The organism is Pseudomonas sp. HR1 (genome assembly GCF_030175875.1).
Lineage (GTDB): Bacteria > Pseudomonadota > Gammaproteobacteria > Pseudomonadales > Pseudomonadaceae > Chryseomonas > Chryseomonas oryzihabitans.
In genome coordinates this window covers 113531-156074 of sequence record NZ_JASNRF010000008.1, presented here as the reverse complement: position 1 = coordinate 156074, position 42544 = coordinate 113531, and the positions used below count along the sequence as shown (strand labels likewise).

Genomic DNA, 42544 nt, shown 5'->3' with positions numbered 1-42544 from the left:
GCCCGACTCAGACCTAAGTGCTTGATTTTCAAGCCGCTTCAGCGTCTGCGCCGGAAGTGGGGCGCATTATAGGGGAGTTTCAGAGCAGGTCAACAGGTTATTTCAAGAATCTTTCAGCAGGGATGAAAAAGGCCACCAAAAGGCGAGCTGTCACCTGTGCGAGGTAAGATGCCGGCAGACTATGTTTCGAGGACTGCATGACTTCCATCCTGGCTCGCTATCGACAACAGCTGAGAAACACCCTGGGCGACTGGTTTCCCCGTACCACGCTCTTCCTTAAAGGAGAGCAGGCGCCAAGCGGCCAGAAAAAGGTGCAGCCGACCAAGGCCCGCAAACGGCAGGCCGAGCCCAGAGTCTCGGTCAAGGCGGCGAACAGCGAGCAATCCATTATACAGGCTACCCCGGCCATCCCCTCCCCCGCCGGCATCTATGGTCCCGCACTCACCATCAAGCGCTCCCAGGAGCAGCGGATGAAGGTACGTGTCGAGCAGGCCGTGGCTCAGGGCATCATCCAGCCACCCTCACCTGAGCAGTGGAAGATGATCCTCGCGCGGGCTCCGGCTACCCGTATCTTCGCGGGGGCCGGTTCGGGCAAGACCACGACGCTGGTGCTGCGAGTGGTGTTCATGCTGTGCCACCTCGACATCCCGCGCGAGCAGCTGACCGTCATCTCCTTCACCAAGGCGTCCTGCGAAGAGTTGCGCGCCCAGCTCAAGCGCGTCCTGGCCTTCTGGGAGGCCCCGCTGGATGACGAGGCGGCACGCGAACTGGTAAGAACCTTTCACTCGGCCCTGGCACAGTTGGCGCGCACCGAACTGAGGGCGACACAATGGTTCGAGCAGCTGTCCAGCCAATCGAAAGGTGACGACGAACCGGACAACGGCATGTTGGCTGGTGCCAGCCTGAACGAGGCTCAACGGCAGCTCCTGATACAGGCCTACGAGCAATGCTACCGCGAGGACGCCGGCTTTCGGCGTCGGGTCCATCTGTTGCTGGAACTGGCGCCGCCCAATGAGGAGGAGCCACCCGGCGCGCCACCCTTGCAGCCCTTCGTCCTCAATGGCGAACGTCAACCCCAACCGCTGCCCGACCTCTTCTATGGCCAGGCCTCATTCGCCGAGACCCTGGGGTTGCGGGTCGGCTCTATAAAGAGCAGTCAGCTGGAGTGCTCGACGCGGGACCGGATCTTCCTGGAGGCCATGCAGCAATTCTGGCGACACTTCGGCAAGCTGCTGAGGGAACAGCGGCTGATCACCTTCAATACCGCCTTTGCCGTGCTGACGGATCGCCTGGAAAAGAAACCCAGTCGCGCCCTGATTGCCCGTCTGCAGCCCTTCACCCATTTGCTGATCGATGAATTCCAGGACATCTCGCCGCAGATCGCCCTCTGGCTGCGGCAGGTACAGCGCAGGCTCGCCGAGGAGCAGGTTGCGCCTTCGCTGATGGCCATCGGTGACGACTGGCAATCCATCTACGGCTGGAGGGGCAGCTCGCCGGAGCTGTTCATTCACTTCGACCGCTGGTTTCCAGGCCAGACGCCCAGCCAGACGCTGATGCTGGGGACCAACTACCGTTCTTCACCGGACATCGTGGCGGACGGGGAACGCATCCTGACGCAGGTACGCCACAAGCAGCCCAAGAAGACCCAAGCCTCCCGCGCGGCGGATGACCAGGGTCATGGGGTCAAGGTCGTGCCGCAATTCGATATCGCCCGCCAGTTGGCTGCGTTGCTGAACGAGATCGAGGCGCAACGGACGTATGCCGCGGAACGAGAGCGGCCGGAGCGGTGTGCGGTCATGGTGATGAGTCGCCTGAACGCGCCCTTGAAAGCCATCAACGAGCAGTTGGGACGTCAGCCAGGCGTACGCACCTGCACCATTCACCGAGCCAAGGGCTTGCAGGCCGAGGTGGCGATCGTGCTGGACGATGGCCAGCCCCAGCAGCCCCACCCGTTGCGCAACGCCCTCTATGCGACCAGCGGACATTTCCAGCAAAGCTATGACGACGCCATGGCGGACGAGGCGTTGCGCCTGAGCTATGTGGCGGTGACCCGTGGGGTCAGCCGGGTGCTGTGGTACACCCGGCAGCCACGGGGTGCGGCCGCAATATTGGCGGGTTGAGTCAGGTTACGTAGCGGGCGCTGTGATCTCGCACTGCGGTTGAGCACCGGCGAAAATCGAGCGCCCGTCCGAAACAACATGTAGGCCTTCTCCACCTAGCCGCGCAGGCCTGCAGCAATAGTCTCGCTCAGCATCTGCAAACGCCGCGACTGCACGGAGCCCTCATCATGATGAGCCTGCAAAAGCAGAAAGCGTGCCGAGGGTAACGCTGGCAAAGCGTCTTCGGCGAGTAGGCGCAGCCCCTGGCCGGTAACGGCGGAAGCATTCAGGCATGCGATGCCAAGCCCTGCCGTCAGTGCAGCCTGCAAACCGGCCACACCGGACGCGATATGGCTGATCACGTAAGGAATACCTGCGGCCTGCAGACGGCTGCAGGTCAATCGATGCAGGGAGCAGCCTTCCGGCAACAAGGCCAGAGGCACCGGTCGTCCCGGCTGTAGCGGATTCGTATTCGAGGCGCCTACCCAAATTAGCGGTTCCTGGTGTAGCGGATTGATCGTCACCCCGGGTGCAGCTTTGCGGGCGACATCCAGCTTCATGACGATGGCCAGGTCCAGCTCGCCTACGCGCTGAGCAACCTCAAGCTCGTCGCTCCTGCCGATACGGGTACGCAGACGCAGTCCAGGCAGCTGTTGATGCAGGCGTGCCAGCAGGCTCGCCAGATCGACCGGACGAAAATAGTCGGTCACTCCCAGGCAGGCTTCACCTTCAAGAGGGATCCCGTGGAGATCACGCCAAGCCGCATCGGCCATGGCCAATAGCGGCCTGGCATGGGCCAGCAAACGCTCGCCTGCAGCGGTAGGTCTCACGCCGGCCTTGCTGCGAATCAATAGAGTCTGGCCGGCGCGCTCTTCCAGCTTACGTAGTTGTTCGCTGAGAGCTGATTGCGAGAGACAGCGCAGTGGTACCGCCGCCGAAAGGCTACCTGCATCGACAGCCGTAACGAGCGTACGCAATAGATCCAGATCGAAGCCTGACATGAGCATCCATTCCAAAAACCGATGGATGACATTTTATCTTCCGGCTTTTCCGCTGCAACCAGTCTCTTCAGACTGGGGCCACCAACCAACGAGGAAGCAGCCATGCCCCATATCGTGCTCCATCTATCAGGCGAGCGAGACGTAGCGCTCGGTCAACGTGCCGCAGCCGTCATCAATGACTTGGTCGCAGAGCATCTGGGCAAGCGCCCGGAGCTGATGGCGACTACTGTTCACTATATAGCTGCTGCGGACTGGTTCCTGGGCGGGGAATCGCTAGCGACGCTCGGCGGCAGTGCCTTTCATCTCGACATCAGCATCACCGACGAGACGAACACAAAAGGCGAAAAGGCGCGTTTCCTTCATGAAGTCCAGGCGGCCATGGCGAAACCCCGGCCCGATGTGCACGAGCTCTGCTATGTGCATCTGATCGACGCGCGGGCGGCTGCCTATGGTTTTGGCGGCCGGAGTCAGGAATGGCGACACCAGCAAGCCGGAGTCTGATTCCGCAGCTGGCCGCCACTCTTCCCAGAGGCGGCAATCGATACCGCTACTACTCGATCACATCGAAGTCCTTGAGGTGTTCTTCGGACAGCTCAAGGCCCAGACCGGGCTTGTCATCGTCGAGTTGCAGGTAGCCGCCGACCGGTTGGGGTTCGCCCTTGAAGACGTAGTAGAAGAGTTCGTTGCCTACCTCCACGTCGAATACCGGGAAGAACTCGGCCATGGGCGAGGCGGTGCTGGCCATGGTCAGGTGGTAGTTGTGCATCTGGCCGGCGTGGGGAATGACCGGCACCGACCAGGCTTCGGCCAGGGCGTTGATCTTGCGCGCGGCGGTGATGCCGCCGACGCGGTTGGTGTCGTACTGAATGACGTCCACGGCGCGGCGTTCGAGCAGGTCCTTGAAGCCGTAGGAGGTGAATTCGTGCTCACCGCCGGAGATGGGCATGATGCCCATCTTCTTGAGTTCGACGTAGCCTTCGATGTCATCGGCGATGACCGGCTCTTCCAGCCAGCGCGGTTCGAATTCGGCCAGCTTGGGCAGCATGCGGCGGGCGTATTCCAGGGTCCAGCCCATGTAGCACTCCAGCATGATGTCGACGTCGGGGCCGGCCAGCTCGCGCAAGGCGCGCACCTGCTCGATGTTACGGCGCATGCCGGCGGGGCCGTCCTTGGGCCCGTAACCAAATCTCATCTTGAGGGCGTCGAAGCCCTGGTTGAGATAGCCCTGGGCCTCTTCCAGAAACAGATCCAGATTGTCATTGGCGTAGAGCTTGGAGGCGTAGCAGGGGATCTTTTCCTTGGTCCGGCCACCCAGCAACTTGAACACCGGCTTATCTACCGCCTTGCCCATCAGGTCCCAGAGCGCCAGGTCCACGGCGGAGATGGCGGCCATGCCGATGCCCTTGCGGCCCCAGGCGTGGGTGCGCCGATACATCTTCTGCCAGAGGTATTCGTTGTCGAAGGGATCCTGGCCCAGGACGATGGGGGTCAGGTAGAGGTCGATGATTTCCTTGGCCACCCGCGGCGCCAGGGCGCAGTTGCCGAGGCCGACCAGGCCGCTGTCGGTTTCGATCTCCACCACCAGCCAGCCGTGGAAGCGGAAGGAGCCCATGGCGTCGCCGCGCTCATAGAGGATGTCGGTGGCGTTGGTGCAGAAGTGCGCCTGAGGCGGAACGACCTTGCCCTTCCATTCGAAGACGCGGGTGCGAACGCTGGTAATTTTCATGGTGAGGTTCCTTTTTCGAGCATGAGTAAGGCCGTCCGGCCCCAGGGACCGGTTCGGCGGATTCGGGAGGCGCCTGGACGCCGCGGCAGCTATCAGTGGCGGGAAGCGCCCAGGCGGCAGGCGATCTCGAAGGCCTGACGGGTCGCACCGACATTGGCGCGGCCCTGACCGGCGATGTCGAAGGCGGTGCCGTGGGCGGGCGTGGCGATGGGAATGGGCAAGCCGCCCTGCACCGTGACCCCACGGGAGAAGCCCATCAGCTTGATCGCGATCTGGCCCTGGTCGTGGTACATGGTCACCACGGCGTCGAAGGCGCGGGCGTCGCCCTGGACCTTGAGAAAGATGGTGTCCGCGGGATAGGGGCCGTCGGCGGCGATGCCCAGCGCCCTAGCGCGCTCGACGGCCGGACCGATGAGGTCGATCTCCTCGCGGCCGAAGCTGCCGTTGTCGCCATTGTGCGGATTAAGGCCGCAGACACCGATGCGCGGTCGCGCCAGGCCGCTGCGCTTGAGTTCGTTGTCGATCAGCTGGATGGCTTCGATCACCCGTTCCTGGCTGAGCAAGCCAGGGACATCCTTCAGGGCGACGTGGGAGGTCACCCGCGAGGTCCAGAGATCGTCCAGCACGTTGAATTCGCAAAATGGCCCCTGGTAGCCGAGGTGCTCGGCGAACCAGTGCAATTCGTCGTTGTGGCGCATGCCTGCCAGGTGCAGGGAGGTCTTGTTCAGCGGACCGAAGAGGATGGCGTCAGTGTGGCCCGCCCGGGTCAGGTCGAGGGCGACGGCCAGGGTGTCCAGGCTGTAGCGGCCGCCGACGACACTGGCTTCGCTGCGGGGAAAGGCGCCTTCCGCAGCGCCCCGGTAGGGATACAGCAGGGGTACGTCGTCCTGAAAATCGAGGGCATCCAGGCTATCGATGGGGCGGTAGGGATACTCGCAACCGGCGATGCGCATGCCGGCGCGGGCCTCCTCCTCGTCGGCGATCAGCACCAGGCGGGCGCGGCTGCGCACCTCGGGATCGGCCAGCAGGCGGGCGATCAGCTCGGGGCCGATGCCGGCCGGATCACCCAGCACCAGGGCCAGGCGGGGAAGCGTGGAATTGCTCATGCGGAAGTCCTCAGGTAGGTGTCCAGGCGAAAGACGTCGGCCACCGGGCGATACAGACGCTGGGCGGTGTCGTGGAAGAGTTGGCGCTGGGCCGTGATGGGCAGGTCGGCCACCAGATGCTTGAAGCCGCCGATGATGGTGTCGTAGCTGCCGCACAGACGATCGACGGGAAAGTTGCTGGCGAACATGGCGCGTTCCGCGCCGAAGACGGCGATGGCCTCGTGGACGATCCAGGCGTTGTCTTCGGCGCGCCACGGCTGGCCGGCGAGGCCCAGGCCGGAGATCTTCAGCGCCACGTTGGGCCATTCGGCGAGGCGGGCCAGGGCCGCGCGCCAGGCGGTCAGACCTTCGGCGCTGCGGTCGGACGGCAGCCCCGTGTGGTTGAGGATCAGCTGGGTGGCCGGGAAGTCCCGCGCCAGGCGACAGGCTTCGTCGAGATTCCACCAGGGCGTCTGCAGGTCGAAGTGCAGGCCGTGGCGCTGCAGCTCGGCGTAGCCCTGGCGCCAGCGCTCGTCGCTCATCAGGGTGCGCTGGCTGCCCACCTCTTCCGGGCGCGCCGGGCCACCGGGCTTGTGTCTGACGCTGCGCACCCGTTCGAAGGCGGCCTGGGCGGCGAGCAGCTCGGCGGCGTCTGCCGCATCCAGCCAGGCCTGGGCGACCACCGCATGGGGCGCACCATGGCGGCGTGCCAGGTCATGGACGTAGCGGGTCTCGCCCAGGGGATCACGCGGATCCCACTCGGTCTCGACATAGACGGTCTGGACCACCTCATGACCGGCCGCGTCGGCCAGGTAGTGCTCGGGCAGATAGTCACCCTTGATGGCGTTGTAGTCGCCATAGCGGAAGGGGATGGTTTCCGTGCCGGACAGCCAGGGGTGGAAGTTGCGCCGGGGCTCCCAGAAGTGATGATGGGCATCGACGATGGGGCCGTCATAGAGCTCAGCCATGCTGCACCTCCCGCTGGTCCAGGGCGATCAACAGGGTGCCGAGGATGAACAGGCCCGAGCAGAGAGCGAAGAAGCCCAGCACCGCGGGATAGCCACCCAGGTGCTGCAGCAGCAGGCCGACCAGGATGGGTACGGCGATGCCGCCGAGGCTGCCGGCCAGGTTCATCACCCCACCGATCAGGCCGACGCGTGCCGGCACCGCCAGCAGCGCCGGGAAGCTCCAGTAGAGGCTGCCCCACATGAGGAAGAAGGCGGTGAGCGACAGCAGCGCCACGGCGGCATAGGGATCGGTCAGCCGCGGCAGCAGCAGGAAGGCCGCCAGCGCCACCAGGCCGGAGCAGGACAGCAGTGCCTTGGCGGCGAGGCCACGACGCACGCCCTTGCGCACCAGCAGGTCGCAGAGGAAGCCACCGACCAGGGAGCCGGCCGCCCCGCAGAGGAAGATGACGAAGGTAGCGGCGCCGATGCCCTTGATGTCGAAGCCGCGGGCCTGGGCCAGGTAGCTGGGCCCCCAGGTCAGCAGGCCGAAGAAGACCATGGCCCAGCTGGCGCGACCGATGAGGATGCCGGCCAGGGAGCGACGGGCGATGCCCAGGCCCCGAGCGCCGGCCTTGGCCGCCTGGGCCACCGAGGTGGTGCGACCTTCGTTGATGCGCGCCAGCTCGGCGGCATTGACCCCGGGGTGGGCGGCTGGGTCGTCCCGAAGATAGCGCCAGGCGAGCCAGGCCATGGCCAGGGTGGCGATACCGGCGATGAAGAAGGCGGTGCGCCAGGAACCGAAGACGGCGATCAGGTAGGCGATGAGCAGTCCGCCCAGGGCCACGCCCAGCGGTCCGCCGCAATCCATCAGCACCGCGCCACGGCCGCGCTCGCAGGAAGCCAGCCAGAGGGAATTGAGCTTGCCACCGGCCGGAAACAGCGGCGCTTCGGCAGCGCCCAGGGCGACCCGGGCGAAGATCAGCGACAGCCCGCCGGTGGCGAAGGCGGCGAGGGTCTGGAAGACGCCCCAGAGCCCGGTGGACCAGCCGATGACGCGGCGCGGGCCGTAGCGGTCGATCAGCCAGCCGCCGGGAATCTGCAGGAGCGCATAGGCCCAGAAGAAGCTGCTGAGAATCAGCCCCTGGGTGGCCGGCGTCAGCTGGAATTCGCGGGCGATGGTAGGCATGGCGATGGACAGCGACACGCGATCCACCAGATTGATGACCGTAAGACCGAAGATGATGGCGAAGATGCGCCAGCGGACGCGGGAGGCCTGGAGCACCGTGGGTACGGCGGCTTCGCCGAGGCGTGAGGAACGGGACGTCGAGAGCATGGCATGGACCCCTGGGATTCTTGTTATGGGTGTTCAGCTGCCGGCTGGCGAGGTCGACTATCAGCCGAGGGGCGATAACCGTCTAATCAAATCTGCGCATAGGTGTATAGCCGCAGGATATAGGTCGGTTTTCGCTCGTCGCTACAGCCCTTTTGCCGTGCGGAGTCAGATGAAGAGCAGCGCCAGGCATAACCCCAGGCTATAGGTGCATGCCTTCTTTTGACTGGTCAGGATCGCCGGGTGCTGCGCACACTCGGCCCACCCAAAACAACGACAAGAAAGAGGTAGTCCCATGCGCAGCACTTCCCTGCTCGCCGCCCTCCCCCTGTGCCTGGCCGCTGTGGTGGCTCCCGTCGCCGAGGCTGCCTGGCAACCCGAGGGCAAGGTGGAGATCGTGGTCGCCGGTGGTCCCGGTGGCGGCACCGACCAGCTCGGTCGACTGATCCAGTCGATCATCACGCAGCACAGGCTGCTCGACGCCAGCACGGTGGTGATGAACAAGGGTGGCGGCAACGGCGCCGAGGCCTTCCTGGAGATGAAGATGGCCAAGGGCGAGGCGGACAAGCTGGTCATCGCCACCAACAACGTCTATCTGCTGCCGCTGACCGCCAAGCTCGGCTACCAGCTCGCCGACCTCACCCCGGTGGCGGCCATCGCCGAGGATGACTTCATCCTCTGGAGCTACGCCGACGCGCCCTGGAAGGACGCCCGGGGCTACCTCGACGCCATCAAGCAGGATCCGGCCGGCAAGCGCATGGGTGGCAGCCAGTCCAAGGACGTCGACCAGACCCTGACCCTGCTGCTCAATCGCACCGAGGGCACCAAGCTCACCTACATTCCTTTCAAGAGTGGCAGCGAGGCGGCGACCCAGCTGGCCGGCAAGCACATCACTTCCAACGTCAACAACCCCAGCGAGAGCCTGAGCCAGTGGCGCGGCGGCCAGGTGGTGCCGCTGTGCGTGTTCAGCCAGGCGCGCATGACCTATACCGCCAAGGTCACCGAGACCCAGGCCTGGTCCGACGTGCCCACCTGCAAGGAGCAGGGGCTGGGCATCGACCAGTACCGTTTCCCGCGCACCGTGCTCTTGCCGGGCGGGGTCAGCGAGGAACAACGGGCCTTCTATGTGGAACTGCTGCGCAAGGTCAGCCAGACGCCGGAGTTCAAGGCCTACATCGAGCGCAATGCCCTGGTGCCGACCTTCCTCGAAGGCCAGGCGCTGCAGGACTACATCGCCCAGGACACCGCACGGGTCACCCCGGTGTTCGAGGACGCGGGCTGGCTCAAGCGCTGATCGCGCACTGACACAGGAGAGACGGCCATGGCCGGAGATTCTCTGATCACCACCCGCTGGGTGGAACTGGGGCTGGCGGCCTTTACCGCTGGCCTTGGCGGCATCGTGATGGTGGGCAGTCTGGAACAGGGCATCGGCTGGGGCGATGCCGGCCCCGAGCCGGGCTACTTCCCCTTCTACATCGGCCTGCTGCTGACCCTGGCCAGCCTGGCCACGGCGCTGCAGACCCTGTGGCGCTGGCAGGCGCTGCGCACCAGCTTCGTCGAACGCGCCGCCTTCGGCCAGGTGCTGCGGGTATTCCTGCCGATGCTGGCCTTCGTCGTCGCCCTGCCCCTGCTGGGCCTCTATCTGACGGCCTTCCTGTTCATCACCTGGTTCATGGCGCGGGATCGCCAGCGGCAAAGACGCTACGGTGCCTGGCAGATCCTCGCCACCGCCGGCGGCGTGAGCCTGGCCAGCTATCTGATCTTCGCCCTCTGGTTCAAGGTGCCGCTGGATGCCGGGCCCCTGGCCGACCTCGCCCGGCTGCTGAGGAGCCTGTCATGAGCGAATTCGACTCCCTGATGCACGGGATGGGGCTGATCCTGTCCTTCCATCACCTGGCCCTGATGGTGATCGGCGTGCTGCTCGGCATCCTGGTCGGGGTGCTGCCCGGCCTGGGCGCGCCCAATGGCGTCGCGCTGCTGCTGCCGCTGACCTTCACCATGAGTCCGACCTCGGCCATCATCCTGCTCTCCTGCATGTACTGGGGCGCGCTGTTCGGCGGCTCCATCACCTCGATCCTGTTCAACATCCCCGGCGAACCCTCGTCGGTGGCCACCACCTTCGACGGCTATCCGCTGGCGCGCCAGGGTCGTGCCGGCGAGGCCCTGACCGCGGCCTTCACCTCGGCGCTGCTGGGCGCCCTGGTCGGGGTGCTGCTGCTGACCTTCCTCTCCAGCCGCATCGCCGCCTTCGCCATGGAATTCAGCTCCCCGGAGTTCTTCGCCGTCTACCTGCTGGCCTTCTGCACCTTCATCGGCATGAGCAAGAATCCACCGCTGAAAACGGTGGCTGCCATGATGATCGGCTTCGCCATGGCGGCGGTGGGCATGGATACGGTGTCCGGCAATCTGCGCCTGACCTTCGACCAGCCGGCACTGCTGTCGGGCATCAGCTTCGAGGTGGCGGTGATCGGCCTGTTCGGCATCGGCGAGATCCTCTGCACCGTGGAGGAAGGCCTGGTCTTTCGGGGCGAGCAGGCGCGCATCACCCTGCGCACCGTGCTCGGCACCTGGAAACAGTTGCCACGCTACTGGCTGACCTGGCTGCGCAGCGCCCTGGTCGGTTGCTGGATGGGCGTGACGCCCGGTGGCCCTACCGCCGCCTCCTTCATGAGCTACAGCCTGGCGCGGCGCTTTTCAAAGAACCGCGAGGGCTTCGGCAAGGGCGAACTGGAAGGGGTGATCGCGCCGGAGACCGCCGACCACAGCGCCGGCACCAGTGCCCTGCTGCCGATGCTGACCCTGGGCATTCCCGGCTCCGCCACCGCCGCGGTGATGCTCGGTGGCCTGATGATCTGGGGCCTGCATCCGGGGCCGACCCTGTTCGCCGAACAGCACGACTTCGTCTGGAGTCTGATCGCCAGCATGTACCTGGGCAACGTGGTCAGCCTGATCGTGGTGCTGGCGACGGTGCCGCTGTTCGCCGCCATCCTGCGCATCCCGTTCTGCATCATCGCGCCGATCATCTTTACCGTCTGCGTGATTGGCGCCTACTCGGTGCACAACAGCCTGTTCGACGTCTGGCTGATGCTCGGCTTCGGCATCCTCGGCTATGCCTTCAAGAAGCTCGGCTATCCCATCGCCCCCTTGGTGCTGGCGGCGGTGCTGGGCGACAAGGCCGAAGACGCCTTCCGCCAATCGATGCTGTTCTCCGATGGCCAGCTGAGCATCTTCTGGTCCAACCCGCTGGTGGGCAGTCTGACCACCGCGGCGTTGCTGATGCTCTGCTGGCCGTTGCTCGCGCGGGGCCTGCAGGCGCTGCGCCTGAGCCAGCCGCGGGCCAAGGTACGGCCGTCGTGAACGCCCCGGCCTGGCGCGGACGCACCCCACCGACGCCAGGCCCGGGCTCATGCGCTACCCTAGCCGGCTCCCCTGCCCCAAGGTCCGCCAGCATGACGCGCATTCCTGATGCCCATACCATCCACAGCCGTCTGCGCCTGCGCCAGTTGCGGCTGGTGCTGGCACTGGCGGAATTCGGCTCGCTGCGCCGCGCCGCCGACGACATCGGCATGACCCAGCCGGCCGCCACCAAGATGCTGCACGAGATCGAGAGTCTGCTTGGCGTGGGGCTGTTCGAGCGGCTGCCGCGCGGCATGCGCGCCACGGCCTTTGGCGACACGGTGATCTACTACGCGCGGATGGTGTTCGCCGAACTCTCGGGCATGCGCGAGGAGCTGGTCGCGCTGGAATCGGGCAATCTGGGCCGGGTCGCCGTGGGCGCCATCCCGGCGCTGGCCTCGGGCCTGCTGACCCGCACCATCGCTACCCTCAAGCAGAGCCATCCGCGGCTGTCCATGTCCATCCAGGTGGATACCAGCGACGTGCTGGTCCAGGCGCTGCTGCAGGACCAGCTCGACGTGGTCCTGGGCCGCATTCCTACCGGGGCCCGCGCAGAAGAGTTGCTGTTCGACAGCCTCGGCGAAGAGGTGCTCTGCGTGATCGCCGGCGCCCAGAATCCCCTTGCCCAGGCCACTCACCTCACCTGGGGCGAATTGCAGGAGCACACCTGGGTGCTGCAACAGCACCCCAGCCCGATGAGGGCCATCATCAACCAGGCCTTCCACGACGCCCGGGTCGACATCCCCGGCAGCATCGTCGAAACCACCTCCATCATGACCCTGCTGGCGCTGCTGCAGCAGACCGACATGCTCGGCGTGACGCCGCTGTCGGTGGTCAACGACTATCCCGGTCGCCATCTGCTGGCGGTGCTGCCCATCGCCTTCGAACCACGACTGCCGCCCTATGGACTGATCCGTCGCCGCCACCGGGTGCAGTCCTCGGCCATGCAGACCTTCATGGCGGCGGTGCGCAGCGAGCATGGGCGACTGCGCCAAGATGACGCCTGAGCGGATGGCGACCGGCCTGGCCGCTGATCGCCCGAAACCCTTTGTTAGACGCCTTGCTTGGCCCGCCCCTTGCAAATTCCCATGCAAGGCCGACCGCGATCGGCCAAGAACGAGTTCCGCTGCCCACCGACTATCCACTGACTGCAGCCGCTATCCGCTGGCTGCAATCGGCAGGAAACAAAAGGGTGCGCGGGGCCACGCCTGTGTGCAAGGAGGTAACAATGACCCAAGACGTCACGCCCTCCGAAAGCGGAGAGCGCTTTCGCCAGACCCGGCTGTTCTGTTCGAGCAGCCTGCAATTTCTCGTGGCCGATCGGGATGCGGCCTGTCAGGGCGTCAGCAAGGTGTTCAAGCCCCATGAGCTGAAACCGGTGCAGCGCGGCGAGGTGGTCAGCGCCAGCCTGCACCACATCAGCCGCGGGCGACTGTCGCTCAATCGCCTGGAATACGGCACCGACGTCGATATCGATCCCCAGTGCCTGCAGGACTTCTATCTGGTCCAGATCCCGCTGACAGGAGGCGCCGACATCCATTGCGGCGCGGTGGATTTCCAGTCTTCGCCGCAGGTGGCAGCATTGCTGTCGCCGGAGTTGCCCGTGCGCATGAGATGGTATGGCGGCGCCGCGCAGCTGGTACTGCGCCTGGAGCGCGCCGACCTGGAGCATCACTGCGCCCAGCACCTGCCCCAGCAGGGTCGCCTGCCGCAATTCGATCCGCGGCTGGACCTGGGCCAGGCCGGTGGCGCCTACTTCCTGCAACTGCTCGGCCTACTCATGGACGGCCTGGCCGATCCGGCGCATCCGATCCACCAGCCGCTGGTGCTCAAGCAATTCGAATCCTCGCTGCTCAATGCCCTGCTCTATGGCCAGCCGCATTCCCTGCACGGCCAGCTGGAAGGCACCCGCGAGCGCAATGTCTCGCCCTACTTCATCAAGCGCATCGAGGCCTATATCGCCGAACACCTGCACGAGCCCCTCAGCGTGGAAACCCTGGCCGAACATGGCGGCGTCAGCGTGCGCACCCTGTTCGCCGGCTTCCGCACCTATCGCGGCACCACCCCCATGCACTATCTACGCGACCTGCGCCTGGAGCGGGTCAACGAAGAACTGCGCAGCGGCCGGGTGGAATCGGTGACGGACACCGCCTACAAATGGGGCTTCGCCCACCTCGGCAGGTTCGCTCAGGAATACAAGCGCCGCTACGGCGAGTCTCCCTCGGAAACCCGCCGCTTTCGCGGGGCGCTCTCCGGCTAGTTGAGACGCCGTCCCGCCAGGGTCTGCGACGGTGTCTCGCCGAACGCCTGGCGGTAGTCGCTGGCGAAGCGCCCCAGGTGCTCGAAGCCCCAATCCAGGGCGATGCGCGAGACGCTCGCGCCCTCACGACGCGCCAGCAGCAGGCGCCGCACCTCTTCCAGCCGTAGCCGCTTGAGATAGGCCATGGGCGGCTGGCCGTGATAGCGGCGGAAGCTGGCATAGAGCTTGGACCGGGATACGCCGGCCACGCGCTCCAGACTCTCCAGCGAGGGATTCTCCCGCGCATGGGCTTCGAGATAACGCCTTGCCCGCAAGAGAAACTCGGGATAGCCCGTCCCTACGCCTTCCTCCAGAGCCGCGGAGTAGTTGTGCGGCTGGGCCAGCAGCAGGCCCTTGAGCAGCATCACTTCCAGGTCGTTAGCCAGTGCCGGCTGGCCGTAGAGCGCCTGGACAGCGCTCCAGCCGTCCAGCAATTGGCGCACACCCTGCCACCACGCCGCGACCGCCGGGCGCGCCAGTTCCATCTCGCCGGCAAAGCTCAGGGGCACCGCCAAGGGCCGGCCCAGCAGGCCCTCCGCCACCTCCTGCAGGGCTTCGCGGCGGATCACCACCTGCAGCTTGAGGCAGTCGGCGGCCATGTCCAGCCGCTGCCATTCGTGGGGCGCGACGACCATTCCGCACTGGCTGTCGGAACGCACGCGCGCGCCGCGGCTGGCCAGCGACTGGCGCCCCTGCAGCGGCAGGCTGAGGCTGTAGGCATCCAGGGCGTCGATGCCGATCTGCACCGCGGCGCCATAGCCGATCCGCCCCAGCACCGTGGCCCGGCCCGGCAGTCGCAGCCCTTGGTGATGGAAACTCAACTCGGCGCCGCTGCGGGTTTCCAGGCGGTGCGGACCGGCCACCGCGCTCATCCAACGACACGCCTCGGCGACCTGGCCACTGTGCGTCTGCACCTCGAAATTCGTCTGCTGCATGCTGGGCTCCTCCGCTGGCTGGTTCCATGCTGCACGCCGCGTGCCGCCGCCACTATCCGCAGAGTGCAGGCCAGTCCGGCGAGCGAAAAAATCCGGCTAGCGATCAGCGAAAAAGCGGATAGAGGGGTTGGGGTGGCGGGGCTTCAATCGAGGCGAGTCTCACCCTAGAGGACACCCCTGATGAGCATCCGCAGCATTGCCCAATGGCAGGACTACATCCAAGGTTGCCTGGACTTCCGTCCGGCCGACGGCGTCTATCGCATCGCCCGCGATCTCTTCACCGAACCCGAGCTGTTCGAGCTGGAAATGGAGCTGATCTTCGAGAAGGTCTGGATCTATGCCTGCCACGAAAGCGAGATCGCCAAGCCCCACGACTTCGTCACGATGCGCGCCGGTCGCCAACCGCTGATCATCACCCGCGATGGCAACGGCGAGCTGCATGCGCTGATCAACGCCTGCCAGCACCGCGGCGCCACCCTCACCCGCGTGGCGCGCGGCAACCAGTCCACCTTCACCTGTCCGTTCCACGCCTGGTGTTACAAGAGCGATGGTCGTCTGGTGAAGGTCAAGGCGCCAGGCGAATACCCCGATGGCTTCGACAAGGCCACCCGCGGGCTGAAGAAGGCGCGCATCCAGAGCTACAAGGGTTTCGTCTTCGTCAGCCTGGATACCCAGGGCAGTGACTCCCTGGAAGACTACCTGGGCGATGCCAAGGTGTTCTTCGACATGATGGTGGCCCAGTCGCCCACCGGCGAGCTGGAGATCCTGCCGGGCAAGTCCACCTACACCTACGACGGCAACTGGAAGCTGCAGAACGAGAACGGCCTCGACGGTTATCACGTCAGTACCGTGCACTACAACTACGTCTCCACCGTGCAGCACCGCCAACAGGTCAATGCCGAGAAAGGCGGCACCAGCAGCACCCTGGACTACAGCAAGCTCGGCGCCGGCGATGCCGAGACCGACGATGGCTGGTTCTCCTTCAAGAACGGCCACAGCCTGCTGTTCAGCGACATGCCCAACCCCACGGTGCGCCCCGGCTACGCCAGCGTCATGCCGCGCCTGGTGGAGGAATACGGCCAGGCCCGCGCCGAGTGGATGATGCATCGCCTGCGCAACCTCAACATCTACCCCAGCCTGTTCTTCATGGACCAGATCAGCTCCCAGCTGCGCATCGTGCGGCCGGTGGCCTGGAACAAGACCGAGATCATCAGCCAGTGCATCGGCGTCAAGGGCGAGGCGCCCGCCGACCGCACCAACCGCATCCGCCAGTTCGAGGACTTCTTCAACGTCTCCGGCATGGGTACGCCCGACGATCTGGTGGAATTCCGTGAAGCCCAGCGCGGCTTTCAGGCCCGCCTGGAGCGCTGGAATGACATCTCCCGCGGCCATCATCGCTGGACCGCCGGCCCCACCGTGAACAGCGAGGCCCTGGGCATCCAGCCGGTACTCACCGGTACCGAATTCACCCATGAAGGCCTCTATGTGAACCAGCACGGCGCCTGGCAGCGCTTCCTGCTCGACGGCCTGGCCAACAAAGCCCTGCAACCGACGGAGGTGTCGGCATGAACCCAGATCTGCAATACGCCGTGGAACAATTCCTCTATCGCAAGGCGGCGCTCTGCGATGCCCAGGACTGGGACGCCTATCTGGCGCTGTTCGAGGCCGACAGCGTCTTCCACCTGCCGCAATGGATCAGCGAGCACGAGTACGTGACCGATCCCACCCAGGGCCTCTCCTATATCTACTACGCCGACCGCTCCGGCCTGGAGGACCGGGTGTTCCGCCTGCGCACCGGCAAGTCGGCCGCCTCCACGCCACTGCCGCGCACCCTGCACCAGATCAGCAACGTACGCGTCGCCCGGGCTGACGACGGTCTGCTGGAGGTGCGCGCCGGCTGGCTGACGCTCTATGCCCGCCACGGGGTGTCCGAGCAGTTCTACGGTCAGGTGACCTATCACCTGCGCGAGGTGGACGGCGACTTCCGTGTCGTCCGCAAGCAGGTGCTGCTGCTCAACGACGTCATCAACTCCGTACTCGACTTCTACCATCTCTGAGGCCACCGCCATGAGCCACAACGTCGCTCTGAGCTTTGCCGACGGCAAGACGCTGTTCATCGCGGTGAAGCCCAACGAACTGCTGCTGGACGCCGCCCTGCGCCAGGGCATCAGCCTGCCGCTGGACTGCCGCGAAGGCGTCTGCGGCACCTGCCAGGGGCGCTGCGAAGCCGGCGCCTACAGCCAGGATTACGTCGACGAGGAAGCCCTCTCCGAGCGGGACCTGGCGCAACGCAAGGTGCTCGCCTGCCAGACCCGGGTGACCTCCGACGCCGCCTTCTACTTCGACCACGACTCCAGCCTCTGCCATGCCGAAGAGCCCGAGCGCATCAGTGCCCAGGTGATCTCGGTGGAGCTGGTCTCGGCCACCACCGCCATCCTGCATCTGGACGCCAGTTCTGCCCCCCGGCAGCTGCAATTCCTCCCAGGCCAGTACGCGCGGCTGCGTATCCCCGGCACCGATGACTGGCGCGCCTACTCCTTCGCCAACCGGCCCAATGCGCAGAACCAGCTGCAATTCCTCATCCGTCTGCTGCCGGATGGGGTGATGAGCAACTTCCTGCGCGAACGCTGCCAGCCGGGCCTGACCCTGGAGCTGGAAGCCCCGCTGGGCAGCTTCTACCTGCGCCAGGTGGAGCGGCCGCTAGTGCTGGTGGCGGGCGGCACGGGCCTGTCGGCCTTCCTCGGCATGCTCGACGAGATGGCCGAGAAAGGCGGCTGCGGCCAGCCGGTGCGGCTGTTCTATGGCGTCACCCAGGAGCAGGATCTCTGCGAGGGCGCCCGGCTGGAGGCCTACCGCGCGCGCATCGCCGACTTCGACTACCAGCCCGTGGTCAGCCAGCCGGGTCCGGCGTGGCAGGGCCTCAGCGGCTATATCCCCGAGCACTTCGACCGCCGCTTCCTCACCGACCAGGCCTGCGACCTCTATCTCTGCGGCCCGCCGCCCATGGTCGAGGCGGTCAAGACCTGGCTCGACCAGCAGGGGTTGGGCGAGGAGACGCGGCTGTACAGCGAGAAGTTTTTGCAGAGTGCGTCTTCGCGGTGACCCCGCACCGCGCTATCCAAAAAGCCCGACAGCTCGTCTGCCGGGCTTCGCATTTGTAAGTCGGGCTGAAACAGCTACACCTTCGAAGCCCGACAGCTCCTCTTCCAACGGCATTAATCGGCGTTTACCTCTTAGCATGAATCGCTTTGGTGGGACGTCTCTGTTGGGCTTCGCTGCGCTCAACCCAACCTACCGCTCAACGCGACGATTCCGATAGGTTGGGTTGAGACAGCTCCATCGTCGAAGCCCGACAGCAACCAATCTTACGGCGGCATCAATCAATCTCCACCGCTTGGCCTGGATCGCTTGGCGGGGCCTCTCTGTTGGGCTTCGCTTCGCTCAGCCGAACCTAACGCAGCCCATGGCAGTCACCGCTCTATCGCGGCGATGGTAGCCCCGAGACAGTCGTTACCCAGGTGAGGGCCAGGATCCCACCGGAGCTGAAGGGCCGAACGCCTGCTCGGCTAGCCCCCTCTCCCCTCGGGAGAGGGTTGGGGTGAGGGCACGCATCGCGACGGATTCCAGTGGAAAAGGCTGCGCCGTTTTCCACGCTACGGTTATCGACGTCTACAGAGGTGAGTGATGCCGTAGAAGCGGTCGCAACGGCGGAACGCTATAGCCTCAATGAGCCGGAGGTTGGAATGAGACGGCGCAACCGTCCAAGACCAATAGGACCATAACCTCCGGCGCCACCCCGCATCGTCTGCCGCTATATCTGAACCACCTGGACACGCCCTTGGTTGAGCTTACCGCCCAAACGCCGTGCAAAAAAAAAGCCTGCCATCCCCGGCAGGCTTGAAAGTGGACGAAGGGAGCTGAACTCCGTCCGGTCAGAAGTGGTGGATGTAGCGCACCTGCACCCGGCTGCCTTCGGGACGGTTCTTCGCGTCCTGCTCGAAGTAGGCGTTGGCCACCAGGTGGTCGTTCTTGGAAAAGCTGTACATGCCGCCCGGGCCGATGGCCCAGACCTGTTCGCGCCGACCGGAGACGTCGTGGCCGTCGATCTGGGTATCGGTGATCTGCTTGAGCCAGTAGCCGTTGAGGCCCAGGCGCAGTTGCGGGGTGACGGCGTATTCGGTGGCGAAGTTGGCATGCAGCGCCTGCCCGGCCTGGATGTCGGAGACATCGCCGAAGGCGTAGTTCGGCTTGTCGTTCTTGAAGTTGTAGAGGTAGTGGGCACGCACCGAGGCGGTCCAGTTGGGGGTGAACCAGTAGGTGCCCGCCCAGTAGGGATTGAACGACCAGGCGTGGTTGCCTGGATTAATGTCCTTGTCGCGGTCGTATTCACCGGTGGGGATATTCACCTGCAATTCGACGCGCTGGACGAAGCGCGGCCCGTTCGGCCCCATCACCGGATCGAACTGGATGAACGGCCCCACCAGCAGGTCGCCCATGCCGCCCTGGTCCTTGAGGGCCGCGTTATTCAAGCCATCGTCGACCTTCATCCGCGTCACCACCGGCAGCAACATGTTCAGACCCAGGTTGCCGTTGCCCAGACGCAGGTCCGACACGTAGCTGAGTTGGGTCACCGAGACCTGGTAGTCCAGCTGGGTCTTGGGCAGGCCTAGCTTGTCGCCGTTGCGGTCCACCAGGCGATCGCTGCTGTAGTTCTGGAAATACTGTTGCAGGTACCAGCCGTTACCGGCGGGCAAGCCGCCGTCGAGAAAGCTGGTGAGGCCGAGGTTGACCACCGGCAGGTCATAGGCCTGGGTGGTTCCGGCGACCAGGGCACCGGCGAGGGAAAGATAGCGAATCCGGGTCATGCAAGGCTCCTTGAATACGGCTGTTCGTGCTCGCGAAAGGCAGATTCGAAAGGGCAGCGCCCGCCGATCGAGTGGCATCGACGGGCGCTGCCGAGGCTCAGGCGCTCAGCGCCGGATGCGCGCTGGCGACCCGGTACTGGCCGGCGTGGAAGACCAGCGGTTCTCCGCCGCTGTGTCGGTAGTGCTCGATCTCGCCAAGGAAGATCAGGTGGTCGCCACCCTCGTACTGGACGTGGTTGCGGCAGATCAGGGTGGCCACCGCCTCCTCCAGCAGCGGTACCCCGGCGGTGCCCTCTACGTGAGCGATGCCGGCGAACTTGTCCTCCGCCGGCCGCGCGAAGTGGCCGGAAAGCTGGTGCTGGTCGCTGCCCAGCACGTGGATGGCGAAGTGGCTGGCGGCGAGGAAGTCCGCCAGGCTCGGCGCCTGGCGGGCCAGGCTCCAGAGCACCAGCGGCGGCTCCAGGGACACCGAGGAGAAGGAATTGGCGGTCATCCCTACCTTGCGCCCGTCACGGCCGCGGGTGGTGATCACCGTGACGCCGGTGGCGAATTGCCCTAGTAGGTTGCGCAGCGCCCGCGGGTTGGCCGGGTCGGCGGCGATGAGATCCAGCGCGTCTATCGTCATGGTGGGCTCCTTAGGCAGCCTGGTCCAGGTGTTCACGCAGGAAGCCCTGGCAGGCCTCCGCTTCGAACCACCAGGGGGCGAAACGGCGGGGATCGTCGAAGGCGTTGACGATGCGCGAGGCGATGGCGTGGGACTGGCTGGCGGCGCCGAGCAGATCGAGGATGTGCGGCGGCGGCGGGGTCAGCAGGCTGTTGGTCCATTTCACTACCTGGCCGGCGTAGTCCCAGTAGCGCTCGAAGGTCTGGTGCATCCAATCCGGGGTGAAGGCGGCATCGCCCTGGGCGAGGATGGCCTCCAGATAGACCTTGCTGCACTTGGCGGCATTGTTGGAGCCCTGGCCGGTGATGGGATCGTTGACCACCAGGGCGTCGGCCATGCCGAACACCGGCCGGCCCGAAGGCAGGCGCAGCACCGGCTTGCGCACCATGGGCGTGAAGCGCCCGGCCAGCACGCCGCCGGCATCGGTGAGCTCCAGGTTCTGGCAGCGCTCGGCCTCCCAGGGCGCGAAGCGGCGGACGATCTCCAGGCTACGCTCCAGGTGCTGCTCCGGCGAGGTGACGTCCTGCCAGCAGTCCAGGGGGCCGCCGGGCACGCCTTCGAACACCATGATCTCGCAGGGTCCGTTCAGGGTCAGGGCCGGGAAGACGAAGTATTCGCCCACACCGGGGATAAGGTTGAAGGCCACCCGCGAATAGGGCGACATGGGCTGCATGCCCTTCACATAGGTCAGCGCCAGGGCACGCTGGGGCTGCTGGAAGACGGTGCGCTCGGTGTCACGGGCGAACAGGTTGACGATCTCGCCCTTACCGGCGGCGAGCAGGGTCAGGTCATGGCTGGCGGCCAGGGTTTCCAGTTCGGGCAGGCCGACGTCCTGGATCACCAGTTCACCGCCGCGCCGCTCGAACTCGTCCATCCAGGCCGGCATCTTCAGGCGCTGGTCCACCGCCTGGGCATAGCGCTCCAGGCGCGCGCTCCACTGAAAGGCCGGGCGCTCGGGATGGGCAGGATCGGGGACGGCCAGGCCGATGCCCTCCACCGCCGGGCACTGCTCTTCCCAGAAATTCAGCCCCAGGTCGCGCTCGGTCTGCAACGAGGTGTTGAACATGCACTGGCTGGACATCACCTTGCCCGCGCGCACCTGCTCGCCGGTGCGGTTGGTGGTGAGGGTGACATGATAGCCCTGGGCGAGCAGGCCCAGGCCCAGTTGCAGGCCGGCCTGGCCGGCCCCGACGATGGCGATACGGCGCATGGAGGTTCTCCGGGGAGTCGAGTTGCGGGTGGGGGTGAAGCCGTTGAACAGGCGCCAGAAGGGGTTGTGCATGGCATCACTCCCGTTCGGCGAGGCGTGGAATGGCCGGCTGGTTGCGCTCCGGTCCCATGACCGAATAACCACCGTCCACGGCATAGTCGGCGCCGGTGACGAAACTCGCCGCCGGCGACAACAGGAAGGCGACCACCTGGGCCACTTCCGCCGGCTCGCCGAGGCGGCCGAGCAGATGGAAGTCGGCGGCGACGCGGTCGGCGTGAGCGCGATTACCACCGCTGACCTCGGCGATCACCCGCGACCAGGTCCAGCCCGGCGACACCGAGTTGACGCGGATGCCGTCCGCCGCCAGGTCCAGCGCCATGCTGCGAGTCAGTTGCTTGAGCGCCGCCTTGGACACCGGGTAGAGCCAGCGCCCGGTCTGGGCGCAGTCGGCGGAGATGGAGGTGAAATTGACCACGGCCCCGCGCCGCGCCTTGAGATCAGTGTGTAGCGCCTTGGCCAGCATCACCGCCGACACCAGGTTCACGTCCAGTGCCTTGAGCCAGTCGCCGCGCGGCGACCCCAGGCCATCATCGAGATAGGTGCAGGCCAGGTTGACCAGGCCGGCCACTGCGCCGAAGCGTTCGCGGATGGCGGCTACCGCGAGCGCCAAGGCCGCGTCATCGGTCAGGTCCACGGTCTGGAAGAAGGCCGCATCGCCGAGCACCTCGGCACCGGCCGCGCCATTCGGGTCGATGTCCAGCAGGGCTACCCGGGCGCCTGCCGCGACCAGCTTCTCGGCCACCGCCTGGCCGATCAGGGTGGCGCTGCCGCTGATGACCACCGTCTTGCCATCGAGGGAATGCAGACTCATGGCCTCACTCCTCGATGGACTTGCCGGCGCTGGAAGCCCAGCTCGGCATCAGGGTGTTGGATGGCAGGGTCTCGTCGAGCAGCTTGTGCGCGGTCTCGGCGCCCGCCACCGGCAGGCCCTCGGGGTCGAGCAGGCCGATCTGCACCAGCACGCTGGCCTGATCCCAATAGATGTGCTCGTGGTAGAGCTTGGGCCCGCGGAACTTCACCACCCCCAGCATGGGAATCTCGACATAGCGACCGGTGAGTGCCACGCCCGGCAGCATCCAGTCGATGGCCTCGTCGTGGGTGAAGCTCATGACGAATTCGTCGACGATCTGCGAGGCACCCACGGTGCGCGAGATCGGCGTGAGCTTCATGTCCCTGGGGTTGCCGTGCACGAAGTGGTAGCGATAGAAACGCGCCAGTTCGCGATAGCCGACCCCGCCGGTCATGGTCGGGATATGGTTGACGTAGGGCTCGGGCACCATGGTAGCCATGGTCGCCGGCACGTCGCGGGTATCGAATTCGTGGCGGATATGTTCTTCCCACAGCGCCGAGAGGTTGTAGTCCGGGCCGATGGTGCGGCGCAGCGCGGCGATGGTGCGCTCATGGGCCAGCAGCGCGGCGGGCTTGTCGTAGTGATGGCCGGCGGGCCGGGCGAAGGCATGGTCGACGCCGGGGTAGACGTAACCCTCGGTACCCGGCCGCTCGGCCAGGGCCGCCAGGATGGCTTCCCGCGCCGGCGCCGGACAGAATTGGTCGGCCTCGGCGAAATGCAGCACCAGGCGCCCACTCAAGCCTTCCAACTCGCCCAGGGCCTTTTCGATACCGACTCCGTAGTAGCCGACGGCGCAAGCCACTTGGCGCAAGCGGCAGGCGGCCAGGTAGGCCAGCTTGCCACCCAGGCAGTAGCCCACCACGCCGAGCCCGGCTTCGCTCACTTCGGGCAGGCTACGCAAATGGTCGAGGGCGGCACCGATGTCCACCACCCCCAGGTTCTCGTCGAAGTCCTGGTAGTGGCCGTAGGCCTTTTCGAAATCCTCCGGGGTGTAGCCCAATTCGATGCGCGGCGCCTGACGCCAGTAGAGATCGGGCACCAGCACGCTGTAGCCCTCTTCGGCCAGGTGATCGGCGACGGCCCGCATGGCGGCGTTGACGCCGAAGATCTCCTGGCACAACACGATGCCCGGACCGCGACCGTCGATGGAGGGCACGAAGTAGGCGTCGAAGGCGCCGGACGGCGCAGGTACGTGGATATAGGATCCGGTCATCGCAAGAGACTCCAGGTTGCTCAGGTCTGGAATCATCTTCGGCGTGGTTCCCGCTGCGGGGCTGTCCGCAGACTGCCGCGACCATCCCCTTGGCGCAGCTAATTACGCGGCGGCCGCCACCCGGGCGTCGGGCGAATCCCGCCCAGGCCACGGCTGGCCGGGGCTTCAGGCCTGTTGCGCAGCGGTCTCCTGCACCAGCGCCAGACAATGCGCCAGCAGCGGCGAGCGATCGCCGGCCCGGTAGCTGATGACGATGGGCGAGACCGCCTGAGTATCGCTCAGGGAGACGTAGTCGATGTCGTCGCGGTGCAGCCGGCGCACCGAGACCGGCACCAGGGTGATCCCCAGTCCGGCCGCCACCAGGCCGATGGCCGTCTGCAATTCGTTGGCCCACTGCGCCACGCGGATGTTCACTCCTTCGCGAGCGAACAGCGCCAGCACGTGGTCGGCATAACTGGGTCGCGGCGCGGCGGGATAGAGCACGAAGGGCTCTTCCGCCAGGCGTGCCAGACTCACCGGCGCGCCCAGCAGCGGATGCCCGGCCGGCAGCACCGCCACCAGCGGATCCTCGTGCAACACCTCCTGCACCACCGCGGCATCCTCGATGCGGATGCGACCGAAACCGATGTCGATGCGTCCGCTCTTGAGCGCCTCGACCTGCTGCAGGGTGATCAGCTCGGACAGCCCCAGCTCCAGCCCGGCATCGGTGCGCAGTCGGCGGATCAGTTCCGGCAGGGCGCCATAGAGCGTGGACGGCGCGAAGCCGATGCCCAACCAGCGCTTGCGCCCCTCGGCCACCCGCCGGGTGCCGTCGCGCACCTCGTCCAGCTGCGCCAGCAGCCGACTGCCGTGCTCCTGGAAATAGCGCCCGGCCTCGGTGAGGCGCAAGGGCCGGCCGCGCTCCAGCAGGCTCACCCCCAGCTCTTCTTCCAGTTGCTGGATCTGCCGGCTGAGGGGCGGCTGGGCCATGTGCAGGCGTTCGGCCGCGCGGGTGAAGTTGAGGGTCTCCGCCAAGGCCAGGAAATACCTCAGATGCCGCAGCTCCATCATACCTCCAGGGTATCGTAGAACACGCAACGGATATTGGACTGCCGGGGAGGCAACTCGCAAGCTGAAGGCCGTCCCTACAAGAACGCGCGGCAACGACCGCCCCTGATGGATTCGGCCCATGATCAGCATCGAACGCCTGGACACCTGCCTCGTCGACCTGCCCACCATCCGCCCGCACAAGCTGGCCATGCATACCCTGCAGCGGCAGACCCTGGTGCTGTTGCGCCTGACCTGCAGCGACGGCAGCCAGGGCCTCGGCGAAGCCACCACCATCGGCGGCCTGGCCTACGCCGGGGAGAGCCCGGAAAGCATCAAGACCAACCTCGACACCTATCTGGCGCCCCTGGTGATCGGCCAGGACGCCGACAACCTCAATGCCGTGATGCAGCGGGTCGAGCGCAGCGTGCGCGCCAATACCTTCGCCAAGTCGGCCCTGGAGACCGCTCTGCTCGACGCCCAGGGCCAGCGTCGCGGCCTGGGCATCGCCGAACTGCTCGGCGGCCGGGTGCAACAGGGGCTGGAGGTGGCCTGGACTCTGGCCAGCGGCGACACCGCCAAGGACGTCGCCGAAGCGGAACGCATGCTCGACCTGCGCCGCCATCGCCATTTCAAACTCAAGATCGGCGCGGCCGAACCGGCCCGGGACATCGCCCACGTGGCAGCCATCAAGCGCGCCCTGGGCGATCGCGCCAGCGTGCGGGTCGACGTCAACCAGGCCTGGAGCGAAGGCGTGGCCTTGCGCGCCTGCCAGGCCCTGGCCGACGCCGGGGTGGAGTTGATCGAACAGCCGGTGCCGCGCCATGACGTCCAGGCCCTGGCGCGGGTCAGCGCCCGCAGTCCGGCGCCGGTGATGGCCGACGAAGCCATCGAGAGCCTCCCCGACGCCTTCGCCCTGGCCCGTGCCGGTGCCGCCCCGGTATTCGCGCTCAAGATCGCCAAGACCGGCGGTCCGCGGGCGGTGCTCAAGGTCGCCCACCTGGCGCAGGCGGCCGGCATCGGCCTCTATGGCGGCACCATGCTCGAAGGCAGCATCGGCACCCTGGCCTCGGCCCATGCCTTCGCCACCCTGGAGCGGCTGGACTGGCACAGCGAGTTGTTCGGTCCACTGCTGCTCACCGAGGACATCCTCGTCGAGCCGCCGACCTATCGCGACTTCCAGCTGCTGCTACCCCAGGGTCCCGGCCTCGGCGTCAGCCTCGACGAAGACCGCCTCGCCCATTTCCGTCGCGATCGCAGCAGCCTCGCCGTCGCCACTGCCTGATCACGCCCCGTGGAGGATTCACCATGCTGTTCATGGTCCGCATGACCGTCAAACTGCCCCACGACCTGCCTGCCGCCGACGCCACGCGACTCAAGCAGGCGGAAAAGGAACTGGCCCAGGAGCTCCAGCGCCAGGGCACCTGGCGCCACCTCTGGCGGATCGCCGGGCTCTACGCCAACGTCAGCATCTTCGACGCGGCCGATACCCAGGCGCTGCACGATACCCTGCTGCAACTGCCGCTCTACCCCTATATGGAGATCGAGGTCACCGCCCTGTGCCGACACCCCTCCTCCATCCACACCGACGACCGTTGATTGGCCACCCATAACAACAACACCGAGGATCGCTCCATGACCCTAGCCCTTTCCCAGACCGCCGATGTGCAGAAGTTCTTTGAAGTCGCCAGCGGCTTCGAGCAGGACGCCGGCAATCCGCGCCTCAAGACCATCGTGCACCGTATCCTCACCGACAGCATCCGCATGATCGAGGACCTGGAGGTGACGCCCGAGGAATTCTGGCAGGCGGTGAGCTACTTCAACGACTTGGGCGCGCGCCAGGAAGCCGGACTGCTGGTCGCCGGCCTTGGCCTGGAGCACTATCTGGATCTGCTGCTGGATGCCCAGGACGAACAGGCCGGCCGCACCGGTGGCACCCCGCGCACCATCGAAGGCCCGCTCTATGTGGCCGGTGCCCCTCTGTGCGAAGGCGAAGCCCGGCTCGATGATGGCCAGGACGCCGGCGTGCCGCTGTTCATGACCGGCCAGGTGCGCGACACCGAGGGTCGCCCGCTGGCCGGCGCCCTGGTGGACGTCTGGCACGCCAACACCGGCGGCACCTATTCCTACTTCGATCCGGCGCAGTCCGAATTCAACCTGCGCCGACGCATCCGCACCGACGCCGAGGGCCGCTACGCCTTCCGCAGCATCGTGCCCTCCGGCTACGGTTGCCCGCCGGACGGCCCCACCCAGCGCCTGCTCGACGGCCTCGGCCGCCATGGCCAGCGCCCGGCGCACATCCACTTTTTCATCTCCGCTCCCGGCCATCGCCACCTGACTACCCAGATCAACCTGGCCGGCGACAAGTACCTGCACGATGACTTCGCCTACGCCACCCGCGACGAACTCATCGCCGACATCCACTTCCACGACGACGCCAACGCCGCCCGCGCCCGTGGCCTCGACGGCAGCCAGTTCGCCGAAATCGACTTCGACTTCGAATTGCAGCCCGCCGAAGAACCCACCGCCGAGCAGCGCAGTGCCCGCCCGCGCGCCCTCGAAGAAGCCTGAAGGCACCCTGTCCTCATCGGTCCGCCGGTGAGGACAGGTCCATCGATTGCCCCACCTGTCCTGCTTGGGCATAGTGAACCGGCCTGCCAGACGCCGGAGTCACCCACCATGCCCGTCCTGTCGCCCCTCGTCCGCCCCGCTGCCTGCCGGGGTCGCCCATGACCCAGCGCACCATGCTGCTCACCGGTGCCAGTCGCGGGATCGGTCACGCCACCGTCAAGCTGTTCCGCAGCCTGGGCTGGCGTCTGCTCACCGTCTCCCGCCAGCCGTTCTCCGAAGAATGCGCCTGGCCGGAAGCCCGCGACGCGCACATCCAGGCCGATCTCGCCGACCTCACCCAGATCGATCGCCTGGTCGCCACCGTCCGCGAGCGGCTGCCCAGCGGCAAGCTGGATGCCCTGGTCAACAATGCCGGCATCTCGCCCAAGGGGCCGGATGGCGGTCGCCTCGGGGTAGCCGCGTCGGATGCCGAGACCTGGACCCACGTCCTCAACGTCAATCTGGTTTCCACCGCCCTGCTGGGCCGCGCCCTGCTGCCGGAGCTTGAAGCCGCTCGAGGCAGCATCGTAAACGTCACCTCCATCGCCGGTTCGCGGGTGCACCCCTTCGCCGGAGTGGCCTATGCCGCCTCCAAGGCAGGCCTGGCCGCGCTGACCCGGGAACTGGCCCATGAATTCGGTCCCCGTGGCATCCGCGCCAACGCCATAGCACCGGGCGAGATCGCCACTTCCATCCTCTCGCCCGGTACCGATGGCCTGGTGGAAGCCGAGGTCCCGCTCAAGCGCCTGGGTACCCCCGACGAAGTGGCCGAGACCATCTACTTCCTCTGCAGCGAACGCTCCTGCTACATCAACGGTGCCGAGATCCATATCAACGGCGGTCAGCACGTCTAGTTGGCGCCTGTGACCGAGGGCAGTCCGCCTGGATCAATGGCGGGCGGCTCGAGTCACCCACCCGGTTAGCTGAAGAAGAAGCCGTGCAGGGAACGGGTCCGTTCTTAACCCGCACTAACTGTTATGTTATAACGTGTTATAAAGTTCTGGAGCATCCCCTACAGGAACGCGCCCGCCCTACGACCTACCCTAGCCGTGATGACCATGACGACCCTAGCCAGCCTCCCCAGCCAGAAACTCCCTGTCACCGTGCTGTCCGGCTTTCTCGGCGCCGGCAAGACCACCCTGCTCAACCATATTCTCAACAACCGCGAAGGCCGGCGGGTGGCGGTCATCGTCAACGACATGTCCGAGGTCAACATCGACGCCGCCCTGGTCCGCGACGGCGGCGCCGAGCTGTCGCGCACCGAGGAAAAGCTGGTGGAGATGAGCAACGGCTGCATCTGCTGCACCCTGCGCGAAGACCTGCTGCTGGAAGTCGAACGCCTCGCCCGCGAGGGCCGCTTCGATCAGCTGGTCATCGAATCCACCGGGATCTCCGAGCCCCTGCCCGTGGCCGAAACCTTCACCTTCGCCGGCGAAGACGGGCGCTGCCTGGGCGACGTCGCCCAGCTCGACACCCTGGTCACCGTGGTGGATGCCTTCAACTTCCTGCGCGACTACGCCTCCAGCGATCTGCTGGAATCCCGCGGCGAATCCCTCGGCGAGGAAGACGAACGCACCGTGGTCGACCTGCTGATCGAGCAGATCGAATTCTGCGACGTCCTGGTGGTGAACAAGCTGGACCTCATCGAACCGGCGGAACGCGATCGGCTGCTGGCCATCCTGCGCAGCCTCAACCCCAGTGCGCGGCTGGAACTGGCGAGCTTTGGCGCCGTACCGCTGGAGCGGGTGCTGCAGACCGGACTCTTCGATTTCGATAAAGCCGCCCAGGCGCCGGGCTGGCTGCAGGAGCTGCGCGGCGAACATACCCCCGAGACCGAGGAATACGGCATCTCGAGCTTTGTCTATCACGCCCGCCGCCCCTTCCATCCCGAGCGCTTCTTCGCCCTGGTCGAGGGGGAATGGCCTGGCGTGATCCGCTCCAAGGGCTACTTCTGGCTGGCCAGCCATCCCGCCCATGCCGGTACCTGGTCCCAGGCCGGCGCCGTGGCTCGCCATGGCGTGGCCGGGCGCTGGTGGGCCGCGGTATCGCCCGAGCAGTGGCCGGAGGATGAAGAAACCGTCGCCCTCATCAAGGAGAAATGGCACGAGGCCGTCGGCGATGCTCGCCAGGAACTGGTACTCATCGGCATGGACATGGACGAAGCCGCCCTGCGCGCCCGCCTGGATGCCTGCCTGCTGACCGACAGTGAACTCGCCGCCGGCCCCGCGGCCTGGACGCGCCTGCACAACCCCTTCAGCGACTGGCCCCAGGCCACCGATCCGCACTGAAGCGAGCCCTGCCCATGAACGCCATCCTGCCCGATGTCTCCCTCAGCGAGACCGCCACCCTGCCCGCCGCCCTCGACTGGGTCGGCATGCAGGGCATCGACCTGCCGATCCGCCTCGGCCAGGGCGAACTCGACGGCCTGCTGCCCGCCAGCGCCGACGTTCAGGTCGACCTGCCCGCGGCCACCGCCAAGGGCATCCATATGTCCCGGCTCTATCAACTGCTGGATCGCCTGGGCGGCGAAGCTCTCCTGACGCCCGAGCGCCTGCGTCTGCTGCTGAATGACATGGTCGCCAGCCACCGCAGCTGCGACTCCCGCGCCGCCCGCCTGCGGCTGGATTTCGCCCTGCTGATCCGCCGCCCCGCCCTGATGACCCCCGAATTGAGCGGCTGGAAACGCTATCCCGTGCGCCTGGAAGCCAGTTGGGTGGCTGGGGTATTCCAGCTCAGCGCGCGCGTCGAGATCCTCTACTCTTCCACCTGCCCCTGCTCCGCCGCCCTGTCCCGGCAACTGATCGAACGGGCCTTTCTGGCCGAACACGGGACCACCACGCAGCTCGATCCCGCCACCGTCGCCCACTGGCTGAGCCGTCACGCCTCCCTGGCCACCCCGCACAGCCAGCGCAGCCTGGCCCGGGTACGGATCAGCCTGCCGGCCGGGGCAGTCGACTTCGGCTTGCTGCCCCTGATCGACCAGTGCGAACAGGCCCTAGGCACGCCGGTGCAGACCGCCGTCAAGCGCGCCGACGAACAGGCCTTCGCCGCGCTAAATGGCAGCAACCTGATGTTCGTCGAGGACGCCGCCCGCCGCCTGCTGGTCGCCCTGCGTGACAGCTACCGGGACGTGAGCCTCCAGGTGCGCCATTTGGAGAGTCTGCATCCGCACGATGCGTCCGCCTGGGCCTCCAGCTCGCCCGCTTGAACAGGGCGTCTCTGCAGCTTTCCTTTCAAAACGGCCGCTTTACCGCTTTACTGCAAACGAAGCGGTCGCTCTGGACGGCCACTCCCTTTCTCTCGATTCAGGAGCGCTTCTCGATGAAATCCCGCCTTACCGCAGCAGCCATGACCGTTCTGCTGAGCGTCCTCGGCACGGGCGTCGCACTGGCCGAAAGCCCGGTGGAAAAGAGCATCCGCCAGGACGGTCGTGACGTGAGCAAGGACGCCCGCCACGACCGCAAGGAAGTCGACAAGGGCGCGGCCCATGCCGCCGACGAAGCCGACCGCACCGATACCCATCTGGACAAGGAACGCCACCGCGAAGACAAGAAGGTGGACAAGCAATACAAGAAGACGCTGTAGCCCGCCCGGGTCGGGGCAGAGCCTGGGGACTGTCTTATCATTGAGCGCTGTGCCTTCCCTTGAGGCTGCGTGAGTCCCCGCCACTGAAAGGCAGGTAATCCCCTGGCCTGCCTACCCCACTGATAAGCGTGCCAGGCGCATCCACCCGGCTGCGGAGCCCGGCAATCGACTCGTGGCCATCCAGATATTTAGCGACCTGCATCACATTATTTTGGCATGACGGAGCTGATGGCTTAGACTGCGCGCCTCTCGAAAAAGGAGTTTCGCATGAAGCCGTCCCATCTCTTGTTCATCACCTTCGCTGCGCTGCAACTGGCCGGTTGCGCCATCGGCCAGAAGATCGACTACCGCCAGACCGCCCCGCAACTCACCGTCAAGGCCGACAAGCCGGTCGCCGTCGCGGTACTCGATGAGCGCCCCTATGTGGTCGCCCAGAACAAGGACGCCACCTACGTCGGCAACATCCGCGGTCTCTACTACAACCCCTGGAGCGTCCGCACCTACAGCGGTAGCCCCCTCTCCGCCGACCTGCAGGACGCCGTGCAAAAGGCCCTGGCCCGCGCCGCCATCACCGCCATGCCCAGCCAGGCCAGCGACCGCGCGCCCCAGGGCCAGAAGCTGCTGGTACTGAAACTGCGGGAGTGGAAATCCGACGCCTACATGCGCGTCCGCTTCGACTATGACGTCATCACCCAGGTCCTCGACGACCAGGGCAAGCTGCTCGCCAGCGACGAGATCAAAGGCAGCGGCCCGACCAACAACGTCATCCTTTCGGGCACCCAGGTCCTGACCAACGCCATCGACGCACCGGCCATCGCTGCCGCCCTGGCCAAGGGCAACACGCCCTGACTGGGACGCTGCTCCTCGGTCTGGAAAAAGCCCGCTTCGCGCGGGCTTTTTCATGTCCAGATACTGGAACTGGATCCGCAGCGGAGTATATCGCACCGCCATCGATACGAACGCCGGGGCGCACGAGGGGTTTCAGCCGAGTTGCAGTCATCGGCGGCGGTGGCATGTGGGAGCAGGAAGACCGGAGTACAAAGTCGTCAGACAGGATAGCGGGCGAAACCGGTATTCAACTGAGCTGAGCGCAACGCTCAGCTGTGGATCGCGGTATCGCGCTGAATAGCGACGCCTTACCGCGGTGACGGGAGCCAGGGTTGATCGTGAAAACCTAATGCCTCCGCACTTCTGCCGCCTGCGGTTGTCAGACCACCTCATTCGACGTGGACCCGGCTAGGCAAGCAACATGAATGCGCCTGTGAAAGAACAGAAGGTAATCAATGCGATTGCCATAGGAACCTGCGTAGCAGCAATGGTCTTGCTGTTGAGCTTCGCTGAAGCCACAATCGCGGCCAATAGCTGGGTGCCGCAGCCCAGTACCGAAACTGAAAAGGATATTTCAGTTGCGCTATCAATTGACAAGGACAGTGACGCTCTTCGAGTCGAGGCCCAACGGCCGGCTAAATAGCGTCCCGCTCAAATCTGCTCTCATTCGTCCACGATCGCTGGCCAGCGATCAGGGCCTACTGGCGCTCACCCTGGGTGCCATGTGTATCGGGTTGGCAACTATCTTCGTGGTGGCCATGGTGGCTTGCTGACGATGGCGCGTGACCAGGGTCGTCAGCTTGCGGATGACCGATAGTTTGACGATGCTTGGCACGTCCTGACTCAGGCCGTTCTGCCTGCTCATCTCAAAAGGCAGTTCCCCACGATCGCACTCAGCTCAGCCCTGGCTCTCGTTCGGGGGCCAGGGTTGCCGCGATGCTCACCCTCATCAAGTCGAGGGCTATAGAAGGTCAGGCATCGGCGCTGTTCCGAAAGAACTTCGGAACTGCTCTTTTTTCTCGCCCGAGTGCTCTTGAAATTCGACCCTGCAGACAGCAAAAAGCCCCGTAAGAACGGGGCTTCGAAGGTGGCGGAAGCGCAGAGATTCGAACTCTGGGACCCTTGCGAGTCGGCGGTTTTCAAGACCGCTGCCTTAAACCACTCGGCCACACTTCCGTAAGAGGGGCGCATAGTACCTGATGGCAACACACTGTCAAACAGTCGCAAGCGATCCTTAAGCAACATTTGCTATCTTCGGGGTCGTACGGTACATCACACCGTTAATTTAGCTTTGGAGTACACCATGAACGAGCGTCAATACGCCTACAACCCTGCTATCGCGCAACCGCGGGACGTCAGCCGTGTATTGCGCAACACCTATGCCCTGCTGGCCATGACTCTGGCGTTCAGCGGCCTGGTCGCCTTCGTCTCGCAGCAGATGCGGCTGCCCTACCCCAACATCTTCGTGGTCCTGATCGGCTTCTATGGCCTGTTCTTCCTGACCGTGAAGACCCGCGACAGCGGCTGGGGTCTGGTCAGTACCTTCGCCCTCACCGGCTTCATGGGCTACACCCTGGGCCCGATCCTGAACATGTATCTGGGCCTGCCCAACGGTGGCAGCGTGATCGCCTCCGCTGCCGGCATGACCGCCCTGGCCTTCTTCGGCCTGTCGGCCTACGCCCTGATCAGCCGCAAGGACATGAGCTTCCTCAGTGGCTTTCTGATGGCGGGCTTCTGGATCCTGCTGGGCGCCGTGGTGCTGTCCTTCTTCGTCCAGATCAGCGGCCTGCAACTGGCCATCAGCGCGGGCTTCGTGCTGTTCGCCGCCGCGGCCATCCTGTTCCAGACCAGCGCCATCGTGCACGGTGGTGAAGACAACTACATCATGGCTACCATCACCCTGTACGTCTCGATCTACAATATGTTCATCAGCTTGCTGCAGATCTTCGGATTCGCCAGCAACAACGATTGATTACGAGCGGTAGCCCAAGAGGCCCGCTTCGGCGGGCCTTTTTACATCCATGAAATTTGCCATCGTTGTCCTTTCTCCACCCCAGGCGCCTTCGGCGCGTCGGGCCCTGCGCTTCTGCGAGGCGCTGCTGGCCGGGGGTCACGAGCTGTCGCGCCTCTTTCTTTACCGCGACGGCGTCCATAACGCCTCTCACGCCCTGGTCAGTGGCCAGGACGAATCCGATCTGCCCGCCCGTTGGCGCGAGCTGATCGAACGCCACCAGATCGACGCCGTGGTCTGCATCGCCGCCGCCCTCAAGCGCGGGCTGCTGGACGAGAACGAAGCGCAGCGCTACGAACGTGAGGGCGCGGTGAACGTGCGGGCGCCCTGGCAGCTGTCCGGCCTGGGCCAGTTGCACGAGGCGGTGCAGGACGCCGATCGCCTGCTCTGCTTTGGAGGCGACTAGCATGGCCAGGAGTACTCTCGTCATCTCCCGCCAACCGGCCCTGAGCGGCCCCGGTCCGCGCGAGGCGCTGGATATCGTACTGGCCGGTGGTGCCTTCGAATTGCCCCTGGCGCTGCTGTTCGCGGGTCCTGGCGTAACCCAGCTGCTGGCGGCCGACAGTGCAGCCATCGAGCAGAAGGACCTGAGCGCCAACCTCTCTGCGCTGCCGCTGTTCGGTGTCGAGGCCATCTACGCTGAAGCCGCCGCCCTACACCGCCTGGGCATCACGCCGGAGCAGTTGCCCGCCTGGGTGACTCCGCTGGAGCCCGAGGGGCTGATGGCGCTGATCCACGACCATGACCAGGTGATTTCCATTTGACTACCCTGCACCTGTTTTCCCGCTCGCCGCTACTGGACGCCGGTGCCCTGGACGGCCTGAGCTGGGTCCGCGGCGAGGACACCGTTCTGCTCACCGGCGCTGCCGTCGAGGCCCTGCGCCCTGGCAGCGCGGCGGCGGAGTTGTTGACGCAACTCCCGGCCGAGACGGCCCTCTATGCCCTGGCGGAAGACGTCCAGGCGCGTCGCCTGCAACCCGAGCGGGCCGTGCCCCTGATCGACTACCCCACCTTCGTCGACCTGAGCGTGAGCTGCGCCAAGGTCATCAGCTGGACCTAGCCATGCCTCTCGACCTCGACCCCGAAGGCTATCTGCGCGACCTCTCCCAGTGGAGTCCCGAAGTAGCCCAGCAACTGGCACTCAAGGAAGGCATCGAGCTGACCGAGCGCCACTGGCAGGTGCTGCAGGCGCTGCGTGACTTCTACGCACAATTCCAGCTTTCACCAGCCAACCGGCCGCTGATCAAGTACATTGCCCAGACGCTGGGCCCGGATCTTGGCACCAGTCTGCAGCTCAACCTGCTGTTCAAGGGCGCGCCGGCCAAGCTCGGCGCCAAACTGGCCGGCCTGCCGAAACCGGATAATTGCCTATGACCCTCACCACGCCCGAAGAACACCCCTTCGCCGTCTATGTCCGGGCCCTGGGCAAGGGCAAGCGCGGCGCCCGCAGCCTGACCGAGGCCGAGGCGGAAATGGCCATGGGTCTGATCCTCGACGGCCAGGTGACCGAAGCCCAGCTCGGCGCCTTTCTCATGCTGCTCAGACACAAGGAAGAGAGCGCCGAGGAACTGGCTGGCTTTACCCGCGCCGTCCGGGCGCGGCTGCAGCCGCCAGGTTTCGCCGTCGATCTCGACTGGCCGTCCTACGCGGGCAAGAAGCGTCACCTGCCCTGGTACCTGCTGGCGGTGAAATGCCTGGCCGGCAGTGGCGTGCGGGTGGTCATGCATGGCGGTGGTACCCACACCGCGGGCCGGCTCTATACCGAACAGTGCCTGGCCGACCTGGGGATGCCGACCGCCACTGACTGGCAGGACGTCGACGCCCTGCTCGATCGCGGTCAGCCGGCCTTCCTGCCGCTGGCCGCCTGGATGCCGGCCCTGCAGCGGATGATCGATCTCAAGGCCGAGCTCGGCCTGCGCTCGCCGATCCACTCCCTGGTCCGGCTGCTCAACCCCAGCCAGGCGCGCTGCATCCTGCAGAGCATCTTCCATCCGGGTTACCAGGAGGTGCACCGCGAGGCCAGTCGTCTGCTGGGTGATGACAGCATCGTCATCAAGGGCGAAGGCGGTGAAGTCGAGCGCAATCCCGATGTCATCGCCCACCTCTACGGCACCCGTGGCGGCGAAGCCTGGGACGAAAGCTGGCCGACGCTGACCGAGCGTCGCCAGGTCAAGCCGGAGCGCCTCGATCCGGCCCTGCTCGCCGCCACCTGGCGCGGGGAAGCGGAAGACCCCTATGGGCGCCTGGCGGTCATCGCCACCCTGGCCGTAGCCCTGCGCGCGCTGGGCCAGGACCAGGCCAGCGCCCAGCGCGAAGCCGAGCGACGCTGGGAAGCGCGCGACCGGACGCTCTGACGTCGCCTCAGGAACCCGGAGCGGCTCCCCGGGTTCCTAACCGCAACGCAGCGGAGGATGACGATATGGGCTTGTTGGTCGATGGGCAGTGGCAGGACCGCTGGTACGACAATGGCAAGGATGGCCATTTCAAACGGGAAGAGGCCCAGCGTCGGGACTGGATCGCCCGCACCGAGCAAGCCATTCCGCAAGGCGCCTCGCGCTACGCCCCGGAAGCCGGGCGCTACCACCTCTATGTGTCCCTGGCCTGTCCCTGGGCCCACCGCACCCTGATCTATCGCCAGCTCAAGGGCCTCAGGGACCTGATCGGCGTCTCGGTGGTCAGCTGGCTGATGCGCGAGGAAGGCTGGACCTTCGACCTGGCCAAGGGCTCCAGTGGTGACGACCTCTATCACCTTGAGCGTCTCTACCAGCTCTATCAGCGCGACCAGGCCGACTACACCGGCCGAGTTACCGTGCCGGTGCTCTGGGATCGCCAGGAGGAGCGCATCGTCAGCAACGAATCCGCCGAGATCATCCGCATGTTCAACGGCGCCTTCGACGAGCTGACCGGCAATCGCCTGGACCTCTACCCGGAGGCCCTGCGCGGGCGCATCGACGCCCTCAACGAGCGCATCTATCCGACGGTCAACAACGGCGTCTACCGGGCTGGCTTCGCTACCACCCAGGAGGCCTACGAAGAGGCCTTCGACGAGGTCTTCGCCACCCTCGACGACCTGGAAAAGCTGCTGCAGACCCAGCGCTATCTCACCGGCGAATGGCTGACGGAAGCCGATTGGCGCCTGTTCACCACCCTGATTCGCTTCGACGCCGTTTACCACGGCCACTTCAAATGCAACCTGCGGCGCATCCGGGACTATCCGGCGCTACAGGGCTGGCTGAGGGAGCTGTATCAGTGGCCGGGGATCGCCGAGACCGTGGACTTCGAGCACATCAAGCACCACTACTACGGCAGCCATGCGCAGATCAATCCGACCGGTATCGTGCCCAAGGGGCCGGCCCTGGAGCTGGATCTGCCCCATGGCCGCGAGGCCCTGAGCAGTGCCGGCATCCAGGGCGCGGTCTGAGTGTCAGACCGTCGTCTGGGCGCCTTCGAACCAGGCCAGCTTCTCGCGTAGTGCCACCACTTCGCCGACGATCACCAGCGTCGGCGCGTGGACCTCATGCTCGGCAACCAGCTGCGGCAGATCCTGCAGGGTACCGGTGAATACCCGCTGATTGAGCGTGGTGCCCTGTTGCACCAACGCCGCCGGCGTTGCCGGATCCTTGCCATGGGCGATGAGTTGCTCGCAGATGGTGGGCAGTCCCACCAGGCCCATGTAGAACACCAGGGTCTGCCCCGGCGCCACCAGATCGGTCCAGGGCAGATCGGCCGAGCCGTCCTTGAGATGGCCGGTGACGAAGCGCACCGACTGGGCATGGTCCCTGTGGGTCAGGGGAATGCCGGCATAGGCCGCACAGCCACTGGCCGCGGTAATGCCCGGCACCACCTGGAAGGGAATGCCTTCGGCCGCCAGCTCCTCGATCTCCTCGCCCCCGCGACCGAAGATGAAGGGATCGCCTCCCTTCAATCGCAGGACCCGCTTGCCCTCCCGGGCCAGCTTGACCAGCAGGCGATTGAGATCATCCTGCGGCACCGCGTGCTCGGCGCGACGCTTGCCGACATAGATGCGATCGGCATCGCGCCGGCACATGTCGAGGATGGTTGGGGCCACCAGGCGGTCGTAGAGCACTACGTCGGCCTGCTGCATCAGCCGCAGGGCGCGGAAGGTCAGCAGATCCGGATCGCCGGGACCGGCGCCGACCAGATAGACCTCGCCGCGGAAGGTGGCGGTCTCGCTGGTCAGCTTGGCTTCCAGCAGCTGTTCGGCCGCCTGGGGCTGGCCGGAAAAGACCTTTTCCGCGACCTCGCCTTGGAACACCTCTTCCCAGAAGATCCGCCGCGCCTGCAGATCGGCGAAGCGCGTCTTCACCCGGGCGCGAAAGCGCTGGGCCAGTTGCGCCAGCTGCCCGTAGGTCGCCGGGATCCAGCTCTCCAGCTTGGCCCGCACCAGGCGCGCCAGCACCGGGGCGTCACCGCCGCTGGAGATGGCGATTACCAGGGGCGACCGATCGACGATGGCCGGGAAGATCACGGTGCACAGCTTCGGCGCATCCACCGCGTTGACCGGCAGGCCCAGGGCCTGGGCGTCGTGGGACACCCTCTCGTTGACCTCGTCATCGTCGGTGGCCGCGATCACCAGGCAATGCCCGGCGAGATGGTCCGCCGCATAGCGCTCGACCCGGCAACTACCGCCCCGCGCCTCGACGAAGGCGCGCACCTCAGGCTCGATCTCCGGCGCCACCAGGGTGATGAGCGCGCCGGCTTCGGCCAGCAGCACGCTCTTGCGCAGGGCGATATCGCCCCCGCCGATCACCAGTACCGGACGGCCGTCGAGCTTGTGGAAGAGCGGCAGGTAGTCCATCAGCCGATGACCTCGAGGCCACCCATGTAGGGCTTGAGGACGTCGGGAACGCGGATGCTGCCATCGGCCTGCTGATAGTTCTCCAGCACGGCGACCAGGGTACGACCCACGGCCAAGCCGGAGCCGTTGAGGGTATGCACCAGCTCGGGCTTGCCCTCGGCATTGCGATAGCGGGCCTGCATGCGGCGCGCCTGGAAGTCACCGCAGTTGGAGCAGGACGAGATCTCGCGATACTTGCCCTGGCTCGGCACCCAGACTTCCAGGTCGTAGGTCTTGGTGGCGCCGAAGCCCATGTCGCCGGTGCACAGCGACAGCACCCGGTAGGGGAGCTCCAGGCGCTGCAGTACGGTTTCGGCGTGGCCGGTCAGCTCTTCCAGGGCCTGGAAGGAGGTGCTCGGCTCGACGATATGGACCATCTCCACCTTGTCGAACTGGTGCTGACGGATCATGCCGCGGGTGTCGCGCCCCGAGGCCCCGGCTTCGCTGCGGAAGCAGGGGGTATGGGCGGTGAACTTGAGCGGCAGACGCTTGGCGTCGAGGATCTGGCCGGCGACCAGGTTGGTCAGGGTGACCTCGGCGGTGGGGATCAGGTAGAGATCGCTCTCCCCTTCGCGGCCGATCTTGAACAGGTCTTCCTCGAACTTGGGCAGCTGACCGGTGCCCTGCAGGGTTTCGGCCTGCACCAGGTAGGGCGTATAGGTCTCTTCGTAGCCGTGCTCGCCGGTGTGCAGGTTGAGCATGAACTGCGCCAGCGCCCGATGCAGGCGGGCGATGGGGCCACGCATCACGGCGAAGCGGGCGCCGGAGAAACGCGCAGCGGTCTCGAGGTCCAGCCAGCCGTGGGTCTCGCCCAGGGCGACGTGATCCTTGATCTCGAAGTCGAACTCACGCGGCGTGCCCCAGCGACGGACTTCGACGTTGTCGTCTTCGTCCTTGCCGACCGGCACCGAGGCGTCGGGCAGGTTGGGCAGGCCCAGCAGCAGGGCATCCAGCTCGCCCTGGACCAGATCCAGCTCGCGCTTGGCTTCTTCCAGTTCGCTGCCCATGCGATCGACCTCGGCCAGCAACGGCGCGATGTCTTCACCGCGCGCCTTGGCCTGGCCGATCCCCTTGGAGCGGGCATTGCGCTCGGCCTGCAGGGTCTCGGTGCGGGTCTGCACGGCCTTGCGACGAGCTTCCAGCGACTCCACCAGGCTGACGTCCAGGACGTAGCCACGGGTCGCCAGACGTGCGGCCACCTCCTCGGTTTGGGTGCGAACCAGTTTCGAATCAAGCATGTCCGTTTCTCTTGCTTAGGAATGGGGGCAACGGCGCGGGCGGGGGGTCAGGAACGCCGCCGGCGCTGGCGCGGGCTGGACCGGTCGAGGTCCGCCAGGTGCTGCAGTTTATCGCGGATCTTCAGCTCCAGCCCACGGGGAACCGGCTCATAGTAGCGGCGCGGCTCGAGCTCTTCGGGAAAGTAGTCCTCGCCCGCGGCATAGGCCTCAGGCTCATCGTGGGCATAGCGGTATTCGTCGCCGTAGCCAAGATTCTTCATCAGCTTGGTCGGCGCGTTGCGCAGGTGCAGTGGCACCTCGCGCGAGCCGTTCTGGCGCACATCGGCCAGGGCGGCCTTGTAGCCCAGGTAGACGGCATTGCTCTTGGGCGCGCAGGCCAGATAGACGATCGCCTGGGCGATGGCCAGCTCGCCTTCCGGACTGCCCAGGCGCTCCTGGACGTCCCAGGCGTCCAGGCACAGGCTCAGAGCGCGCGGATCGGCGTTGCCGATGTCTTCGCTCGCCATGCGCACCACTCGCCGGGCGATGTACAGCGCATCGCAGCCACCGTCGATCATCCGCGCGAACCAGTAGAGGGCACCATCGGGATTCGAGCCCCGCACCGATTTGTGCAGCGCCGAGATCTGGTCGTAGAAGGCCTCGCCCCCCTTGTCGAAGCGCCTGCGCTGATCGCCCAGCAGACTCTGGAACAGCTCGGCGTCCAGGACGCCGCCATCCTCGGCCAGGTCCGCGGCGTTCTCCAGCAGGTTGAGCAGTCGGCGACCGTCGCCATCGGCGGCGGCCAGCAGCAGCGCCAGGGCGTCGTCGGGCAGACTCAGCTGGCGCTCGCCCAGGCCCTTGGCGCTGGTCAGGGCGCGGCGTGCCAGGCCGGCGAGGGCCTCGTCGTCCAGGCTCTTGAGCACATAGACCCGCGCTCGCGAAAGCAGCGCGTTGTTGAGCTCGAAGGAGGGATTCTCGGTGGTCGCCCCGATGAAGATCAGGGTGCCATCCTCGACATAGGGCAGAAAGGCGTCCTGCTGCGACTTGTTGAAGCGATGCACCTCGTCGACGAAGAGGATGGTACGGCGGCGATACTGGGCGGCCTGCTGCTTGGCCACCTCCACCGCGTGGCGGATCTCCTTGACCCCGGAGAGCACCGCCGACAGCGTTTCGAAATGGGCATCGGAGACCTGCGCCAGCAGCCGCGCCAGGGTGGTCTTGCCCACCCCGGGCGGCCCCCAGAAGATCATCGAATGCAGCGCACCCTGCTCCAGCGCCTCGCGCAGGGGCTTGCCCCGCGCCAGCAGGTGCTGCTGACCCGCGTATTCATCGAGGGTCTCGGGACGCATGCGGGCAGCCAAGGGCTGCCCGACGGGTGCGGTGCTGAAGAGATCCATGGGGTGCGATCACTCCTGGATGACGTCGGCTCCCTTGGGTACCTGGAAGGTGAACTGGGACGCGGCCACCGGCTCGTTGAGCTTGACGTTGAAGAAGAGGATGTTGGTTCTCTGACCGGCACCGTCGATCAACTGCATGTCGTTGATCACGCCGTTGCGGAACGACAGCCGCAGGCTGTCGAACAGGGTGTCCTTGGTCTTGGGCTTGAGTACGAAGTCGACGACGTTGCCGGCGTCCTTGCTGGTGACGTCGAAGCTGCTTTCGATCTTGGAGATGTCACCCGACAGGAGCAGCGCCGGCGTCTGGGTCAGGCGCAGGTCCAGCTTGCGAATGGTGACCTGCTCCAGGTCCGGGTCGTACAGCCAGACCTGCTTGCCATCGGACACCAGCAGCTGCTCCTGGGGGGCATCGGAATGCCAGCGGAACAGCCCGGGACGCTTGAGGCTCATGTTGCCGGCGGTTTCCTGCAGGCGGGTACCCGAGCCATCCAGCGTCAGTTGCGAAAAGCGCGCGGTCAGGGTCTGGGCCTTGTCCAGCAGTTGCGACAGGCGACCCACCGACGCCTGGTCGGCATGGGCGGAAAAGCTTACGGCGGCCAAGGCGGCCAGGGCGAAGCAACGCAGCTTGTGCATCGAGGTCCTCATGGATGTCAGTCTCTCACCGGAGCAGGCGCTGTGACCTCACGCGAGCCGTTGGTGTTCATGGGCGATACGACACCGGCCATTTCCATGGTTTCGATCATGCGTGCCGCCCGGTTGTAACCGATCTTGAGCTTGCGCTGGACCGCGGAGATGGAAGCCCGGCGACTCTCGGTGACGAAGCGCACCGCTTCGTCGTAGAGCGGATCGTCCTCGTCGCTCTCGCCGCCTTCGCCACCACCCCCCTCGAAGCCTGCCCCGCCGCCCTCGTCCGGGCCGCTGAGGATGTCTTCGATGTAGTCGGGGGCGCCGCGCTCCTTCCAGGCCTCGACCACGCGATGGACCTCGTCGTCGGACACGAAGGCGCCGTGGACGCGAATCGGCAGGCCGGTACCCGGCGGCAGATAGAGCATGTCACCGTGACCAAGCAGCTGTTCGGCGCCGCCCTGGTCGAGAATGGTCCGGGAGTCGATCTTGCTCGACACCTGGAAGGCCATCCGCGTCGGGATGTTGGCCTTGATCAGACCGGTGATGACGTCCACCGATGGACGCTGGGTGGCCAGGATCAGGTGGATGCCGGCCGCTCGCGCCTTCTGCGCGATCCGCGCGATCAGCTCTTCGACCTTCTTGCCGACGATCATCATCATGTCGGCGAATTCGTCCACCACCACCACGATGGTCGGCAGGGTCTTC

Annotated in this window: 43 protein-coding genes and 1 tRNA gene (1 of these 44 only partly in view); 26 read left to right on the top strand and 18 right to left on the bottom strand. The window is 65.9% G+C overall.

The window, feature by feature from the left end:
* Positions 1-197: 197 nt before the first annotated feature.
* On the top strand, positions 198-2120 hold the full coding sequence (locus QKY98_RS22315; protein ID WP_074585142.1) for a UvrD-helicase domain-containing protein: 1923 nt from the start codon (positions 198-200) through the stop codon (positions 2118-2120).
* A 95-nt stretch (positions 2121-2215) separates the two neighbouring features.
* Here the strand turns inward: QKY98_RS22315 and QKY98_RS22310 are convergent, their stop codons facing one another.
* Complete coding sequence (locus tag QKY98_RS22310; RefSeq protein WP_284671620.1) at positions 2216-3100, bottom strand: LysR substrate-binding domain-containing protein; 885 nt, start codon at positions 3098-3100, stop codon at positions 2216-2218.
* Positions 3101-3202: 102 nt separating this feature from the next.
* Between QKY98_RS22310 and QKY98_RS22305 the strand changes: the two genes are divergently transcribed.
* A complete protein-coding gene (locus QKY98_RS22305; RefSeq protein ID WP_284671619.1) occupies positions 3203-3601 on the top strand; it encodes a tautomerase family protein in 399 nt (132 codons plus the stop codon).
* A gap of 49 nt (positions 3602-3650) precedes the next feature.
* Here QKY98_RS22305 and QKY98_RS22300 read toward each other — a convergent pair whose 3' ends face one another.
* From QKY98_RS22300 to QKY98_RS22285, 4 genes are all read right to left on the bottom strand, one after another.
* A complete protein-coding gene (locus QKY98_RS22300) occupies positions 3651-4826 on the bottom strand; it encodes an L-rhamnonate dehydratase (RefSeq protein ID WP_027597829.1) in 1176 nt (391 codons plus the stop codon).
* 92 nt (positions 4827-4918) lie between these two features.
* On the bottom strand, positions 4919-5932 hold the full coding sequence (locus QKY98_RS22295) for a 4-hydroxythreonine-4-phosphate dehydrogenase PdxA (RefSeq protein WP_284671618.1): 1014 nt from the start codon (positions 5930-5932) through the stop codon (positions 4919-4921).
* Positions 5929-6879 carry an amidohydrolase family protein gene (locus tag QKY98_RS22290; RefSeq protein WP_284671617.1) on the bottom strand — a complete coding sequence of 317 codons (951 nt, stop codon included), beginning with the start codon at positions 6877-6879 and terminating at the stop codon, positions 5929-5931. Before QKY98_RS22290 ends, QKY98_RS22295 begins: the two co-directional genes overlap by 4 nt.
* Positions 6872-8191, bottom strand: coding sequence for an MFS transporter (locus QKY98_RS22285; protein ID WP_284671616.1), 1320 nt, complete (start codon positions 8189-8191; stop codon positions 6872-6874). The genes QKY98_RS22290 and QKY98_RS22285 overlap by 8 nt, the downstream gene beginning before the upstream one ends.
* Positions 8192-8483: 292 nt before the next feature.
* Here QKY98_RS22285 and QKY98_RS22280 point away from each other — a divergent pair, with 292 nt between their 5' ends.
* The 5 genes from QKY98_RS22280 to QKY98_RS22260 all read left to right on the top strand — a co-directional run bounded on the left by QKY98_RS22280 (position 8484) and on the right by QKY98_RS22260 (position 13844).
* Positions 8484-9482 (top strand): tripartite tricarboxylate transporter substrate binding protein, encoded by a 999-nt coding sequence (locus QKY98_RS22280; protein ID WP_042136469.1) that lies wholly within the window; start codon positions 8484-8486, stop codon positions 9480-9482.
* Positions 9483-9509: 27 nt separating this feature from the next.
* Entirely contained in the window at positions 9510-10028 is a 519-nt protein-coding gene (locus QKY98_RS22275) for a tripartite tricarboxylate transporter TctB family protein (protein WP_284671615.1), read from the top strand.
* Complete coding sequence (locus QKY98_RS22270; protein ID WP_284671614.1) at positions 10025-11545, top strand: tripartite tricarboxylate transporter permease; 1521 nt, start codon at positions 10025-10027, stop codon at positions 11543-11545. Before QKY98_RS22275 ends, QKY98_RS22270 begins: the two co-directional genes overlap by 4 nt.
* Before the next feature lie 92 nt (positions 11546-11637).
* A complete protein-coding gene (locus QKY98_RS22265; RefSeq protein WP_027597822.1) occupies positions 11638-12591 on the top strand; it encodes a LysR family transcriptional regulator in 954 nt (317 codons plus the stop codon).
* Between the two features lie 221 nt (positions 12592-12812).
* Positions 12813-13844, top strand: a complete 1032-nt coding sequence (locus tag QKY98_RS22260) for an AraC family transcriptional regulator (protein ID WP_027601126.1) — start codon at positions 12813-12815, stop codon at positions 13842-13844.
* Here QKY98_RS22260 and QKY98_RS22255 read toward each other — a convergent pair.
* Positions 13841-14818 (bottom strand): AraC family transcriptional regulator, encoded by a 978-nt coding sequence (locus QKY98_RS22255; RefSeq protein WP_284671613.1) that lies wholly within the window; start codon positions 14816-14818, stop codon positions 13841-13843. The genes QKY98_RS22260 and QKY98_RS22255 overlap by 4 nt on opposite strands.
* 180 nt (positions 14819-14998) lie before the next feature.
* On the opposite strand from QKY98_RS22255, the gene antA reads away from it, so the two are divergent.
* From antA to antC, 3 genes are read left to right on the top strand one after another with little or no spacing between them, the layout of a single operon-like run.
* Positions 14999-16387 (top strand): anthranilate 1,2-dioxygenase large subunit, encoded by a 1389-nt coding sequence (gene antA / locus QKY98_RS22250; RefSeq protein ID WP_284671612.1) that lies wholly within the window; start codon positions 14999-15001, stop codon positions 16385-16387.
* On the top strand, positions 16384-16875 hold the full coding sequence (gene antB, locus QKY98_RS22245) for an anthranilate 1,2-dioxygenase small subunit (RefSeq protein WP_144946641.1): 492 nt from the start codon (positions 16384-16386) through the stop codon (positions 16873-16875). The genes antA and antB overlap by 4 nt, the downstream gene beginning before the upstream one ends.
* A 10-nt stretch (positions 16876-16885) precedes the next feature.
* Positions 16886-17920 carry an anthranilate 1,2-dioxygenase electron transfer component AntC gene (gene antC / locus QKY98_RS22240; RefSeq protein ID WP_284671611.1) on the top strand — a complete coding sequence of 345 codons (1035 nt, stop codon included), beginning with the start codon at positions 16886-16888 and terminating at the stop codon, positions 17918-17920.
* An 830-nt stretch (positions 17921-18750) separates the two neighbouring features.
* Here the strand turns inward: antC and QKY98_RS22235 are convergent.
* The 6 genes from QKY98_RS22235 to QKY98_RS22210 all read right to left on the bottom strand — a co-directional run bounded on the left by QKY98_RS22235 (position 18751) and on the right by QKY98_RS22210 (position 24727).
* Positions 18751-19683, bottom strand: a complete 933-nt coding sequence (locus tag QKY98_RS22235) for a SphA family protein (RefSeq protein WP_284671610.1) — start codon at positions 19681-19683, stop codon at positions 18751-18753.
* Positions 19684-19780: 97 nt separating this feature from the next.
* Positions 19781-20308, bottom strand: coding sequence for a flavin reductase family protein (locus QKY98_RS22230; RefSeq protein WP_108582176.1), 528 nt, complete (start codon positions 20306-20308; stop codon positions 19781-19783).
* A 10-nt stretch (positions 20309-20318) separates the two neighbouring features.
* Positions 20319-21557: a styrene monooxygenase/indole monooxygenase family protein gene (locus QKY98_RS22225; protein WP_108582195.1), complete on the bottom strand. Its 1239-nt coding sequence runs from the start codon at positions 21555-21557 to the stop codon at positions 20319-20321.
* A gap of 76 nt (positions 21558-21633) precedes the next feature.
* Positions 21634-22428 carry an SDR family oxidoreductase gene (locus QKY98_RS22220; RefSeq protein WP_284671609.1) on the bottom strand — a complete coding sequence of 265 codons (795 nt, stop codon included), beginning with the start codon at positions 22426-22428 and terminating at the stop codon, positions 21634-21636.
* Positions 22429-22432: 4 nt separating this feature from the next.
* Positions 22433-23680, bottom strand: coding sequence for a dienelactone hydrolase family protein (locus tag QKY98_RS22215; RefSeq protein WP_284671608.1), 1248 nt, complete (start codon positions 23678-23680; stop codon positions 22433-22435).
* Between the two features lie 165 nt (positions 23681-23845).
* A complete protein-coding gene (locus tag QKY98_RS22210; RefSeq protein WP_284671607.1) occupies positions 23846-24727 on the bottom strand; it encodes a LysR family transcriptional regulator in 882 nt (293 codons plus the stop codon).
* A gap of 121 nt (positions 24728-24848) precedes the next feature.
* Between QKY98_RS22210 and QKY98_RS22205 the strand changes: the two genes are divergently transcribed.
* From QKY98_RS22205 to QKY98_RS22165, 9 genes are all read left to right on the top strand, one after another.
* On the top strand, positions 24849-25991 hold the full coding sequence (locus QKY98_RS22205; RefSeq protein ID WP_144946624.1) for a muconate cycloisomerase family protein: 1143 nt from the start codon (positions 24849-24851) through the stop codon (positions 25989-25991).
* Between the two features lie 23 nt (positions 25992-26014).
* On the top strand, positions 26015-26305 hold the full coding sequence (catC, locus tag QKY98_RS22200; protein WP_144960700.1) for a muconolactone Delta-isomerase: 291 nt from the start codon (positions 26015-26017) through the stop codon (positions 26303-26305).
* Positions 26306-26341: 36 nt separating this feature from the next.
* Positions 26342-27277, top strand: a complete 936-nt coding sequence (gene catA / locus QKY98_RS22195; protein WP_027597808.1) for a catechol 1,2-dioxygenase — start codon at positions 26342-26344, stop codon at positions 27275-27277.
* Between the two features lie 158 nt (positions 27278-27435).
* Positions 27436-28170: an SDR family NAD(P)-dependent oxidoreductase gene (locus QKY98_RS22190; RefSeq protein WP_284671606.1), complete on the top strand. Its 735-nt coding sequence runs from the start codon at positions 27436-27438 to the stop codon at positions 28168-28170.
* A gap of 198 nt (positions 28171-28368) precedes the next feature.
* Complete coding sequence (gene zigA / locus QKY98_RS22185) at positions 28369-29604, top strand: zinc metallochaperone GTPase ZigA (RefSeq protein WP_108582171.1); 1236 nt, start codon at positions 28369-28371, stop codon at positions 29602-29604.
* Between the two features lie 14 nt (positions 29605-29618).
* Positions 29619-30524 (top strand): GTP cyclohydrolase FolE2, encoded by a 906-nt coding sequence (folE2, locus tag QKY98_RS22180; protein WP_144960696.1) that lies wholly within the window; start codon positions 29619-29621, stop codon positions 30522-30524.
* A 113-nt stretch (positions 30525-30637) separates the two neighbouring features.
* Positions 30638-30901, top strand: coding sequence for a hypothetical protein (locus QKY98_RS22175; protein WP_284671605.1), 264 nt, complete (start codon positions 30638-30640; stop codon positions 30899-30901).
* A 267-nt stretch (positions 30902-31168) separates the two neighbouring features.
* Positions 31169-31750 carry a YajG family lipoprotein gene (locus QKY98_RS22170; protein WP_027601141.1) on the top strand — a complete coding sequence of 194 codons (582 nt, stop codon included), beginning with the start codon at positions 31169-31171 and terminating at the stop codon, positions 31748-31750.
* A gap of 400 nt (positions 31751-32150) precedes the next feature.
* A complete protein-coding gene (locus tag QKY98_RS22165) occupies positions 32151-32372 on the top strand; it encodes a hypothetical protein (protein ID WP_147302591.1) in 222 nt (73 codons plus the stop codon).
* Positions 32373-32817: 445 nt separating this feature from the next.
* Here the strand turns inward: QKY98_RS22165 and QKY98_RS22160 are convergent.
* Positions 32818-32905 (bottom strand) — tRNA-Ser (locus tag QKY98_RS22160).
* Between the two features lie 127 nt (positions 32906-33032).
* Here QKY98_RS22160 and QKY98_RS22155 point away from each other — a divergent pair.
* From QKY98_RS22155 to QKY98_RS22125, 7 genes are all read left to right on the top strand, one after another.
* Positions 33033-33701, top strand: a complete 669-nt coding sequence (locus tag QKY98_RS22155) for a Bax inhibitor-1/YccA family protein (protein WP_007162313.1) — start codon at positions 33033-33035, stop codon at positions 33699-33701.
* Positions 33702-33750: 49 nt separating this feature from the next.
* Positions 33751-34146 (top strand): sulfurtransferase complex subunit TusD, encoded by a 396-nt coding sequence (tusD, locus tag QKY98_RS22150; protein WP_074585135.1) that lies wholly within the window; start codon positions 33751-33753, stop codon positions 34144-34146.
* Position 34147: 1 nt separating this feature from the next.
* Complete coding sequence (gene tusC / locus QKY98_RS22145) at positions 34148-34504, top strand: sulfurtransferase complex subunit TusC (protein ID WP_007162311.1); 357 nt, start codon at positions 34148-34150, stop codon at positions 34502-34504.
* The gene (gene tusB / locus QKY98_RS22140; protein ID WP_007162310.1) at positions 34501-34800 is read left to right on the top strand and encodes a sulfurtransferase complex subunit TusB; all 300 of its coding nucleotides are present in this window, start codon (positions 34501-34503) and stop codon (positions 34798-34800) included. The genes tusC and tusB overlap by 4 nt, the downstream gene beginning before the upstream one ends.
* Positions 34801-34802: 2 nt before the next feature.
* Entirely contained in the window at positions 34803-35114 is a 312-nt protein-coding gene (locus tag QKY98_RS22135) for a TusE/DsrC/DsvC family sulfur relay protein (RefSeq protein WP_007162309.1), read from the top strand.
* The gene (locus QKY98_RS22130) at positions 35111-36094 is read left to right on the top strand and encodes a glycosyl transferase family protein (protein WP_284671604.1); all 984 of its coding nucleotides are present in this window, start codon (positions 35111-35113) and stop codon (positions 36092-36094) included. The genes QKY98_RS22135 and QKY98_RS22130 overlap by 4 nt, the downstream gene beginning before the upstream one ends.
* Before the next feature lie 65 nt (positions 36095-36159).
* A complete protein-coding gene (locus tag QKY98_RS22125; RefSeq protein ID WP_284671603.1) occupies positions 36160-37161 on the top strand; it encodes a glutathione S-transferase family protein in 1002 nt (333 codons plus the stop codon).
* 3 nt (positions 37162-37164) lie between these two features.
* Here the strand turns inward: QKY98_RS22125 and cysG are convergent, their stop codons facing one another.
* The 5 genes in view from cysG to QKY98_RS22100 are tightly spaced (at most 47 nt apart) and all read right to left on the bottom strand, a layout consistent with a single transcriptional unit that may run on beyond the window.
* A complete protein-coding gene (gene cysG, locus QKY98_RS22120) occupies positions 37165-38559 on the bottom strand; it encodes a siroheme synthase CysG (protein ID WP_007162306.1) in 1395 nt (464 codons plus the stop codon).
* On the bottom strand, positions 38559-39836 hold the full coding sequence (gene serS, locus QKY98_RS22115) for a serine--tRNA ligase (RefSeq protein WP_284671602.1): 1278 nt from the start codon (positions 39834-39836) through the stop codon (positions 38559-38561). Before serS ends, cysG begins: the two co-directional genes overlap by 1 nt.
* 47 nt (positions 39837-39883) lie before the next feature.
* Positions 39884-41212, bottom strand: coding sequence for a replication-associated recombination protein A (locus QKY98_RS22110; protein ID WP_027597796.1), 1329 nt, complete (start codon positions 41210-41212; stop codon positions 39884-39886).
* Positions 41213-41221: 9 nt separating this feature from the next.
* Entirely contained in the window at positions 41222-41845 is a 624-nt protein-coding gene (gene lolA / locus QKY98_RS22105; protein WP_007162303.1) for an outer membrane lipoprotein periplasmic chaperone LolA, read from the bottom strand.
* A 17-nt stretch (positions 41846-41862) separates the two neighbouring features.
* A protein-coding gene (locus QKY98_RS22100) for a DNA translocase FtsK (RefSeq protein WP_144957505.1) crosses the window boundary here: on the bottom strand, positions 41863-42544 show its 3' portion. Its footprint extends 1802 nt past the window's final position; the window shows 682 of its 2484 coding nt (coding positions 1803-2484); its start codon lies off the right edge, out of view; it ends in the stop codon at positions 41863-41865.

Excerpts from the sequence above, each read along its gene's own strand:
- serS (WP_284671602.1), bottom strand. The coding sequence starts at position 39,836 with ATGCTTGATTCGAAACTGGTTCGCACCCAAACCGAGGAGGTGGCCGCA.
- QKY98_RS22210 (WP_284671607.1), bottom strand. The coding sequence starts at position 24,727 with ATGGAGCTGCGGCATCTGAGGTATTTCCTGGCCTTGGCGGAGACCCTC.
- QKY98_RS22165 (WP_147302591.1), top strand. The coding sequence starts at position 32,151 with ATGAATGCGCCTGTGAAAGAACAGAAGGTAATCAATGCGATTGCCATA.
- QKY98_RS22135 (WP_007162309.1), top strand. The coding sequence starts at position 34,803 with ATGCCTCTCGACCTCGACCCCGAAGGCTATCTGCGCGACCTCTCCCAG.
- QKY98_RS22310 (WP_284671620.1), bottom strand. The coding sequence starts at position 3,100 with ATGTCAGGCTTCGATCTGGATCTATTGCGTACGCTCGTTACGGCTGTC.
- QKY98_RS22215 (WP_284671608.1), bottom strand. The coding sequence starts at position 23,680 with ATGACCGGATCCTATATCCACGTACCTGCGCCGTCCGGCGCCTTCGAC.
- QKY98_RS22230 (WP_108582176.1), bottom strand. The coding sequence starts at position 20,308 with ATGACGATAGACGCGCTGGATCTCATCGCCGCCGACCCGGCCAACCCG.
- lolA (WP_007162303.1), bottom strand. The coding sequence starts at position 41,845 with ATGCACAAGCTGCGTTGCTTCGCCCTGGCCGCCTTGGCCGCCGTAAGC.
- antB (WP_144946641.1), top strand. The coding sequence starts at position 16,384 with ATGAACCCAGATCTGCAATACGCCGTGGAACAATTCCTCTATCGCAAG.
- QKY98_RS22190 (WP_284671606.1), top strand. The coding sequence starts at position 27,436 with ATGACCCAGCGCACCATGCTGCTCACCGGTGCCAGTCGCGGGATCGGT.
- QKY98_RS22110 (WP_027597796.1), bottom strand. The coding sequence starts at position 41,212 with ATGGATCTCTTCAGCACCGCACCCGTCGGGCAGCCCTTGGCTGCCCGC.
- QKY98_RS22285 (WP_284671616.1), bottom strand. The coding sequence starts at position 8,191 with ATGCTCTCGACGTCCCGTTCCTCACGCCTCGGCGAAGCCGCCGTACCC.
- QKY98_RS22205 (WP_144946624.1), top strand. The coding sequence starts at position 24,849 with ATGATCAGCATCGAACGCCTGGACACCTGCCTCGTCGACCTGCCCACC.
- antC (WP_284671611.1), top strand. The coding sequence starts at position 16,886 with ATGAGCCACAACGTCGCTCTGAGCTTTGCCGACGGCAAGACGCTGTTC.
- QKY98_RS22260 (WP_027601126.1), top strand. The coding sequence starts at position 12,813 with ATGACCCAAGACGTCACGCCCTCCGAAAGCGGAGAGCGCTTTCGCCAG.
- catA (WP_027597808.1), top strand. The coding sequence starts at position 26,342 with ATGACCCTAGCCCTTTCCCAGACCGCCGATGTGCAGAAGTTCTTTGAA.
- QKY98_RS22175 (WP_284671605.1), top strand. The coding sequence starts at position 30,638 with ATGAAATCCCGCCTTACCGCAGCAGCCATGACCGTTCTGCTGAGCGTC.
- tusC (WP_007162311.1), top strand. The coding sequence starts at position 34,148 with ATGGCCAGGAGTACTCTCGTCATCTCCCGCCAACCGGCCCTGAGCGGC.
- QKY98_RS22305 (WP_284671619.1), top strand. The coding sequence starts at position 3,203 with ATGCCCCATATCGTGCTCCATCTATCAGGCGAGCGAGACGTAGCGCTC.
- cysG (WP_007162306.1), bottom strand. The coding sequence starts at position 38,559 with ATGGACTACCTGCCGCTCTTCCACAAGCTCGACGGCCGTCCGGTACTG.
- QKY98_RS22295 (WP_284671618.1), bottom strand. The coding sequence starts at position 5,932 with ATGAGCAATTCCACGCTTCCCCGCCTGGCCCTGGTGCTGGGTGATCCG.
- zigA (WP_108582171.1), top strand. The coding sequence starts at position 28,369 with ATGACCATGACGACCCTAGCCAGCCTCCCCAGCCAGAAACTCCCTGTC.
- QKY98_RS22280 (WP_042136469.1), top strand. The coding sequence starts at position 8,484 with ATGCGCAGCACTTCCCTGCTCGCCGCCCTCCCCCTGTGCCTGGCCGCT.
- QKY98_RS22315 (WP_074585142.1), top strand. The coding sequence starts at position 198 with ATGACTTCCATCCTGGCTCGCTATCGACAACAGCTGAGAAACACCCTG.
- QKY98_RS22220 (WP_284671609.1), bottom strand. The coding sequence starts at position 22,428 with ATGAGTCTGCATTCCCTCGATGGCAAGACGGTGGTCATCAGCGGCAGC.
- QKY98_RS22155 (WP_007162313.1), top strand. The coding sequence starts at position 33,033 with ATGAACGAGCGTCAATACGCCTACAACCCTGCTATCGCGCAACCGCGG.
- QKY98_RS22270 (WP_284671614.1), top strand. The coding sequence starts at position 10,025 with ATGAGCGAATTCGACTCCCTGATGCACGGGATGGGGCTGATCCTGTCC.
- QKY98_RS22290 (WP_284671617.1), bottom strand. The coding sequence starts at position 6,879 with ATGGCTGAGCTCTATGACGGCCCCATCGTCGATGCCCATCATCACTTC.
- catC (WP_144960700.1), top strand. The coding sequence starts at position 26,015 with ATGCTGTTCATGGTCCGCATGACCGTCAAACTGCCCCACGACCTGCCT.
- QKY98_RS22300 (WP_027597829.1), bottom strand. The coding sequence starts at position 4,826 with ATGAAAATTACCAGCGTTCGCACCCGCGTCTTCGAATGGAAGGGCAAG.
- QKY98_RS22235 (WP_284671610.1), bottom strand. The coding sequence starts at position 19,683 with ATGACCCGGATTCGCTATCTTTCCCTCGCCGGTGCCCTGGTCGCCGGA.
- QKY98_RS22125 (WP_284671603.1), top strand. The coding sequence starts at position 36,160 with ATGGGCTTGTTGGTCGATGGGCAGTGGCAGGACCGCTGGTACGACAAT.
- antA (WP_284671612.1), top strand. The coding sequence starts at position 14,999 with ATGAGCATCCGCAGCATTGCCCAATGGCAGGACTACATCCAAGGTTGC.
- QKY98_RS22265 (WP_027597822.1), top strand. The coding sequence starts at position 11,638 with ATGACGCGCATTCCTGATGCCCATACCATCCACAGCCGTCTGCGCCTG.
- QKY98_RS22255 (WP_284671613.1), bottom strand. The coding sequence starts at position 14,818 with ATGCAGCAGACGAATTTCGAGGTGCAGACGCACAGTGGCCAGGTCGCC.
- QKY98_RS22225 (WP_108582195.1), bottom strand. The coding sequence starts at position 21,557 with ATGCGCCGTATCGCCATCGTCGGGGCCGGCCAGGCCGGCCTGCAACTG.
- QKY98_RS22275 (WP_284671615.1), top strand. The coding sequence starts at position 9,510 with ATGGCCGGAGATTCTCTGATCACCACCCGCTGGGTGGAACTGGGGCTG.
- tusD (WP_074585135.1), top strand. The coding sequence starts at position 33,751 with ATGAAATTTGCCATCGTTGTCCTTTCTCCACCCCAGGCGCCTTCGGCG.
- QKY98_RS22170 (WP_027601141.1), top strand. The coding sequence starts at position 31,169 with ATGAAGCCGTCCCATCTCTTGTTCATCACCTTCGCTGCGCTGCAACTG.
- QKY98_RS22130 (WP_284671604.1), top strand. The coding sequence starts at position 35,111 with ATGACCCTCACCACGCCCGAAGAACACCCCTTCGCCGTCTATGTCCGG.
- folE2 (WP_144960696.1), top strand. The coding sequence starts at position 29,619 with ATGAACGCCATCCTGCCCGATGTCTCCCTCAGCGAGACCGCCACCCTG.